The sequence below is a fragment of the Variovorax sp. IB41 genome (genome assembly GCF_016405905.1).
Classification (GTDB): Bacteria; Pseudomonadota; Gammaproteobacteria; order Burkholderiales; family Burkholderiaceae_C; genus Variovorax.
In genome coordinates, this window is record NZ_JAEFCB010000017.1 from 55,527 (window position 1) to 112,770 (window position 57,244).

46 protein-coding genes and 1 tRNA gene (2 of these 47 only partly in view) are annotated in these 57,244 nt (G+C 68.5%); 26 read left to right on the forward strand and 21 right to left on the reverse strand.

The window, feature by feature from the left end:
- The 3 genes in view from JC881_RS24825 to JC881_RS24835 are tightly spaced (at most 15 nt apart) and all read right to left on the reverse strand, a layout consistent with a single transcriptional unit that may run on beyond the window.
- Window positions 1–176: the 5' end (the start) of an efflux transporter outer membrane subunit gene (locus JC881_RS24825; RefSeq protein WP_198788379.1), read on the reverse strand. It extends 1,246 nt beyond the left edge of the window; only the first 176 of its 1,422 coding nucleotides appear in the window; its start codon is at window positions 174–176; the stop codon falls past the left edge of the window.
- Window positions 169–3,333, reverse strand: a complete 3,165-nt coding sequence (locus JC881_RS24830) for an efflux RND transporter permease subunit (protein WP_198788380.1) — start codon at window positions 3,331–3,333, stop codon at window positions 169–171. The genes JC881_RS24825 and JC881_RS24830 overlap by 8 nt, the downstream gene beginning before the upstream one ends.
- A gap of 15 nt (window positions 3,334–3,348) precedes the next feature.
- Window positions 3,349–4,686, reverse strand: a complete 1,338-nt coding sequence (locus JC881_RS24835) for an efflux RND transporter periplasmic adaptor subunit (RefSeq protein WP_198788381.1) — start codon at window positions 4,684–4,686, stop codon at window positions 3,349–3,351.
- Between the two features lie 182 nt (window positions 4,687–4,868).
- Here JC881_RS24835 and JC881_RS24840 point away from each other — a divergent pair, with 182 nt between their 5' ends.
- The 5 genes from JC881_RS24840 to JC881_RS24860 all read left to right on the forward strand — a co-directional run bounded on the left by JC881_RS24840 (window position 4,869) and on the right by JC881_RS24860 (window position 8,268).
- Complete coding sequence (locus JC881_RS24840) at window positions 4,869–5,537, forward strand: TetR family transcriptional regulator (protein ID WP_443083374.1); 669 nt, start codon at window positions 4,869–4,871, stop codon at window positions 5,535–5,537.
- 43 nt (window positions 5,538–5,580) lie between these two features.
- Window positions 5,581–5,655: transfer RNA gene (locus JC881_RS24845), tRNA-Arg, on the forward strand.
- Between the two features lie 156 nt (window positions 5,656–5,811).
- Entirely contained in the window at window positions 5,812–7,032 is a 1,221-nt protein-coding gene (locus JC881_RS24850) for an MFS transporter (protein WP_198788383.1), read from the forward strand.
- Between the two features lie 214 nt (window positions 7,033–7,246).
- Complete coding sequence (locus JC881_RS24855; protein ID WP_198788443.1) at window positions 7,247–7,468, forward strand: hypothetical protein; 222 nt, start codon at window positions 7,247–7,249, stop codon at window positions 7,466–7,468.
- Window positions 7,469–7,539: 71 nt separating this feature from the next.
- Entirely contained in the window at window positions 7,540–8,268 is a 729-nt protein-coding gene (locus JC881_RS24860) for a glutathione S-transferase (protein ID WP_198788384.1), read from the forward strand.
- Window positions 8,269–8,284: 16 nt separating this feature from the next.
- Here JC881_RS24860 and rsmI read toward each other — a convergent pair whose 3' ends face one another.
- The gene (rsmI, locus tag JC881_RS24865; RefSeq protein ID WP_198788385.1) at window positions 8,285–9,229 is read right to left on the reverse strand and encodes a 16S rRNA (cytidine(1402)-2'-O)-methyltransferase; all 945 of its coding nucleotides are present in this window, start codon (window positions 9,227–9,229) and stop codon (window positions 8,285–8,287) included.
- Window positions 9,230–9,280: 51 nt separating this feature from the next.
- Here rsmI and JC881_RS24870 point away from each other — a divergent pair, with 51 nt between their 5' ends.
- The 3 genes from JC881_RS24870 (at window position 9,281) to JC881_RS24880 (ending at window position 11,195) form a co-directional block, all read left to right on the forward strand.
- Window positions 9,281–9,664, forward strand: a complete 384-nt coding sequence (locus JC881_RS24870; protein WP_198788386.1) for a YraN family protein — start codon at window positions 9,281–9,283, stop codon at window positions 9,662–9,664.
- An 86-nt stretch (window positions 9,665–9,750) separates the two neighbouring features.
- Window positions 9,751–10,395, forward strand: coding sequence for an SIS domain-containing protein (locus JC881_RS24875; RefSeq protein WP_198788387.1), 645 nt, complete (start codon window positions 9,751–9,753; stop codon window positions 10,393–10,395).
- Window positions 10,392–11,195 carry a BON domain-containing protein gene (locus JC881_RS24880; RefSeq protein ID WP_198788388.1) on the forward strand — a complete coding sequence of 268 codons (804 nt, stop codon included), beginning with the start codon at window positions 10,392–10,394 and terminating at the stop codon, window positions 11,193–11,195. The genes JC881_RS24875 and JC881_RS24880 overlap by 4 nt, the downstream gene beginning before the upstream one ends.
- 31 nt (window positions 11,196–11,226) lie before the next feature.
- On the opposite strand, the gene JC881_RS24885 is transcribed toward JC881_RS24880, so the two are convergent.
- The 3 genes from JC881_RS24885 to JC881_RS24895 all read right to left on the reverse strand — a co-directional run bounded on the left by JC881_RS24885 (window position 11,227) and on the right by JC881_RS24895 (window position 14,521).
- On the reverse strand, window positions 11,227–12,135 hold the full coding sequence (locus JC881_RS24885; RefSeq protein ID WP_198788389.1) for an NAD(P)-dependent oxidoreductase: 909 nt from the start codon (window positions 12,133–12,135) through the stop codon (window positions 11,227–11,229).
- A gap of 67 nt (window positions 12,136–12,202) precedes the next feature.
- Window positions 12,203–13,339: a PilT/PilU family type 4a pilus ATPase gene (locus JC881_RS24890; RefSeq protein WP_198788390.1), complete on the reverse strand. Its 1,137-nt coding sequence runs from the start codon at window positions 13,337–13,339 to the stop codon at window positions 12,203–12,205.
- 138 nt (window positions 13,340–13,477) lie between these two features.
- Window positions 13,478–14,521, reverse strand: a complete 1,044-nt coding sequence (locus tag JC881_RS24895; RefSeq protein ID WP_198788391.1) for a type IV pilus twitching motility protein PilT — start codon at window positions 14,519–14,521, stop codon at window positions 13,478–13,480.
- Window positions 14,522–14,572: 51 nt separating this feature from the next.
- Between JC881_RS24895 and JC881_RS24900 the strand changes: the two genes are divergently transcribed.
- Window positions 14,573–15,274, forward strand: coding sequence for a YggS family pyridoxal phosphate-dependent enzyme (locus tag JC881_RS24900; RefSeq protein ID WP_198788392.1), 702 nt, complete (start codon window positions 14,573–14,575; stop codon window positions 15,272–15,274).
- Window positions 15,275–15,286: 12 nt separating this feature from the next.
- Here the strand turns inward: JC881_RS24900 and JC881_RS24905 are convergent, their stop codons facing one another.
- Window positions 15,287–15,754, reverse strand: a complete 468-nt coding sequence (locus JC881_RS24905; RefSeq protein ID WP_198788393.1) for an Lrp/AsnC ligand binding domain-containing protein — start codon at window positions 15,752–15,754, stop codon at window positions 15,287–15,289.
- 139 nt (window positions 15,755–15,893) lie between these two features.
- Window positions 15,894–16,358, reverse strand: coding sequence for a hypothetical protein (locus JC881_RS24910; RefSeq protein WP_198788394.1), 465 nt, complete (start codon window positions 16,356–16,358; stop codon window positions 15,894–15,896).
- Between the two features lie 238 nt (window positions 16,359–16,596).
- Between JC881_RS24910 and JC881_RS24915 the strand changes: the two genes are divergently transcribed.
- The 3 genes from JC881_RS24915 to JC881_RS24925 all read left to right on the forward strand — a co-directional run bounded on the left by JC881_RS24915 (window position 16,597) and on the right by JC881_RS24925 (window position 19,320).
- The gene (locus tag JC881_RS24915) at window positions 16,597–17,868 is read left to right on the forward strand and encodes a Glu/Leu/Phe/Val family dehydrogenase (protein ID WP_198788395.1); all 1,272 of its coding nucleotides are present in this window, start codon (window positions 16,597–16,599) and stop codon (window positions 17,866–17,868) included.
- Window positions 17,869–17,901: 33 nt separating this feature from the next.
- Complete coding sequence (locus tag JC881_RS24920; protein WP_198788396.1) at window positions 17,902–18,555, forward strand: nucleoside/nucleotide kinase family protein; 654 nt, start codon at window positions 17,902–17,904, stop codon at window positions 18,553–18,555.
- Between the two features lie 84 nt (window positions 18,556–18,639).
- A complete protein-coding gene (locus JC881_RS24925) occupies window positions 18,640–19,320 on the forward strand; it encodes a DUF2242 domain-containing protein (protein ID WP_198788397.1) in 681 nt (226 codons plus the stop codon).
- Between the two features lie 9 nt (window positions 19,321–19,329).
- On the opposite strand, the gene rocF is transcribed toward JC881_RS24925, so the two are convergent.
- Both rocF and JC881_RS24935 read right to left on the reverse strand, forming a co-directional pair.
- Window positions 19,330–20,241: an arginase gene (gene rocF / locus JC881_RS24930; protein WP_198788398.1), complete on the reverse strand. Its 912-nt coding sequence runs from the start codon at window positions 20,239–20,241 to the stop codon at window positions 19,330–19,332.
- Between the two features lie 34 nt (window positions 20,242–20,275).
- Window positions 20,276–22,330, reverse strand: a complete 2,055-nt coding sequence (locus tag JC881_RS24935) for a prolyl oligopeptidase family serine peptidase (protein WP_198788399.1) — start codon at window positions 22,328–22,330, stop codon at window positions 20,276–20,278.
- 178 nt (window positions 22,331–22,508) lie between these two features.
- Between JC881_RS24935 and JC881_RS24940 the strand changes: the two genes are divergently transcribed.
- The 5 genes from JC881_RS24940 (at window position 22,509) to JC881_RS24960 (ending at window position 27,158) form a co-directional block, all read left to right on the forward strand.
- A complete protein-coding gene (locus tag JC881_RS24940) occupies window positions 22,509–24,218 on the forward strand; it encodes a WS/DGAT/MGAT family O-acyltransferase (RefSeq protein WP_198788400.1) in 1,710 nt (569 codons plus the stop codon).
- 137 nt (window positions 24,219–24,355) lie between these two features.
- On the forward strand, window positions 24,356–24,916 hold the full coding sequence (locus tag JC881_RS24945) for a hypothetical protein (RefSeq protein WP_198788401.1): 561 nt from the start codon (window positions 24,356–24,358) through the stop codon (window positions 24,914–24,916).
- Window positions 24,917–25,131: 215 nt separating this feature from the next.
- Entirely contained in the window at window positions 25,132–25,629 is a 498-nt protein-coding gene (locus tag JC881_RS24950) for a phasin family protein (RefSeq protein ID WP_198788402.1), read from the forward strand.
- Window positions 25,630–25,653: 24 nt separating this feature from the next.
- Window positions 25,654–26,289 (forward strand): TetR/AcrR family transcriptional regulator, encoded by a 636-nt coding sequence (locus JC881_RS24955; RefSeq protein ID WP_198788403.1) that lies wholly within the window; start codon window positions 25,654–25,656, stop codon window positions 26,287–26,289.
- Between the two features lie 95 nt (window positions 26,290–26,384).
- Complete coding sequence (locus JC881_RS24960; protein ID WP_198788404.1) at window positions 26,385–27,158, forward strand: esterase/lipase family protein; 774 nt, start codon at window positions 26,385–26,387, stop codon at window positions 27,156–27,158.
- A 58-nt stretch (window positions 27,159–27,216) separates the two neighbouring features.
- On the opposite strand, the gene JC881_RS24965 is transcribed toward JC881_RS24960, so the two are convergent.
- On the reverse strand, window positions 27,217–28,710 hold the full coding sequence (locus JC881_RS24965; RefSeq protein WP_198788405.1) for a WS/DGAT/MGAT family O-acyltransferase: 1,494 nt from the start codon (window positions 28,708–28,710) through the stop codon (window positions 27,217–27,219).
- A 242-nt stretch (window positions 28,711–28,952) separates the two neighbouring features.
- Between JC881_RS24965 and JC881_RS24970 the strand changes: the two genes are divergently transcribed.
- Window positions 28,953–30,701, forward strand: a complete 1,749-nt coding sequence (locus JC881_RS24970) for a long-chain-fatty-acid--CoA ligase (RefSeq protein WP_198788406.1) — start codon at window positions 28,953–28,955, stop codon at window positions 30,699–30,701.
- On the opposite strand, the gene JC881_RS32745 is transcribed toward JC881_RS24970, so the two are convergent.
- From JC881_RS32745 to JC881_RS24990, 4 genes are all read right to left on the reverse strand, one after another.
- On the reverse strand, window positions 30,638–31,348 hold the full coding sequence (locus JC881_RS32745) for a winged helix-turn-helix domain-containing protein (RefSeq protein ID WP_198788407.1): 711 nt from the start codon (window positions 31,346–31,348) through the stop codon (window positions 30,638–30,640). The genes JC881_RS24970 and JC881_RS32745 overlap by 64 nt on opposite strands.
- Before the next feature lie 204 nt (window positions 31,349–31,552).
- Window positions 31,553–34,771, reverse strand: coding sequence for a bifunctional cytochrome P450/NADPH--P450 reductase (locus JC881_RS24980; RefSeq protein ID WP_198788408.1), 3,219 nt, complete (start codon window positions 34,769–34,771; stop codon window positions 31,553–31,555).
- Window positions 34,772–34,900: 129 nt separating this feature from the next.
- On the reverse strand, window positions 34,901–36,157 hold the full coding sequence (locus tag JC881_RS24985; RefSeq protein WP_198788409.1) for a branched-chain amino acid ABC transporter substrate-binding protein: 1,257 nt from the start codon (window positions 36,155–36,157) through the stop codon (window positions 34,901–34,903).
- Window positions 36,158–36,180: 23 nt separating this feature from the next.
- The gene (locus JC881_RS24990; protein ID WP_198788410.1) at window positions 36,181–36,879 is read right to left on the reverse strand and encodes a TetR family transcriptional regulator; all 699 of its coding nucleotides are present in this window, start codon (window positions 36,877–36,879) and stop codon (window positions 36,181–36,183) included.
- 86 nt (window positions 36,880–36,965) lie between these two features.
- Here JC881_RS24990 and JC881_RS24995 point away from each other — a divergent pair, with 86 nt between their 5' ends.
- The 4 genes from JC881_RS24995 (at window position 36,966) to JC881_RS25010 (ending at window position 43,820) form a co-directional block, all read left to right on the forward strand.
- On the forward strand, window positions 36,966–38,591 hold the full coding sequence (locus tag JC881_RS24995) for an AMP-binding protein (protein WP_198788411.1): 1,626 nt from the start codon (window positions 36,966–36,968) through the stop codon (window positions 38,589–38,591).
- Between the two features lie 10 nt (window positions 38,592–38,601).
- The gene (locus JC881_RS25000; protein WP_198788412.1) at window positions 38,602–41,898 is read left to right on the forward strand and encodes an acetyl-CoA carboxylase family protein; all 3,297 of its coding nucleotides are present in this window, start codon (window positions 38,602–38,604) and stop codon (window positions 41,896–41,898) included.
- Window positions 41,899–41,963: 65 nt separating this feature from the next.
- Window positions 41,964–43,283, forward strand: a complete 1,320-nt coding sequence (locus JC881_RS25005; RefSeq protein WP_198788413.1) for a GDSL-type esterase/lipase family protein — start codon at window positions 41,964–41,966, stop codon at window positions 43,281–43,283.
- Window positions 43,284–43,445: 162 nt separating this feature from the next.
- On the forward strand, window positions 43,446–43,820 hold the full coding sequence (locus JC881_RS25010) for a YXWGXW repeat-containing protein (RefSeq protein WP_093443582.1): 375 nt from the start codon (window positions 43,446–43,448) through the stop codon (window positions 43,818–43,820).
- Between the two features lie 43 nt (window positions 43,821–43,863).
- Here the strand turns inward: JC881_RS25010 and JC881_RS25015 are convergent, their stop codons facing one another.
- Genes JC881_RS25015 through purU form a run of 3 tightly spaced genes read right to left on the reverse strand, consistent with a single transcriptional unit; the run spans window position 43,864 to window position 46,714 of the window.
- Entirely contained in the window at window positions 43,864–45,114 is a 1,251-nt protein-coding gene (locus tag JC881_RS25015; RefSeq protein ID WP_198788414.1) for a S1 family peptidase, read from the reverse strand.
- Window positions 45,111–45,797: a DUF2846 domain-containing protein gene (locus tag JC881_RS25020; RefSeq protein WP_198788415.1), complete on the reverse strand. Its 687-nt coding sequence runs from the start codon at window positions 45,795–45,797 to the stop codon at window positions 45,111–45,113. Before JC881_RS25020 ends, JC881_RS25015 begins: the two co-directional genes overlap by 4 nt.
- Window positions 45,798–45,856: 59 nt before the next feature.
- Window positions 45,857–46,714, reverse strand: a complete 858-nt coding sequence (purU, locus tag JC881_RS25025; RefSeq protein ID WP_198788416.1) for a formyltetrahydrofolate deformylase — start codon at window positions 46,712–46,714, stop codon at window positions 45,857–45,859.
- Window positions 46,715–46,938: 224 nt separating this feature from the next.
- On the opposite strand from purU, the gene JC881_RS25030 reads away from it, so the two are divergent.
- The gene (locus JC881_RS25030; RefSeq protein WP_198788417.1) at window positions 46,939–48,273 is read left to right on the forward strand and encodes an aminotransferase class III-fold pyridoxal phosphate-dependent enzyme; all 1,335 of its coding nucleotides are present in this window, start codon (window positions 46,939–46,941) and stop codon (window positions 48,271–48,273) included.
- A gap of 30 nt (window positions 48,274–48,303) precedes the next feature.
- Here the strand turns inward: JC881_RS25030 and JC881_RS25035 are convergent, their stop codons facing one another.
- Window positions 48,304–49,059, reverse strand: a complete 756-nt coding sequence (locus JC881_RS25035; RefSeq protein WP_198788418.1) for an alpha/beta hydrolase — start codon at window positions 49,057–49,059, stop codon at window positions 48,304–48,306.
- Window positions 49,060–49,384: 325 nt separating this feature from the next.
- On the opposite strand from JC881_RS25035, the gene JC881_RS25040 reads away from it, so the two are divergent.
- The 3 genes from JC881_RS25040 to JC881_RS25050 all read left to right on the forward strand — a co-directional run bounded on the left by JC881_RS25040 (window position 49,385) and on the right by JC881_RS25050 (window position 56,789).
- A complete protein-coding gene (locus JC881_RS25040; protein WP_233102020.1) occupies window positions 49,385–49,966 on the forward strand; it encodes a hypothetical protein in 582 nt (193 codons plus the stop codon).
- A 14-nt stretch (window positions 49,967–49,980) separates the two neighbouring features.
- Complete coding sequence (locus JC881_RS25045; protein WP_198788419.1) at window positions 49,981–51,366, forward strand: CsgG/HfaB family protein; 1,386 nt, start codon at window positions 49,981–49,983, stop codon at window positions 51,364–51,366.
- Window positions 51,367–51,443: 77 nt separating this feature from the next.
- Complete coding sequence (locus tag JC881_RS25050; RefSeq protein WP_198788420.1) at window positions 51,444–56,789, forward strand: beta strand repeat-containing protein; 5,346 nt, start codon at window positions 51,444–51,446, stop codon at window positions 56,787–56,789.
- A gap of 72 nt (window positions 56,790–56,861) precedes the next feature.
- Here the strand turns inward: JC881_RS25050 and JC881_RS25055 are convergent, their stop codons facing one another.
- Window positions 56,862–57,244: the 3' portion of a ChaN family lipoprotein gene (locus tag JC881_RS25055; protein ID WP_198788421.1), read on the reverse strand. The gene runs 484 nt beyond the window's last position; 383 of the gene's 867 nt are visible here — the last part of the coding sequence; its start codon lies beyond the right edge, outside the window; it ends in the stop codon at window positions 56,862–56,864.

The following is a 57,244-nucleotide window of genomic DNA, read 5'->3' on the forward strand; positions in this document are numbered from 1 at the left end:
TCGGTGAAGAAGTCCTGCCACGGCAGGGCCGCGGCCGCCGGGCCGGCCGGCTGCGACGGGTCACCCGGGAAGGTGGTCGGCACCGGCGCGGCGGGCCGCTCGTAGGTCGGGATCAGCGAGCAGCCGGCCAGCAGCATCGCTGCGGCCAGGGCCGTGGGAATCAGTTTCTTAGTCATGCTTGGGTTCCTCCACGATGCCGGCGGCTTCGGCATGCCGCTTGTCGGCCTCACGCTGGCGCGCGCTGCCCTTGAACAGGGTGCGCACGACGACGAAGAACACCGGCACGAAAATCACGGCAAGGGCCGTACCGGTCACCATGCCGCCGAGCACGCCGGTGCCGATGGCGCGCTGGCTGGCCGAGCCGGCGCCCGAGGCGATCACGAGCGGCACGACGCCCAGACCAAAGGCCAGCGAGGTCATCACGATCGGGCGGAACCGCAGGTGGGCCGCGGCCAGCGCCGACTCGACGATGCCCTTGCCCTGCGCCTGCAGGTCCTTGGCGAACTCGATGATCAGAATCGCGTTCTTCGCCGAGAGGCCGATGATGGTGATCAGCCCCACCTGGAAGTACACGTCGTTCGAATAGGCGCGCAGCATCGTTGCCAGCAGCACGCCCAGCACGCCGAGCGGCACCACCAGGATCACCGCCAGCGGGATCGACCAGCTCTCGTACAGCGCGGCCAGGCACAGGAACACCGCCAGGATCGCGAAGCCGTACAGGATGATGGCCTGCGAGCCCGCGAGCTTTTCCTCGCGCGACTGGCCGGTCCATTCGAAGCCGAAGCCTTGCGGCAGCTGCGCGGCGAGCTTTTCCATCTCGGCCATCGCGGCACCCGTGCTGAAGCCCGCGGCGGCGTCGCCGCTGATGCGGATCGCGGGGTAGCCGTTGTAGCGCACCGTCTGCGTGGCGCCCGTGACCCACTTGGTGGTCGCGAAGGCCGACAGCGGCACCGGCTGGCCCTGCGTGTTGCTGGCGTTCAGGCGCAGCAGGTCGTCCGGCTGCATGCGGGCTGGCGCATCGGCCTGCACCACCACGCGCTGCAGGCGCCCGCGGTTCGGGAAGTCGTTGATGTAGCTGGAGCCCAGGCCCGTGGAGAGCGTCGCATTGATCGCATCGAAGCTCACGCCCAGGGCGTTGGCCTTGTCGCGGTCGATGTCGATCTGCAGCTGCGGCGCATCTTCCAGGCCGTCGGGGCGAACCTGCGAGAGGATCTTGCTCTGCCCGGCCATGCCCAGGAGCTGGTTGCGTGCGTTGATGAGCGCCTCGTGGCCCGCGCCAGCGCGGTCCTGCAGCCGGAAGCTGAAGCCGCTGGCGTTGCCCAGTTCGGGAATGGGCGGCGGGCTCAGCGGGTAGATGAAGGCGTCGCGGATGCCCGAGAGCGCACCGAAGGCACGGCCGGCCAGCGCGCTGGCCGAGTGGGCCGGGTCCTTGCGTTCTTCCCAGTCCTTCAGCGTCACGAAGGCAAGGCCCGCGTTCTGGCCCTGGCCCGAGAAGCTGAAGCCCATCACGCCGACCATGCTCTGCACTTCGGGCTGCTTCAGGATGAAGCCCTCGACCTGCTGCATGACCGCCAGCGCGCGTTCCTGCGTCGCGCCCGGGGGCAGCTGCACGTTCACGATGATGTTGCCCTGGTCTTCGGCCGGCAGGAACGAGCTGGGCAGGTGCGTGTAGGTGTAGGCCACCGCGCCGATGATCGCCACGTAGATGATCAGGTAGCGCGCGGCGCGGCGCAGGATGCGCGCGACGATGCTTTCATAGCCCTTGGCCGTGCGCGAGAAACCGCGGTTGAACCAGCCGAAGAAGCCGCGCTTCTCGTGGTGGTGGCCCGCTTCCACGGGCTTGAGCAGCGTGGCGCACAGCGCCGGCGTGAGCGACAGCGCCATGAAGGCCGAGAAGGCGATCGAGGTCACCATCACCGCCGAGAACTGGCGGTAGATGTTGCCGGTGGAGCCCGCGAAGAACGCGAGCGGCACGAACACCGAGATCAGCACCACCGTCACGCCGATGATGGCGCCGGAGATCTGCTTCATGGCCTTGCGCGTGGCTTCAAGGGGCGAGAGCCCTTCCTCGCTCATGATGCGCTCGACGTTCTCGACCACCACGATCGCATCGTCCACCACGATGCCGATCACCAGCACCATGCCGAACATGGTCAGCACGTTGATCGAGAAACCGAGCGCGAGCAGCGACGCGAACGTGCCCAGGAGCGCGATCGGCACCACGATGGTCGGGATGATCGTGTAGCGCCAGTTCTGCAGGAACAGGAACATCACCACGAACACCAGCGCCACGGCTTCCAGCAGCGTCTTGACCACTTCGGTGATCGAGATTTGCACGAAGCGCGAGCTGTCGTACGGAATATTCCACTTCACGCCCGGCGGGAAGAAGCGCTCCAGCTCGGTCATCTTGGCGCGGATCGCCTTGGCCGACTGCAGCGCGTTGCCGTTGGGCGTGGGCTGCACGCCGATACCGACCGCGGGCACGCCGTTCAGGCGCGCCGAGGTGGAGTACGACTGGCCGCCCAGTTCGACCCGCGCGACGTCTTTCAGCCGCACGGCCGAGCCGTCGGTGTTGGCGCGCAGCACGATGTTCTTGAACTGCTCCACGTTGGCCAGCTGGCCGTTCACCACCACGGTGGCCGCGATGGCCTGGCCGGGAATGTTGGGCAGGTCGCCGATGGAGCCGGAGGACACCTGGGCGTTCTGTGCGCGGATCGCGTTGTTCACGTCGGTGGCCGACAGGTTGAAGCCCTGCAGCTTGGCCGGATCGACCCAGATGCGCATGGCGTTCTCGGTGCCGAAGAGCTGCGCCTGGCCCACGCCGACGACGCGCTGCAGCTCGGGCACGATGTTGCGCGAGGCGTAGTCGCCCAGCGCGACCGGGTCGAAGTCCGGGTTGTCCGAGGACAGCATCGCGAACAGCAGGAAGTTGTTGCGCGACTTGTCCACGCGCACGCCCTGCTGCGTCACCGCGGCCGGCAGGCGCGGCGTGGCGCGGGAGAGCCGGTTCTGCACGTCCACCTGCGCGAGGTCGTCGTTGGTGCCGGCCTCGAAGCTGATGGTGATGGAGCCGGTGCCGTCGGCCTGGGCCACCGATTCCATGTAGATCAGGCCCGGCGAACCGTTCATTTCGCGCTCGATGACGGACAGCACGCTGTCCTCGAGCGTCTGGGCCGAGGCGCCGGGGTAGGCGACGTTGATCACGATGGCCGGAGGGGCCACCGGCGGGTACTGCGAGATCGGCAACTGCGTGATTGCCACGCCGCCCATCACCAGGATGAACAGCGCGATCACCCAGGCAAAGATCGGTCGGTCGATAAAGAATTTGGCCATGCGGCGCGCTCCTGATTACTTCTTCTCGGCCGGCGCGGAAGCCTGGCCGTTGGCGGCGGGGGCTGCCGCGGGTGCGGCGGCCGGTGCCGCTGCAGCCGGTGCGGCTGCGGGGGCGGCGCCCGGTGCAGGTGCTGCGGGAGCAGGGGCCGCGTTCGGGTCCGGCTTCTTCCACGGCACGGCCTTCACGGGCGTTCCGGGCGGCATCATCTGCAGCTTCTGGAAGCCGTCGACCATCACCTGTTCGCCGGCCTTCAGGCCGTCCAGCACCACCCACTGGTTGTCCTTGGCGGCGCTGATCTTCACGGTGCGCTTGCTGATCTTGCCGTCCTTGTCGACCACCGAGACGGTGTCGCCCTGCTGGGTGCGCGTGACGGCCTGCTGCGGCAGCGTGATCGCGTTGGTGGCCTGGGCCTGCTCGAGCTTCACGCGCACGTACAGGCCGGGGAGCAGCTCGCCCTTGGGGTTGGGCACTTCGGCGCGCAGCGTGACCTGGCCGGTGGTCGAATCCACCGTGAGGTCGGAGAACAGCAGCTTGCCGGGCAGCGGATAGTCGCTGCCGTCTTCCAGCACGACGCTCACGCTGGCGGCTTCCTCGCCGCCGGCGCGCTTGTACTGGCCGGCGGCCAGCGCGCGGCGCAGCTTCAGCACATCGGAGGCCGACTGCGTGAAGTTCACGTACACCGGGTTGATCTGCTGCACCACGGCCAGCTCGGTGGCGTCGCCCTGGCCCACCAGCGCGCCTTCGGTCACGAGGGCGCGGCCGATGCGGCCCGCGATGGGGGAGGTCACGTCGGCATAGCCGAGGTTGATCTTGGCGGTCGTCACTGCGGCGCGGCCCGAGGCCACGTCGGCTTCAGCGGTCTTTTGCGAGGCGACGGCGGTGGCGTATTCCTGCTTGCTTACCGCGTTGGCTTCGACCAGCGGCTTGTAGCGGTCGGCCAGGGCCTTGGCCTGCACGGCGTTGGCTTCGGCGCGGGCCAGCGTGGCCTGGGCGTTCTGCGAAGCGGCCACCAGCGGTGCCGGATCGATGCGGAACAGGAGCTGGCCGGCCTTCACGTCGCTGCCTTCGCGGAACTCGCGCTTGAGCAGGATGCCCGAGGCCCGGGCGCGGACCTGCGCGATGCGCGAGGCCTCCAGGCGGCCCGGCAGTTCGGTCACGAGGCCGACATCGGTCGGCGTGGCGACCACGACGCCCACTTCGGGCGCGGGCCGGGCTCCGCCGCCTCCTGCGCCGCCCGGGCCGGCGGGTGCATCGCCCTTGCCGCAGCCCGCGAGGACCAACAGGACAACGGCGGCCACGGTCGCGAGACGCGGCGAAAAGGACGATGGGCGCGAGACATGCAGGAGAGGCATGCGATTCCTTTGAAGCGAAGACGGGAGATGGCGGTGTGTTCGCACTGCGAACAGGATGACAGCATAAACAGCCGGGCCATCGGGGAAGCCCGGTAGTTTACATACATTCATGGATGTATAGTGACTCTGTTAATGGCCCCACGATAAGCAAGGGGCGTTCGCTTTACAAATCAGGAGACTTGGTGGCACGTCGTACGAAGGAAGAGGCATTGGCCACGCGGAATCGGTTGCTCGATGCCGCGGAGCTGCTGTTTCAGGCGCAAGGCGTCTCGCAGACCTCGCTGCAGCAGATCGCGCAGCAGGCCGGCGCGACGCGCGGCGCCATCTACTGGCACTTCAAGGACAAGGCCGACCTCTTCAACGCGATGATGGAGCGCGTCATCCTGCCGCTGGAGGCCGCGCCCAAGAGCGATGCTGCCGCCGCGAGCGACGATCCGCTGGTCGAGATCGAGGAGGGCATGGTCCACGCGCTGACCCTCATGACCACCGACCCGCAGGTGCGCCGCGTGTTCGACGTGGCCACCCACAAGGTCGAATACACCCACGACATGGCCTCGGTGCAGCAGCGCCACCTGGATGCGCGCAACGCCTGCGTGGTCGATTTCGAAAAAGCATTGCGCCTGGCCGCGCGCCGCGCCCACGTCAAGCTGCCGGTGCCCGGCCACGTGGCGGCGCAGGGCATGCATGCGCTGATCAGCGGCCTCATTCAGAACTGGCTGCTCGACCCCGAGGCCTTCGACCTGGTGCCCACGGGCCGTCGCACCTTCCGCGTCTATCTGGCGGGGCTCGGCTTCGAGCGGCCGGCCGCCGACGCGGTGGCTGCGAACGAAGCCGAAAGCGCCGTCGCCTGATAGGCGATAATCTCTGGCTCCGGAGGTTTTCCGGAGCCTATCTCTCGCTGTATTTCAACGGATAGAATTCGGCCCTCCGAAGGCTGAGATCCAGGTTCGATTCCTGGCGGCGGGACCAGATCCAAAGCCGGAAGCTTGCAAAAGCTTCCGGCTTTTTTCATGACGGTCTGACGAATCCGGGCATCGGCGAGACAATCGCCGCGCTTGTCGTCCGCTCTTTGTCCGCGCTGCGTTCGCGCTGCGGGCCGGGGCCGCAACCCGGACCTTTCCGCGCATGTCATCGCCGCTCCCTGCTCCAACCCCCACGCCTGCTTTTTCCCTGTGGCGCATCGCCGTGCCGGCGTTTGCGCCTTCGTTGCTCTTCGGGCTGGGCGAGGGCGCCATCCTGCCCATCGTGCCGTTGACGGCGCGCGACCTGGGCGCGTCCGTGCCCATGGCCGCGCTGGTGATCGCGATGATCGGCATCGGCTCGCTGTTCAACAACATCCCCGCTTCGATGATCACGATGCGCTGGGGCGAGCGCTGGGCCATCGTCGCGGCGGGGGTGTGGAGCGGCCTGGGCATGCTGCTGTGCGTGCTGACCTCGCACCTGGGGTTGTTCGCCGCGGGCTGCTTCATGGTGGGCATGTCGCAGGCCGTCTACAACCTCGCGCGCCAGAGCTACATGACCGAGGCGGTGCCCATCGAATACCGCGCGCGGGCGCTCTCGACGCTGGGCGGCGTCATGCGCATCGGCATGTTCGCCGGGCCGTTTATCGCGGCCGGAGCGGTGCATCTGTTCGGCCTCTCCGCGGCTTACGTGGTCGGCATCGTGGCGGTGATGGGGGCCGCGGCCATCGGCGCGCGCATTCCCGACCTGGAGGCGCCGCCGGTCCCGGCCGGGCAGGCGGTGCCGGCCTCGACCTCCGTCCTCTCGACCCTGCGGGACCATCGGCGCGTGTTCCTCACGCTGGGCCTGGGCGTGGTGCTGGTCAGCGCGGTGCGGGCCTCGCGCCAGGCCGTGATCCCGCTGTGGGCCGACCACCTGATGCTGGCGCCCTCGGTGGCCTCGCTGATCTACGGCCTGGCGGGCGGCATCGACATGCTGGTGTTCTATCCGGCCGGCAAGGTGATGGACAGGAAGGGCCGGCGCTGGGTCGCGGTGCCTTCGATGCTGATCATGGGGCTGGCGATGCTGCTGATGCCGCTCACGACCGGCGTCGTCACGCTGCTGCTCGCGTCGCTGGCGATCGGCTTCGGCAACGGCATCGGCTCAGGAATGATCATGACCATCGGCGCCGACCACTCGCCGCGCCACGGCCGCGCGCACTTCCTGGGCATATGGCGCCTGATGTCCGACATCGGCTCCTCCTGCGGCCCGGCGCTGCTGTCGCTCCTGGCGGGCGGGCTGTCGCTGGCCGCGGGCATCGCCGTGACCGGGCTGATCGCCTTCGCCGCGGCGGGAACGCTGGCGTACTGGCTTCCGCGGAAGGTGATTGCAGCGGTCCGGAAGTGATCGCCGACACTGCCCGGCAGCGGCATCGCCGGGGCCCGATGCGGTACCATGGCTTTCCCCCCGTTGGGTGAGACTCCTGGCGGTGAGACCCCTGCAAGACCGGAAGCCTCCCAAGGCGTCCGGTCTTTTTCTTTCCCCCTCGACGTTCTCCCCCACGACCATTCACCGCGCGCCGGCGTCGCTTCGCCACCGCGCACATGCAAGATTTCCATCGATGACGGAGTTGACTGATCTGGACGAGGCCAGCCTGGCGGAACATGCCGCGGAGTGGCGCCGACGCGCGCTGCGCGGCGAGAAACAGGCGCGCGGCATCGCGCATGCCCTCGAGACCGAGATGCGCCGCCGCTCCGGCGACACGCTCACCCAGAACATCGACCTCGACACCCGCCCGCAGGCGCTGCGCCTGGCGCCGCGGCCGTGGTGGAAATTCTGGTGAGCCTGTCGGACCGCGCCGCCTGAGCGTCCCGGCCGGTTGCGGGGTCCGGCGGACCCTGACACCATGGCCGCATGCCTTACCAACTCCATTACTGGCCCACGATCCAGGGCCGCGGTGAATTCGTGCGGCTCGCGCTCGAAGCAGCGGGTGCCGACTATGTCGATGTGGCGCGGCTGCCCGAATCCAAAGGCGGCGGCGAGTCCGCACTCGGCGAGCGGCTCGGCGACCCCAACAACGCCCGCGCCGCGTTCGCGCCGCCTTTCCTCGTGGACGGCGACATCGTGGTGGGCCAGACCGCCGCGATCCTGCTGTACCTCGGGCCGCGCCTGGGGCTCTCGGGCGTCGGCGAGTCCGACGGCCTGTGGACCCACCAGCTGCAGCTCACCATCGCCGATGTGGTGGCCGAGGCGCACGACACGCACCATCCGATCTCGACCGGCGCCTATTACGAAGACCAGCGCGATGCGGCCGTGCAGCGCGCGCAGTCCTTCCGGGAAGAGCGGATTCCCAAGTTTCTGAACTGGTTCGAGCAGGTGCTCCAGCGCAACCCCGCGGGGGACCTGCACCTGGTCGGCGACATGCTGACCTATGCCGATCTCTCGCTGTTCCAGCTGGTGGACGGGCTGCACTACGCGTTCCCGAAAGCCGCCGCGCGGGCGCTCGCCCGCACGCCGGCTATCGAGAAACTGCACGCCAACGTCAAGCGCCGCCAGCGCGTGCACGACTACCTGCAGAGCCCGCGCCGCATCGCGTTCAACGAGGACGGGATCTTCAGGCGGTATGCGGAGCTGGACGGCTAGTTAGTCAGTCGCTCGGCTAGTCGCCGCCGTCATTGCGGATGCGCAGCGCGGTTTCGTAGAGCGCATTGCGCGGCGCACCGCTGATCTCGGCGGCCAGCCGCACCGCGGTTTTCACCGGCAGTTCGGCCAGCAGCAGTCGCAGCACGCGCTCGCCTTCCGCGCCGCCGTCGCCGCTCACCGCGACCGGGTGCAGCACCAGCGCGAATTCGCCCCGGATGCGGTCACGGTCCGCGCCGAACCAGTCGGGCAGGGCGCTCGCCGCCACCGTCGCGATGTCCTCGAACTGCTTGGTGAGCTCGCGGCCCACGGTGACGCGGCGCTCGCCCAGCACGGCGAGCGCACGCGCGAGGCTTTCGATGCGGTGCGGCGCCTCCAGCAGCACCACGGCGCGCGGCTCCTGCGAAAGCGCCTGCACGGCGGTGTCGCGCTCGCCGGACTTGGTCGGCAAGAAGCCCGCGAAGACGAAGGCGCTGCTGGCGTTGCCGTCGGCGCCGTCCGCCACGAGCCCGGCGGCGCCGATCAGCGTCGTGACGCTGCTCGCGCCCGGCAGCGGCAGCACGCGCTGGCCCGCCGTGCGCACCGCGGCGACCAGCCGCGCTCCGGGGTCGCTCACGCCGGGCGTGCCGGCGTCGCTCACGTACGCGATGCGCTCGCCCTGCGCGAGGCGCGCGACCACCGCCTGCGCGGCCTCGGCCTCGTTGTGCTGGTGCACTGCGAGCAGCCGGGCGCCGGGGCGGTCGATGCCGTAGGCGCGCAGGAGGCTCTGGGTGTGGCGCGTGTCCTCGCAAGCGATCACGTCCACCAGCTGCAGCACGTGCAGCGCGCGCAGCGTGATGTCGGCCAGGTTGCCGATCGGCGTGGCAACGACGTAGAGCGTGGCCTGCGGATAATGCTGCGCACCCGCGGCGTCGTGCGCGGCCGCAAGGGCGGCGCCGAAGGAAGCAGGGGCGAGTGAAGCCAAGAGGTTTCTCCGTGAGAGCGATCGACAAAAAAGAGAAGACGGCAGGGAGCCATGAAGACCACCACCACCAGCACCACGAAGCGCCGCGGCGATGCGGCGGAAGACGCCGCGCTCGAACACCTGCAGGACGCCGGCCTCGCGCTCATCGCGCGCAATTATCGAACGCCCGGGCGCGGCGGCGGCGAGATCGACCTGATCATGCGCGATCCGCGTGATCCGCGCGGCGCAACCCTGGTGTTCGTCGAGGTCCGCCAGCGCAGCGCCGGCACGCATGGCGGCGCGGGCGGCAGCATCACCGGGCCCAAGCAGCGGCGCATCGTGTTCGCCGCGCAGCATTACCTGAGCCGGCTGCGCACGGTGCCGCCGTGCCGTTTCGACGTGGTGCTGGTGGAGGAGAAAATCACCTGGTTGCGGGCCGCGTTCGACGCGGGCTGACGCGCCTTCCAAGGGAACTGAAGCCTTCGGGCAGGCTCCACAACTCACACGTCTTGTTTCACCACCCCCAGTTATCATCCCGCCTCATGCTCGAGCAACGGATTCAGCAGCACTTCATCGACAGTGCCGACCTCAAATACCAGACCGGACCGGTCCTGAGCAAACCCATCTCTCAAGCGATGCAGGCCATCCTGGCGTGCGTGACCAGCGGCGGCAAGGTGCTGGCCTGCGGTGCGGGTGTCTCGGGCCTCCTGGCCGCGCAGTTCGCCGCGCAGTTCGTCGGCCGCTTCGAGCGCGAGCGCCCCGAGCTGGGCGCCATCGCATTGCCCGGCGACACCACCGACCCCAACGCCGACAGCGCCAATGCCATGGATGCCGACCGGTTCGCGCGCCAGGTGCGTGCGCTGGGCCAGGCCGGCGACGTGCTGCTCGCCTTGAGCGCGAGCGGCCAGTCGGCCGCCGTGCTGGCTGCCGTGCTGGCCGCGCACGAGCGCGACATGACCGTGGTCGCCCTGCTCGGCAATGCCGTCTCGGGCCCGCCCGCGGCGCCGGGTGCGGGCAGCAGCGGCACCGGCGGCGTCATCGGCCGCGCGTTGCGCGAAACCGATGTCCAGATCAGCGTGCCGCACGAGCGTGCGGCGCGCATCCATGAAGTCCACCTGCTCGCGCTGCACTGCCTGTGCGACGGCGTGGATGCCCAGTTACTCGGAGAACAGGAAGCTTCCTCATGACCATGACGACCATGACAAAGACGTCGACCCGGCGTTTCGCCCTCGCACTCACCCTGGGTGCCGCACTGGTCGCCGGTCTCTCCGCCTGCGTGCCGCTCGTGGTGGGCGGCGCCGCGGTGGTGGGCGTGGGCATGGTGGCGACCGATCGCCGCAGCTCCGGCGCGCAGCTGGACGACCAGGGCATCGAGCTGCGCGCCGCGGCCCGCGTGCGCGACATCGCCAACGACCAGATGTACGTGAGCGTCACCAGCTACAACCGCCAGGTGCTCTTGACCGGCGCGGTGGGCAACGAGGCCGACCGCCGCCGCGTCGAGGACGAGGTGAGCCGCATCGTCAACGTGCGCTCCGTGGTGAACGAGCTCACGCAGGGCGCGCCCAGCACCTTCCAGGACCGCTCCAACGACCTCTACATCACCGGCAAGGTGAAGGCCTCGCTGCTCGATGCAAAGGACATCTTCGCCAACTCGTTCAAGGTGACGACCGAGCGCGGCGTGGTGTACCTCATGGGCATCGCCACGCGGCGCGAGACCGATCGCGCGACCGAGATCACGCGCGGCGTGGGCGGCGTGATGAAGGTGGTGCGCGTGGTCGAGGTGGTGAGCGAAGCCGACCTTGCCGCCAGCCAGGCGGCGAACCAGTCCGCGGCGCAGCGCGGCGGCACGGGCCCGGCGCCGGTGAGCAACGCGACGCCTTCGTCGTCTTCTTCGTCCTCGCGCGTGCCGCTGCCACCGATGGAACCGCTGCCCGCGCCGGGCTCGGCGCCCGGGCAACCGGCCGTGACGACCTCGCCGGTCCGCTGAACCCAAAAAAGCCCGCTTCCGCGGGCTTTTTTCATTTGAGCCGGATGATCAGGCTCGAGGTGTCCCAGCGCCGGCCGCCGGCCTGCTGCACGTCGGCGTAGAACTGGTCCACCAGCGCCGTCACCGGCACGCGCGCACCGTTGCGCTTGGCTTCGTCGAGCACCAGGCCCAGGTCCTTGCGCATCCAGTCGACGGCAAAGCCGTAGTCGAACTTGCCCTGGATCATGGTCTTGCCGCGGTTGTCCATCTGCCAGCTCTGGGCCGCGCCCTTGCCGATGACGCCGAGCACGGCTTCCATGTCCAGGCCGGCGCGCTGGCCGAAGGCGATGGCTTCCGACAGCCCCTGCACCAGGCCCGCGATGGCGATCTGGTTCACCATCTTTGCGAGCTGGCCGGCGCCGCTTTCTCCCAGCAGCGTGACCGCGCGCGAAAACGCCGCAGCCACCGGCTTGATGCGCTCGAAGGCGGCCGCGTCGCCGCCGCACATCACGGTGAGCGCGCCGTTCTGCGCGCCGGCCTGGCCGCCGGACACCGGCGCGTCGATGAAGTGCAGGCCCAGCGCCTGGGCGGCCTTCGACAGTTCGCGCGCCACGTCGGCCGAGGCGGTCGTGTGGTCGACGAGCACCGCGCCCTTCTTCATGCCGGCGAAGGCGCCGTCGTCGCCCAGCACCACGGAGCGCAGGTCCTCGTCGTTGCCGACGCAGCAGAACACGATGTCGGCGCCTGCCGCCGCTTCGCGCGGGGTAGCGGCATGGCGGCCCGGCGGGCCGAATTCTGCGGCCCAGGCCTCGGCCTTGGCAGCCGTGCGGTTGTAGACCGTGACGCTGTGGCCGGCCTTGGCCAGGTGGGCGGCCATCGGACCGCCCATGACGCCCAGGCCGAGAAAAGCGACCGTCTGCGCGGGGATGGATTCGTAGGTTCGGGTGTTGATGCTGCTCATGGGCCAAGAGCTTAAAGCCATTCGCCCCGGGCGCCGCAGCGTGCCGCGGCGCCACCCCACGCGCCGGTCAGATGATCGCGAAGTGCTCCGTGCCGGCCGCCAGGTCCGTGCTGCGCGCGCGCTGGCTGTTGAGCTTGATCTGCAGCCGCAGGTCGTTGGCCGAGTCGGCGTTGCGGATGGCGTCGTCGAAGGTGATCGAGTGGCTCTCGAACAGGTCGAAGAGCGCCTGGTCGAAGGTCTGCATGCCCAGGTTGCGGCTCTTCTTCATGATCTCCTTGATCTCGCCCACTTCGCCCTTGAAGATCAGGTCGGAAATCAGCGGCGTGTTCAGCAGCACCTCGACGGCGGCCACGCGGCCCTGGCCGTCTTCGGTGGGCACCAGGCGCTGCGAGACCAGCGAGCGCAGGTTCAGCGACAGGTCCATCAGCAACTGCGCGCGGCGCTCTTCGGGGAAGAAGTTGATGATCCGGTCCAGCGCCTGGTTGGCGCTGTTGGCGTGCAGCGTGGCCATGCACAGGTGACCGGTTTCGGCGAAGGCCACCGCGTGCTCCATGGTTTCGCGGTCGCGGATTTCGCCCATCAGGATCACGTCGGGCGCCTGGCGCAGCGTGTTCTTCAGCGCCGCTTCCCAGCTGTCGGTGTCGATGCCCACTTCGCGCTGCGTCACCACGCAGTTCTTGTGCGGGTGCACGAATTCGACCGGGTCTTCGACCGTGACGATGTGGCCGTAGGAGTTTTCGTTGCGCCAGTCGATCATCGCGGCCAGCGTGGTCGACTTGCCCGAGCCCGTGGCGCCCACCAGGATGGTGAGGCCGCGCTTGGTCATCGACACGTCCTTGAGCACCTGCGGCATGCCCAGCCCGTCGATGGTCGGCAGCTTGGCCGGAATGGTCCGCAGCACCATGCCGACCTTGCCCTGCTGCACGAACGCGTTGACTCGAAAGCGCCCGATGCCGGTCGGCGAGATCGCGAAGTTGCACTCCTTGGTGCGCTCGAAATCGGCCACCTGCCGGTCGTTCATGACCGAGCGCGTGAGCGCCAGCGTGTGCTGCGCACCCAGCGCCTGCTGCGACACCTTGGTGACCTTGCCGTCCACCTTGATCGCGGGCGGGAAGTCGGCGGTGATGAACAGGTCGCTGCCGTTGCGGCTCACCATGAGCTTGAGCAGGTCGTTGATGAACTGGCTGGCTTGATCGCGTTCCATGAGAGCGCTCCTTGATCTCTGTTTAGTTTGAACCTGCCGGCGGCCGACCGCCGGGCCGCCCCAAGGCGGCCGCGCCTCCCCCATGGGGGGTGGAGTTACACGAAGCGCAGCGAAGTGAAAAGCCGGGGGGCGTCATGACTAGCCGGGGAAGTTCTCTGGGATCTTCGCTTTTCCGCGCGCCTCGGCAGCGGAAATCGTGTTGCGGCGAACCAGCTCCGTCAGGTTCTGGTCCAGCGTCTGCATGCCGGCGCCCTGGCCGGTCTGGATCGTGGAATACATCTGCGCCACCTTGGCTTCGCGGATCAGGTTCCGGATGGCGGGCGTGCCCAGCATGATCTCGTGCGCCGCCACGCGGCCCTGGCCGTCCTTGGTCTTGCACAGTGTCTGCGAAATCACCGCCTGCAGCGACTCCGAGAGCATCGCGCGGATCATTTCCTTTTCCTCGCCCGGGAACACGTCGATGATCCGGTCGATGGTCTTGGCGGCCGACGAGGTGTGCAGCGTGCCGAACACCAGGTGGCCCGTTTCGGCCGCGGTCATCGCCAGGCGAATGGTTTCCAGGTCGCGCAGCTCGCCCACGAGAATCGCGTCCGGGTCTTCGCGCAGCGCCGAGCGCAGCGCGTTGGCGAACGACAGCGTCATCGGGCCCACTTCGCGCTGGTTGATCAGGCACTTCTTGGATTCGTGCACGAATTCGATCGGGTCTTCCACCGTGAGGATGTGGCCGTACTCGTTTTCGTTGAGGTAGTTCACCATCGCCGCGAGCGTGGTCGACTTGCCCGAGCCCGTGGGGCCCGTCACCAGCACCAGCCCGCGGGGCTTGAGGGCCAGTTCGCCGAAAATCTTTGGCGCGTTCAGCTGCTCGAGCGTGAGGATCTTGGAGGGAATGGTCCGGAACACCGCGGCCGCGCCGCGTGCCTGGTTGAAGGCGTTCACGCGGAAGCGCGCGAGGCCGTCGATCTCGAACGAGAAGTCGACCTCCAGGAATTCTTCGTAGTGCTTGCGGTGCGTGTCGCTCATGATGTCGTACACCATCGCGTGCACGCCCTTGTGGTCGAGCGCATCGACGTTGATGCGGCGCACGTCGCCGTTCACGCGGATCATGGGCGGAAGCCCGGCCGACAGGTGCAGGTCGGAGGCTTTGTTCTTGACGCTGAATGCCAGCAATTGGGTGATGTCCACGGGGCTCCTCGGCTCGAGTTCGGTGACGTTTTGATACGATTTTGGACGATTATGACGATGATTGGCGACGACCTCCAGCAAGTAAAGACGCGGATCGTGGAGGCATGTGTAACGGCCGGCCGCGACCCGGCTGGGGTCCGGCTGCTGGCGGTGTCCAAGACCTTCGGGGCCGAGGCGGTTCGAGAGGCGCATGCGGCAGGCCAATCGGCCTTCGGCGAGAACTACGTGCAGGAGGGCCTGGACAAGATCGAGGCGCTCGCCGATCTGCGCGCCTCCCTCGAATGGCACTGCATCGGCCCTCTGCAGAGCAACAAGACGCGGCCCGTGGCCGAGCAGTTCGACTGGGTCCACAGCATCGACCGGCTCAAGATCGCCGAGCGCCTGTCGGCCCAGCGGCCGGCCCATCTGCCGCCGCTCAATGTATGCCTTCAGGTTAACGTGGACGGCGGCGCGAACAAGTCCGGCGTGCCGCCGCAAGAGGCCATTGCCCTCGCCCGCGCTGTGGCGGCGTTGCCACATCTGAGGCTGCGCGGGCTCATGGCGATCCCCGAACCGGCGCCCGATTTCGCGGCGCAACGCGACCTGTGCCTGCGCGCGCATGCGGTTTTCGAATCGATCCGAGGGGCGGGCATCGCGCTGGACACGCTGTCGCTCGGCATGAGCGCAGACCTCGAGGCGGCGATCAGCGCCGGCAGCACGATGGTGCGCATCGGCACCGCCGTCTTCGGCGGCCGGGCGAAGAAGCCGGCCTGAGCTTTCAGCGCCTCAGAGCCCCAGCGGCAGCCGTGCGCTGCTCTTGACTTCTTCCATCACCGCATAGGTTCGCGTCTCGCGCACGCCGGGCAGTTGCCACAGCACCGTGCCCGCGAACTCGCGGTACGCGGCCATGTCGGCCATGCGGGTCTTGAGCAGGTAGTCGAAGCCGCCGGCGACCATGTGGCATTCCATGATCTCGTCGCGCACCTGCACCGCGGCCTTGAACTGGTCGAACACGTTGGGCGTGGTGCGGTCCAGCAGCACCTCCACGAACACCGTGAAGCCGCGGCCCAGCTTCTCGGGATCCAGGCGCGCCTCGTAGCCCAGGATGAAGCCGTCGCGCGTCAGGCGCTGCACGCGCGCCAGCACCGCGGTGGGCGAGAGCGCCACCGCCTCGGCCAACTTGAGGTTGGTGATGCGCCCGTCCTCCTGAAGAATCTTCAAGAGGCGAAGGTCGATGCGGTCCAGGTCGAGCATTGGAGAATTATCCGGTTCCTGCATCGATTCTTTGCGAAAGATGCGGCCTATGGCTGTTGGCCATAGGAGATAGAACCAAGGAAATGCCCTGTGCCTACCCTGCGCCTACCCTCCGCGCGGTACCCCGTTCCATTTCGGCTCAGCGAACGGTGGTGCGCGACTGCGCGGCCGCCTGCCGGCTGGTGGACTGCTCGACCAGCGCGCCGTAGGCGGGGCTCGCGCGCAGCTTGGTGTATTCGGCCATGGCCTGGCGATAGGCGGGGCGCGTCGTGTCGGCGCCGGCTTCGCCGTTCTGCTGCGCGGCGAGGCCGGACTGGATCCACAGCCGCGTATCCGCCGCCACGTCGGCGCGGCTGTTCGCGGAGACGACCGCCGCCTGCTGCGCGAGCCCGTCGGTGTAGCCCTGCGTGGGTGCGCTCCTGAGCCACTGCTGCGCATCGGCCGTCACCGCGGCGCGCGTCGTGGACGAGGCGAGCGGCACGGGCCGCGGATCGCCTTCGGCGTAGTTGCCGGCAAGGCTCGGCGCGGAGGCGAGGGCCAGCCATGCGGCGACGGCCGTGGTGCCCAGGATGCGGGTGGTGCGGGTGGTGGAAGAGAACTTCATTCGCTGACTCCTTGAGGTGATTGGCTGGTGAAACCAACTCTATGAAGCGCATCTGCGCGATCGATAACCCGTCGATGACAGTTTGGTTATCTGCCGATCGCTCGCTCGATCCGCAACTGAAACAACGCCGCCTAACGTCTCTTGCATAACCGCCAGCGCGGCGCGCATAAGCCATGGCGCGACGGGCGCGAGAGGTCTATCGTTGCGGCCACCTCAGTTCCAATCCAAGGGATCTCCCATGAGTGAAAAACTCTCCTTCGTCTCCCCCACCGCCAACAGCCCGTGGGGAACGTATCTCTCCCAGGTCGACCGTGTCGTGCCGTACCTCGGCCCGCTGGCCCGCTGGGTCGAAACCTTGAAGCGCCCCAAGCGCGCGCTGATCGTGGACGTGCCGATCGAGATGGACGACGGCACCATCGCCCACTTCGAGGGCTACCGCGTGCAGCACAACATGAGCCGCGGCCCGGGCAAGGGCGGCGTGCGCTTCCACCCCGACGTCACGCTGGAAGAAGTGATGGCGCTGTCGGCCTGGATGACCATCAAGACCGCCGCGGTGAACCTGCCCTACGGCGGCGCCAAGGGCGGCATCCGCGTCGACCCGAAGAAGCTCTCGCTGCAGGAGCTGGAAAAGATCACCCGCCGCTACACCAGCGAGATCGGCATCATCATCGGCCCGCACACCGACATTCCCGCGCCCGACGTCAACACCAACGGCCAGATCATGGCGTGGATGATGGACACGTATTCGATGAACGTCGGCGGCACCGCCACCGGCGTGGTCACCGGCAAGCCGCTGCACCTGGGCGGGTCGCTGGGCCGCGTGAAGGCCACCGGCCGCGGCGTGTTCGTCACCGGCCGTGAAGCGGCCCGTCGTCTGGGCATGGACCTGCGCGGCGCGCGCATCGCGGTGCAGGGTTTCGGCAACGTGGGCTCGGTCGCGGCCGAACTCTTCGCCGAAGCGGGCGCCAAGATCGTGGCGGTGCAGGACCACACCGGCACCATCGTCAACACCAACGGCCTGGACCTCGCGACGCTCATTCCCATCGCCAACAAGGACGGCGTGATCGCCTTCAAGGGCGGCGACGTGGTGCCCAACGAAGCCTTCTGGGACACGGCCTGCGACATCCTGATCCCGGCAGCCCTCGAAGGCCAGATCACCGCCGAGCGCGCACAGAAAACCACTGCCAAGCTGGTGCTCGAAGGCGCCAACGGCCCCACGGTGCCCACGGCCGACGACATCCTGGCCGAGCGCGGCGTGCTGGTGGTGCCCGACGTGATCTGCAACGCCGGCGGCGTGACGGTCTCGTACTTCGAATGGGTGCAGGACTTCTCGTCGTTCTTCTGGGACGAGGACGAGATCAACGTGCGCCTGGACCGCATCATGATGAACGCGCTCAACCAGATCTGGGACACGGCCGACAAGCACAAGATCTCGCTGCGCACGGCGACTTATGCGGTGGCTTGCGAACGAATCCTCATGGCACGCCAGGAACGCGGCCTGTACCCCTGATTTTTTGACGGAAAGGGGCGCTACGCTCGGGGCATGACCACCATGCCCGTGCAGAAACTCCCTTCCATTCCCGCGGACGGCCTGGCCCGTCTGCAGGCCCTCATGGCCAGCGGGCAGCGCAAGCTGCTGGGGCTGGTCGGCGCGCCCGGCGCGGGCAAGTCCACGCTCGCGATGGCGCTGCGCGAAGCCGTCGGCGCCGACCGCGCGCAGGTCGTGCCGATGGACGGTTTCCACCTCGCCAACGTCGAACTCCAGCGCCTCGGCCGCGCCGCCCGCAAGGGCGCGCCCGACACCTTCGACAGCGCCGGCTACGTCGCACTGCTGCAGCGGCTGCGCGACCAGCGCCCCGGCGGCGACATCGTCTACGCCCCCGAATTCCGCCGCGAAATCGAGGAGCCGATCGCCGGCGCCATCGCGGTGCTGCCTTCGACGCAGATCGTCATCACCGAAGGCAACTACCTGTTGCACGACGCCGGCCCGTGGGCGGGCGCGGCGGCGATGCTCGATGAGTGCTGGTACGTGGACATCGACGACGCGGTGCGCGAAGAGCGGCTGGTCGCACGCCACCGGCAGTTTGGCCGCAGCACCGAGGCCGCGCGCGACTGGGTGGCCAGCACCGATGCGCCCAATGCGCGGCTGATCGCCGCCACGAAGGCGCGGGCGCATCACGTGCTGATGTGGTCTTGAAATTTGTTTGCGGCGAGGGAACGCCGGCGCGCCGCCGCGCTCGAAGCCTTGCCGGCGGAGGCGCCGGTTAGCATTCGCCGCGCCATGCCGTCCCACTTCAATTCCTTTTCTTCTTCATCCCTTCGCACGCCGGTCCTCGTCCTGGGCCTTCTGTCCGCCCTCGTGCTCGCCGGCTGCGGCAGCACTTCGCGGCGCGTGTCGTACGAGCCGGAGGAGTTCGACTCCACCACCACCCACACGCGCAACTACGCCGCCACCGAGGGCCAGACCTGCGAAGCCGCACGCCGCGCGCTGCTGAGCCAGGGCTACATGGTCACGGCGGCCAACGCCGACCTGGTGACCGGGCGCAAGAGCTTCCAGCCGGCGGCCGAGGTGCACGTCGAGGTCGAGTTCCGCGTGGTCTGCGCGCGAGAAGGCGGCAAAGGCGGCAAGCAGAGCACCGTGGCTTTCGCAACCGCGCTGCAAGACCGCTACGGCATCAAGAAGGTGAACAACTCGGCCAGCGTGGGCGTGGGTGCCTTCGGCTCGCTGTCGCTGCCCTTCGCTGGCAGCGACGACGCGATGGTCAAGGTGGCGAGCGAGACCCTGACCGACGAGCGCTTCTACGACCGTTTCTTCACGCTGATGGACCGCTTCCTCGAAGGCGGCGGCGCCGATGCGCCGCCCGACATGCCGGCCGAAGCGCCCACGGCGCCTTCTTTGCCTTCTTCGTCACCCGCCCCCGCCATCAGCTTCCCGGTCGCCCCTTCGCCCAACCGGGGCTGATCGCCGGGGTCAACGCACCAGCGTCGACTTGCCGAACAGGCTCTCGATCAGTTCCACCGCCACTTCCGCGGTCTGGTTGCGCACATCGAGCGCGGGGTTGAGCTCCACCACGTCGAGCGAAGAGAGCCGCCCCGTGTCGGCGATCATTTCCATGCACAGTTGCATCTCGCGGTAGGTCGGCCCGCCGCGCACGCCGGTGCCCACGCCGGGCGCGATGTTCGGGTCCAGGCAATCCAGGTCGAAGCTCACGTGCAGGTGGGTGTCCTCGTCCACGTCCTGCAGCGCCTCGGTCATGGTGGTGCGCATGCCGTGCTCGTCGATGTGGCGCATGTCGAACACGTTCAGGCCGAGCGTGCGGATGGCCTCCTTCTCGTCTGCATCGACGCTGCGGATACCGATGAAGCGGATCGCCTCGTGCGCCAGCGCCGCGCGCTCGCCGCTCCAGCCCGTCAGTTCCGCGGGCCCGTGGCCCAGCAGGCACGAGACCGGCATGCCGTGCAGGTTGCCGCTCGGGCTCGTGGTCTCGGTGTTGACGTCGGAGTGCGCATCGAGCCACAGCACGCGCAGCTTCTTGCCTCGCTTGCGCGCATGCCAGGCCACCGCGCTGATCGAGCCGATCGCCAGGCAGTGATCGCCGCCCAGCATCAGCGGCACATGATTGGCGCCGAGCGCCGCGTCCACGGCGTTGTAGACCGAGCGGTTCCACGCGATCACCTCCGCGAGATGGCGAAGGCCATTGGCCGGCGGCGCCCAGGGCGTGGCCGGGCCGGCGAGGTTGCCGCGGTCGATGACCATGAAGCCTTGCTTGGCAAGCGCCTCGGCCACGCCGGCCACGCGCAACGCATCGGGGCCCATGCCCGCGCCGCGCACGCTGGCGCCGATGTCGGTGGGCGCGCCGATCAGTTCGAGGGTGGTGTTCATTCAGCTGACCTCCGTGCGGGAGCGGCCCGGCGGCTCATGCCGGCTTGCCTATGTGTTGCCAGAGATACGCGTAGCCCAGCGCATCCATGAAGGCGGACTCCTTGTTGTCCGTGGCCGCGCTGTGGCCGCCTTCCATGTTCTCGTAGAAGCTGCTGTCGTGGCCCAGCGCGACCATCTTCGCGTGCATCTTTCGCGCATGCACCGGGCCCACGCGGTCGTCGCGGGTCGAGGTGGTGAAGAGCGCGGGCGGATAGCGCCCGTCGGCCTTCGCGTTCTCGTAGGGCGAGAAGGTACGGATGAAGGCCCATTCCTCGGGCTGGTCGGGGTCGCCGTACTCCGCGATCCACGAGGCGCCGGCCGACAGGTGCGTGTAGCGCTGCATGTCGAGCAGCGCCACCTCGCTCACGATCGCGCCGTAGAGCTGCGGGTACAGCGTGAGCATGTTGCCCATCAGCAGGCCCCCGTTGCTGCCGCCCATCGCGCCCAGGTGCGCGGGCGAGGTGATCTTGCGCGCGATGAGGTCCTCGGACACGGCCGCGAAATCCTCGCAGGTGCGAAGCCGGTTTTCCTGCAGCGCGGCCTGGTGCCAGCGCGGGCCGTATTCGCCGCCGCCGCGGATGTTGGCGATGACATACACGCCGCCCTGCTCGAGCCATGCGCGGCCGATGCTGCCGCTGTAGCTCGGCTGCAGCGAGATCTCGAAGCCGCCGTAGGCGTACTGCAGCGTCGGGTTCGTGCCGTCGGCCTTCAGGTCCTTCGGGGCGATCTCGAAGTAGGGCACGCGCGTGCCGTCCTTGGACACCGCGAAATGCTGGCTCACGGCGAAGCGCGATGCGTCGAAGAAGCCCGGACTGTCCTTCAGCACCTCGGGCTCGCCCTGGCCGATGGTGCCGATGTAGAGCGTGGTCGGCTGCAGGAAGCCGCTCACGGTGAGGAAGTAGTCGTCGTTCTCGTCCTCGTCGATGCCGCCGGCCGCGATGGTCGAGAGCGCGGGTGCGCCGCCCAGGCCCTCGCGCTTCCACGGGCCGCTGGCCTGCGGCGTGAGCACTTCCAGCTGGTTCACCACGTCGTGCATCACGTTGAGGATGAGGTGGTGCCGCGTCCACGAATGGCTGTCCAGCGCCGTGGTGTCGTCGGGCTCGAACAGCACGGTGAGCGCGCGCTGGCCCGCCATGTAGTCGTCGAACTTCGCGGCCAGCAGCGAGCCCGACCTGTAGGTCGCGCCGCCCACGGTCCAGTCCTCGCGCGGCTCGATCAGCATCCACTCGCGGCAGATGTCGGTGTTGGAGTCGTCGGGCACGTCGATCTTGGTGAGCGTGCCATCGGCGCCGCGCAGCCAGGTCTCGCTCTCGTAGAAGTCGATCTGGCGCGAAACGAAATCGCGCTCGAAGCCGGGCGTGTTGTCGCGGTAGGCGCTCACGGACATGTCCTCGTGCGCGCCTTCGTACACCGTGGTGGCGGCCGCGAGCGGCGTGCCGCGCTTCCACTCCTTCACGATGCGCGGGTAGCTCGAGCTGGTCATCGAGCCGGGGCCGAAATCGGTGGCCACGTAGAGGTGGTCGATGTCTTTCCAGCCCACGTGGTTCTTTGCCTCGGGGAGCGTGAAGCCGCCTTCGACGAAGGTCTTGCTGTGCAGGTCGAACTCGCGCACCACGTCGGCATCGGCGCCGCCGCGCGAGAGCGAAACGAGGCAGCGCTTGTAGTCGGGCTCCAGGCAGTCGGCGCCGTGCCACACCCAGTTCTCCTTGTCGGCGGCGGCCAGTGCGTCGATGTCGATCACGGTTTCCCACGCGGGCTGGGGCTTGCGGTACTCGGTGAGCGTGGTGCGGCGCCAGAGGCCCTTGGGGTGGTCCTTGTCGCGCCAGAAGTTGTAGAAGAAGGGGCCGATCTTGCGGACCATCGGAATCCGGTCGTCCGAGTCGAGCACCTCGAGGATGCCCGCCTCGAGCGCCTTGAAGGCGGGCGATTGCGCGTAGGCCTGCACGGTCTTCGCGTTCTCCTGGCGCGCCCAGTCGAGCTGGGCGTCACCGTCGATCTCTTCGAGCCAGAGGTGATCGTCTTTCGGAGTCGGGGAGGGGTTGGATGTCATGAATGGCAGTGTACGGAGCCCTCGTGAAAAAGGCGCTGTGAGCAGTTGTTGCGGGCGCGGTCACTTTTTCATTACTCGGGAAAACCTCGGTGGAAACACTGAAGCGGGCAGGGCCCACGAGCGCCACCTGCGGGGTATCCTGCCGAACGGCGCATGCCCCACCAAGGAGACACAACACATGAAACACCTGAGCGGACTTGATGCCACCTTCCTGCACCTGGAGACGCCCGAGATGCCGATGCACGTGGGCTCGCTCAACGTGCTGGACTTGCCCAAGGGCTACAAGGGCGATTTCTACGAAGACGCCAAGCAGTTCATGGCCAGCCGCATCCACTTGGCCGATGTGTTCACGCGCAAGCTCGCGCTCATGCCCTTCGACATGTCCAACCCGGTGTGGGTGGACGACGAGGACATCGACCTGGACTACCACGTGCGCCACATCACGCTGCCCAAGCCCGGCACCAACCGCCAGCTGCAGCAATACGTGGCGCGGCTGCATTCCACGCTCATCGACCGCAGCCGCCCGATGTGGGAGTTCTTCATCATCGACGGCCTGCAGAGCGGCCAGGTGGCGCTCTACACCAAGGTGCACCACGCGGGCATCGACGGGCAGGCCGGCGTGGAAGTGGGCAAGGCCATCTTCGACCTGGAGGCCACGGGCCGCGTGGTGAAGCCGCCGCGCTCGCGTCCGCGCGGCAACGGCTACCAGCTTGGCATGGCCGAGCTCGCAACGGCGGCGCTGCGCAACACGGCGCAGCAGTACGTCAAGCTCTTCAAGATGGCGCCCGCCATCGCGCGTGCAATCGGCGGCCTGGCCAAGCCCGACGAGAAGGCGGCCGAGAAGGCCGCGGCCACCGCGCCGAAGAAGTTCAACCTCTTCGCGCCGCGCACCTCGCTCAACGTGTCGATCACCAACCAGCGCACCTTCGCGGGCCGCACCATCTCGCTGGCCGAAACCAAGTACATCGCCAAGCACTTCGGCGTGTCGCTCAACGACGTGGTCATGGCCACCGTGGCCGGCGCGCTGCGCCACTACCTGGCCGACAACAACGAGCTGCCCGCCAAGCCGCTGGTGGCCGGCGTGCCGGTGAGCCTGCGCGAAGCGGGCGACGACACGGCCAACAACCAGGCCAGCATGATCCTGGTGAGCCTGGCCACGGACATCACCGACCCGATCCAGCGGCTGAAGGCGATCAACGCGTCCTCGAACAGTTCGAAGTCGACGATGAACCGCTTCAAGGCCGTGATCCTGGATGACTTTCCGACCTTCGCCGCGCCCTGGCTGGTGTCGGGCATCGCCTCGATGGTGGGCCGCTCGGGGCTCGTGAACCTGCTGCCGCCCGCGGCCAACGTGGCCATCTCCAACGTGGCGGGCGCGCCGTTCCCGATGTACTTCGCGGGTGCGCTCGTCACCTGCTACTACCCGGTGTCGATCGCCAGCCACGGCACGGCGCTCAACGTCACGGTGCAGAGCTACAACGGCCGCATGGACTACGGCCTCATCGCCTGCCGCCGCGCGGTGCCCGACATCACCGAGATCGGCGACTACATGCTGGCCGAGCACAAGCTGCTGATGGAACTGACGCAGAAGCACCCGTCCGCCGCCGGCGTCACGGCGCCCAGGCCCGCGCCTGTGGCGTCACATGCGCCGGAGGTCGAGGAGGCCGCGCCCGCCGCCAGGAAGCAGGCCGCGCGCAAGAAGGCACCGGTCAAGGCTGTGAAGGCCGCCACGGCGATGGCCAAGGCGCCGGCGAAGAAGGCGCCCGCAAAGAAAGTCGCCGCGAAGAAAGCCACCGTGAAGGCCATCAAGACGACGGCCGCCAGGCCCGTAGCCCGAAAGGCCGCACCGGCCAAGCGGGCCGGCGCCTCCAGGGCCGCCGCAGCGTGATCAAGAGGCCTGGGCCTCGAAAATTGGGGCAGTTGGACTAGTTTTCCGACGGTTCTAGTTTTGCAGGCCTAGGCCCTTGCGAAGAAGATGGGGCCATCGCATCCAGCGACCCATTCAACTTCAAGGAAATCTTCATCATGTCCACGCAAACCACCCTCGCTTCTGCCGCCATCCACGTCGTCGGCCAATACAACGACGCAGGCAAGACCCTGGTCGGCGCCTACCGCACCGGCGTGCATCGCTTGCTGGGGGGCGCCGCTTCGCGCTACAGCAACTTCCTGGGCAACCGCCAGATCCCGCTGGTGAGCGAACAGATCAAGGCCAACCTGATCGGCGCGCAAGAGAAGGTCAACGGCTTCCTGGCCAACCGCCTGGACATCGACACCAGCCGCATCGTCTCGGTGATGGACCGCGTTGCCGCCGGCACCACCAGCGGCATCGAAACAGTCGCAGGCCGCGTCGCCCGCGTCGAATCGCCGGTCGCCAACTCGGTGCTCAACACGCTGAACGCCATCAACCAGCCGATCGCTACCGTCTCGGTGCAGATCGCCGACCGCATCGCCGCTGGCGCCAAGCAACTCGAAACCCGCGTGGCCGGCACGGACGGCGATATTGCCAAGCCCGTGCGCACCGTGAAGGCCAAGGCCGCCGTGGCCAAGAAGCCGGTTCGCCGCGCTGCTGCCCGCAAGGCGGCCTGAGAAGGTGTGAACGAATCCGCCATGCCCGCTCATCCCGCCCAGACACACCCGCTCGGCGTTGCAAATGCTCGCCATAGCCCGAGCTATGGCTGCGCTTTGCGCCTTGATCGAGTGCGCCTGGGCGGGCTGCTCGGGCACGCCGAATTCATTCGCACCTTCTGACCCCCGAGGCGCTCTGCGCCTCTTTTTCTTTCTGCTATCTGGAGCACCACTGAATGGCGACCCGCACCGACGAAACTGCAAAGTTGAAGAAGAAGGCGACGCCTGCGAAGAAAGCTCCGGCCAAAGCCCCGGCTGCCAAGAAAGCCGCGGCGCCCCGCAAGGCGGCCCCTGCTGCGAAGAAAGCGGCGGCCACCGCACCCGGCAAGGCCGAAGGCCTGCTGCGTGCCGGCCTCAAGGCGCTGGACAACGTGCGCAGCGACGTCGCCAAGCGCCAGGCCAACGTGATCGAAGGCCTGCTCGGCATCGGGCAGGGCAAGGTCGATACGGCCAGTGCGAAGGCCGCGCTCACCCGCGGCTTTCCGAGCCTGGACAGCTTCGGCATCCGCAAGTTCGAGGACGTGTTCGACCAGCGCGTGGCCACCGCCCTGCAGCGCCTGGGCATGCCCAGCACGGAAGAGGTGCAGGCGCTGCGCGACGAGGTGGCGCACCTGCGCGAACGCCTCGCACAGATCGAGAAGAGCCAGAAGAGCAACGCCGGCGGCAAGCGCTGAGCGACGGCACAAGCCCAACCGGTTGTGGCCAGCTCCAACACCACGCGCGATCGCATCCTGCAGACCAGCCTCGCGCTGTTCAACGCGGAAGGCCTTGCGGCCGTGTCGACGCACAAGATAGCCGCCGAGCTCGGCATGAGCCCGGGCAACCTGCACTACCACTTCAAGGCCAAGCAGTTGATCGTGGAGTGGCTGTTCCGGCGCTTCGAGCAACGGCTCGAAACGCTCAACAGTTCCTCGCCATCGATCTCGGCCATCGACGATCTCTGGCTCGCGCTGCACCTGCGCTTCGAGGCCATCGACGAATACCGCTTCATCTACCGCGACATGGCCTTCCTGGCCAGCGAGTACCCGGCCCTCGGCCAGCGCGCGCAGGCGCTCACCGCGCAGAACCTGCTGGCCGCGCAAACGCTGTGCGAAGGGCTCGTCGCCTCGGGCGTGATCGAGACCAGCGCCGAGCAGGCGCGCATCCTGGCGCTGCAGATGGTGTTCACCACCACCTGCTGGCTGTCGTTCGAACGGCTGGTGCCGGGGCGCGATTCGCTGGCGCAGGCTGATCCCGGTTTGGCGGCTTTCTACACGCTCACGCTGGTTTCTCCGTATGTTTCCAGCGAATCGAGGGCTTACCTTGATTACCTGAGGGGCAAATACCTCGGATAACTGTCGGAGTCGTCCGACGGGAGAGTGCAACCATGGCCCCTCAAGCTCGTCCTCTCAAAGATAAAACGCCAAAGATCCGAAAGGAAGCCGCCTCCATGACCACCGCCACCCACGATCACATCGCGCCGCCCTCGCGCCTGCTGCTGCTGGCCGAAGCACGCGCCCTCTGGGAGACCGGCGCCGGCATCGCCATGTGGCCGCTCCTGCAACTCACGCCGCGCGGCGACGGGCACCCGGTGCTCGTGCTGCCGGGCCTGGTGGCGAGCGACGTTTCCACCCTGCTGCTGCGCCGCTACCTCGCGAGCCGCGGCTACGACGCGCACGGTTGGGGCCTGGGCCGCAACCTCGGTCCGCGCGAAGGCGTGGAAGACGGCATGGTCGAGCTGCTCAAGACCCTGAACGACAAGAGCGGCCAGAAGGTCAGCGTGATCGGCTGGAGCCTGGGCGGCGTCTACGCGCGGCTGCTGGCCTCGGCCCATTCGGGCCTCATCCGCAACGTCATCACGCTGGGCAGCCCGTTCTCCGGCAGCCCGCGCGCCACCAACGCATGGCGCGTGTACGAAGGCGTGAGCGGCCAGAGCTCGCACGACCCGCGCCGCATGAAGTTCGTCGAGCCCACGCCGCCCGTGCCGACCACCTCGATCTTCAGCCGCACCGACGGCGTCGTCGCCTGGCGCTGCAGCCTCGAGAAGACCGGCCCGCAATCGGAAAACATCGAGGTGATGGCGAGCCACCTGGGGCTCGGCGCGCACCCCGCCGTGCTCTATGCGGTGGCCGACCGGCTCGCGCAACCCGAGGGCGAATGGAAGCCCTTCAACCGCGGCCTGCTGGGGCCGCTGGTGTATCCCGATCCCGACCGCGACATGTGATCGGTCGATCGCGCGCTCGATGAAAAAAGCCGGCGGATGCCGGCTTTTTTCATGGGCGTCAGGCTGTTGCCCGCGCCCTGGTTTTTTTCGCTGCGGGCTTCTTTGCGGGCACCGGGATCGCCGCGCCCGCAGCCGGCGTCTCCTGCATCCGTGCCATCAACAGCTTGTGCTCGGCCAGCATGTAGTCGCCGATCTCGATGACGTCCGGCACCGCGCGGCGGCAGGCGATGAGGCCGTAGTCCATGCGTCCGTTATAGCTCTGCACCGTCACGTTGAGCGCGGTGCCGTGCGCGGCGATCGACACGGGGTAGTTGCACGTCACCAGCGCACCCGCGAAGTACATCGGGAAGGGCGCGCCCTGCACGTTGGAGATGGCCACGTTGATCATCGGCGGCAGCACGTTCACCAGCCCCGAGCGGCCGATCAGCGAGGCCATGCCCGACATGAACCACGGCGCGGCGAAGCTCGGGAAGTCGTCGAGGATCAGCGGCTTGAAGCGGTTCACCACCGACTTGGATGCGTTCGACGACAGCGCGATCTGCTCGAGGCGCTCCACCGGATCGGCGACATCGCTGGCCAGGCTCACGGTCATGCCCGTCACCTGGTTGTTGGCCGTGCTGTCGCCCGCTTCGCGCAGGCTCACGGGCACGCCGGCCACGAGCGACTTCGCGGGCAGCTCGTTGCTGTCGGCGAGGTAACGGCGCAGCGCGCCCGAGATGGTGCCCATCACCACGTCGTTGAGCGACACGCCGAAGTGCCGCGCGAGCTGCTTGGTCTCGGCCAGCGAGATGGTGCGGCCCGCGAAGCTGCGCTGGTTGGTGATCGGCACGTTGAACGGCGTGCGCGGCGCGAGCAGGTTGAAGCGCCTGGCGAACGAGCGCGGGTCCTTGGCTGCGGCGGCATCGCCGCGCTGCGCGAGCCCGCGCGCCGCACTCCCGAGCGCGGGCATCAGCTTCACCACCTTGATGTATTGCGCCGCCGTGTTGCGCAGCGCCGCGCCGGCCAACTCGGCCACTCCGAGCTGGTAACTGCTGCGGCGCGCGCGCGGGCGCGGCGGCTTCACCACGCGGCCCGTGGGCGCCATGTCGAAGATGGCCTTGCCCACCTCGATGCCCGCCTGCCCGTCGATGCCCGCGTGGTGCATCTTGGTGTAGAGCGCGACCTGCCCGCTCTTGAGGCCATCGATGATGAAGAACTCCCACAGCGGCCGGCTGCGATCGAGCAGCGTCGAGTGCAGCCGCGCCACGTACTGCTGCAACTGGCGGTTGGTGCCCGGCTGCGGCAGCGTGATGTGGCGCACGTGGTAGTCGATGTCGATGTCTTCGTCCTCCACCCACACCGGGTTCGACATGTCGAAGGGCATCAGCGCGAGCTTGCGCGTGAACACGGTCGCCAGGTGCAGGCGCGCCGCGAGGCAGGCCTTCGCGTCTTCGTAGAAATCGCCCTGGTAGCCCTCGGGCAGGTCGAGCACGTTGAGCGAGCCCACGTGCATCGGCATCTCGGTGGTCTCGAAATGCAGGAAGGTGGCGTCGACGCCGCTCAGGTGTTTCATGATGGCAAGCCTCGGGGGTGGACCTGCGATTGTTCCCATCGGCGCGCGCTTTGACGCGGCACGACCGCCGGTGTTTACCCGGCAGCTTTGTATGCCCGTGCATGTGCCGCGTCGGCGCCGCGCGGGCCCATACATTCCCAAGGGGAAACCCCGCATTCGAATGCGCGCGAAGGGCCTCGCCGAACCGCCGGCAAGGGCGTAACGTGTTCCTGCTGTTGCCACACATCAGGGAGCCCGCACCCATGACGACCAGACCGCTACTGGCTGACGCCCACCCCTGGGTCTCCTCCTACCCCGCCGGCGTGCGGTGGGATGCGCCGCTCGCGCGCACGCCCGTTCCGCAGCTGCTCGAGGAAGCCGTCGCGCAATGGCCCGAGCGGCCCTTCCTCGACTTCATGGGCCGCCGCATCAGCTACCGCGAATTCGGCGCGCTGGTGGACCGCGCGGCCGCAGGCTTCCAGAAGCTGGGCGTCGGCCCCGGCGTGCATGTGGGCCTGTACCTGCCCAACTCGCCGCACTATCCGATCGCGTTCTTCGGCGTGCTGCGCGCGGGCGGCACGGTGGTCAACTATTCGCCGCTCGATGCGGAGCGCGTGCTCGAGCACAAGGTCGAAGACAGCGAGAGCGACTTCCTCGTCACGCTCGACCTGGCCGCGCTCTATCCGCAGATGGCGCGGCTCATGGGGCACTCGCGCCTGAAGAGGCTGATCGTCGGCGCGCTCGACGAATACGCCGGCGCACCCGGACCCACGCGCGCCCAGATGCAGGGCGCGGGCCTGCTCGCGCCGATGGCCGACGACGCGCACCACATGACGTTCGCGCAGCTGCTGGACAACGATGGCCGCCACGAGTACCGCCCCGTCGCCGATCCGGCCGATGCCATCGCCGCGCTGCAGTACACCGGCGGCACCACGGGCCTGCCCAAGGGCGCGATGCTCACGCACGGCAACCTCACGGCGGCCTGCGCGCAGTACGTCGAAAGCCTCTCGGGCAATGAAGCCATCGTGGCCTTCGGCGAGGAGCGCATCCTCGCGGTGCTGCCGCTCTTTCACATCTATTCGCTGGTGACGAACCTGCTGATGGGCATTCGCCTGGGCGCCGAGATCATCCTGCACACGCGCTTCGAACTCGACACGGTGATGAAGACCTTCGACGCGCGGAAGATCACCGTGTTCTCGGGCGTGCCGACGATGTACATGGCGATGATCGGCCATCCGAAGGCGGGCGAACTCGACCTGCGATCGCTGCGCTCCTGCGGCTCGGGCGGCGCGCCGCTGCCGGTCGAGGTGGCGCAGAAGTTCTTCGCGCTCACGGGCTGCCAGATCAACGAGGGCTGGGGCATGACCGAGACCTCGCCCACCGGCAGCTTCACGCCCGCGCGCGGCCGCCGCAAGGCCGGCTCCTGCGGCATGCCGCTGCCGGGCATCACGCTGTCGATGCGCGACCTCGTCGACCCCGACCAGGAGATGCCGCTCGGCCAGCGCGGCGAGCTCTGCATCTCGGGCCCGAACGTGATGAAGGGCTACTGGAAGAACGAGGCCGCCACGCGGGCCAGCATGACCGGCGACGGGTTCTTTCGCAGTGGCGACGTGGCCTACATGGACGAGGACGGCTTCGTCTTCATCGTCGACCGCACCAAGGACATGCTGCTGTGCGGCGGCTTCAACGTGTACCCGCGCACCATCGAGGATGCGATCTACGAGCACCCTTCGGTCGAGGAGGTGTCGGTGATCGGCATCCACGACGACTACCGCGGCCAGTCGCCCAAGGCCTTCATCAAGTTGAGGAGCGGGGCCGAGGCCTTCACGCTCGACGAACTGAAGCGTTTCCTGAAGGACCGGCTCGGCAAGCACGAGATGCTGCAGGCCATGGAGATCCGCGCCGAGCTGCCCAAGACGGCCGTCGGCAAGCTCTCCAAGAAAGAGCTCTACGACGAAGAGAACGCCAGGCGCGACGCAGGCACCTCGGGCGCCACGGTGAGCAGCTCGTAGCCGCGCTTGTAGGCGGCGCGCAGCAGCACGCCGTTTTCCTCGCGCAGGTCCAGCTTCTTGCGGATGCCGGCCGCGGCGATGTCGAGCGCACGCGCGCCCTTGCGCGGCAAGTGCTTCCACAGCGCGATCCACAGGAAGTCGCGCGTGAGCAAATGGTCGGGGTTGCGAAACAACATGAACGCGAGCTCGAATTCGCGCGGGTCGAGCTTGAGTTCGCGGCCCCGGTGCAGCACGGCCCGGCGCTGCGTCAGCAGCCGGTAGTCGCCGCAGATCAGGTCGTCCGTGCGCGTGGTCTGCGGCACGGGTCCGCGTGCGCGCGAGAGCAGGGTGCGCATGCGCCATTCCAGTTCGTGGTCGGCGATGGGCTGCAGCGCGAAGTCCACGATGGCGTGGTTCCAGCTGAGCGTGTCGAAATCGGGCGGCGCATGCCAGAGCGCGTCGTCCGTCAAGAGCAGCGTGGGCAGGCCCAGCTGGCGGCAGGCGGTGGCCAGTTCGTGCCAGGCCACGGTGCCCGACGGGTTCAGCAGCAGCAGGCCGAAGCGCCAGCCGTTGCGCAGCGCCGCCAGAAGGTCCGTGGCATTGCGGAACAGGGTGGGGGCATGGCCCTTGGCAGCGAGCCTGCGTTGCAGCGCAGACCGTTGATTCACATCCCCGTCCACGACAGCCACGCGCAGCGGTTCATCGGCCCTGACCATGCTCCAAGTCTCCCCGGTTCCAGAAGTTGAACGAATCGCGAAATCTCGGGATACCGAGATCGCGATGCCGTCGATCTTCTTCGGGGAGGCCTAGGCGTGAAAAACTAGAACCGTGGGAAAGCTAGTCCAGATGTTCCAATTTTCTTCGGACGCCGATCAGGTGCCCGCCCACACGTCGAGCACGTAGCGCTGGTCGGCAATCATCTGGTCCATCCAGGCGTTGCTGTCGTGCCCGTGCTCCCGCGCGATGTCGGTCAGCGTGCGGCGCACGTCGGGCTCCATGCGCGAGCCGTCGCCGCACACGTAGATCACGCCGCCCGCTTCGAGCAGCTTCCACACGGCCGCGGCCTGCTCGCGGATCAGGTCCTGCACATACACCTTGCGATCGCCCGAGCGCGAGAAGGCGGTGTGCAGCTTCATGAGGCCGCGGTGCGACCAGGCCTGCAGCTCCTGGGCGTAGATGAAATCCTGCGCCGGATGGCGGCAGCCGAAGAACAGCATCGCCTCGCCCAGCTTCTCGCCGCGCTCGGTGCGCGCCGCGCGCTCCTGCAGGAAGCCGCGGAACGGCGCAAGGCCGGTGCCGGGGCCGATCATGATGAGCGGGCGGTTGGCATCCTCCGGCAGGCGGAAGCCCTCGGCCGTGGTCTCGCGGATCACGCCGTGCACCGTGTCGCCCGCCTCGGCGCGCGCCAGGTAGTTGGAGCACACGCCCTCGAAGGTGCCGTTGCCAGAGAGCGCGGGCTCGCTCACCACGCCCACGGTGACGCTGCAGCGGCCCGGCGTCATCGCCGGCGACGAGGAGATCGAGTAGTAGCGCGGCGACAGCGGCGACAGCATTTCCAGGAACACCGCGAACGGCACCTGGCAGGCGCGGTGCTCCTCGAGCAGCTCGAGCAGCGACTTGCGCTTGTGCAGCACCTCGGCCTTGTACGCGGCCTGCGAGGCCTCGTCGCTGCCCGAGAGCGCCAGGAGCTTCGGCTTGGTGAACGGGCACTCGGTGTGCGCGGCGAGCGTGGCGATCTGCTTGCGCGTGGCCACGTCCTGCAGCTCGACGTAGTCGCCCAGCAGGCGATCGACCGCGATCACCTGGTCCACCGGCAGCGCGGTCTTGCGGCCCGGCGCGGCCGAGAGGCGCACGTGCGCCGAGCGGTCGAAGCCGAAGCGCGCCATCGCGCGCTCGACCTGCGCGGGGCTGTTGCGCGGCACCACGCTCAGGTGGTCGCCGGGCACGTAGTTCACGCCCTCGGGCAGCATCAGTTCGACGTGGCGCGTGGAGCGGCTGCTGCCGGCATCGCCGCCGGGGCTTTGCAGTTCGCGGTTCTCGACCACGCGCAGTGCCACGGCGCCCAATGCATCGACCAGCGCGTTCTTCTGCGGCGGCGGCAATTCCTCGAGCGTGTAGAGCGGCTCGGCCTCGGCCGGCGTGTCGGCGCCGGCCTTGATGCCGAAGGCCTTCACCAGCGTCGGCCAGAGCGCATCGCTCCAGTCCTGGAAGGCGCCGTCCATGTCCTCGCGCGCGTCGCCTTCGCCGCGCGGGTGCACGCGGGTGGCGCCGAGCGTTTCGAGCCGTTCATCGATGCGGCGCGGCACGGCCTGGTAGGTGGCGGCCCAGTCGGTGTTGCCGCAGCCGAACACGCTGAAGCGCACGCCGTTGAGCGCATCGTCGGCCTTGTCGAGCCAGCGGTGGAACTCGGCCGCGTTGTCGGGCGCCACGCCGTTGTACGAGGCGCAGACGATCGCCACGGCGCCGTTGGCCGGCAGGCGCTCGGCGTAGTCGTCCAGCGACGCCACCTGCGTGGAGAAGCCGCGCAGCTCGCCGGCCTCGGCCAGTTGCCGCGCGAGGTCCTCGGCCGTGCCGAGGTTGGAGCCCTGCAGCACCAGCAGCGAGGTGCCGTGGCGCGCCGCCTGCGGCTTGCGCGCGATGGGCTTGGCCGGCGCATCGGGCGCCGCGGCCGCCTCGCCGTTGCCGCGCGGGCGCGAGGCCGGGTCGCGCAGGAGCGCCTTGATCTTGAAGTTCTCCGGCTTGATCGTGAGCGCTTCCTTGATCTTGAGCTTGTAGCCCGTGTGATCGACCAGGTTGAAGCGCTGCAGGATCATGCCCAGCGTGAGCACCGCTTCCTGCAGGGCGAACTGCCGCCCGATGCAGGCGCGCTGCCCGTTGCCGAAGGGCTTGAAGGCATTCACCGGCCGCTCGCGCTCGGCTTCGCGGCTGAAGTGGTCGGGGTTGAACTCGTCGGCGTCCTCGCCCCACACGCCCTTGTCACGGTGCAGCGCCAGCGCATGCATGATGACCATGTTCTTCTTCTTGATCGTGTACTGGCCGCCGATGGTCGTGTCTTCCTTGGCGCGCATCGCGATGGCCGGCGCCGTCGGGTACAGCCGCAGCGCTTCCTTGAGCACCTGCATCACGTACTGCAGGCGATTGACCTGCGCATAGGTCGGTTTCTGCGTGGTGTCGGGCCCGAACACGCTGTCGACTTCGGCCTGCGCCTTGGCCAGCGCCTCGGGGTTCTTCAGCAGGAAGTAGGTCGCGAACGACAGCAGGCCGCTGGTGGTTTCGTGTCCCGCGATGAGAAATTCGATGCACTCGTCGCGGATCATCTTGTCGTCGAGCTTCTCGCCGCTCTTCTTGTCCACGCCCGCGATCATGTAGCTCAGCAGGTCCGGCTTGGTGGCGATGTCGGCACCGCTCGCGCGCCGCTCTTCGATGATGTCCTCCACCATCTTGTGCATGAAGCGGATGTCCTTGCGCTGCTGCGCCAGTTCCTTCTTCAGCATCAGCTCCTCGAGCGGCAGCCCGCGGCGGTTCTGCACCGTCTCCAGCGTGCGCACCATCGCATCGACGAAGGGATGAAAGCCCTCGCGGTAGAACGAATTGAAGCGGTAGCCGAAGCCGCACAGGCCGATGGTGTCCAGCGTGAGCGCGGTCATGTCGCGCACCACGTCCACCTCTTCGTCGAAATTCAGCCGCTCCCACTTGGTGACCAGCTGGCTCGCGATGTCCAGCATCATCGGGTGATAGGCCTGCATCGCGCGCTGGCTGAAGTTGGCCAGCAGGATGTTGTGCGGCTTGGACCACGTCTCCTCGTGCGTGTCGGAGGTGAAGAGGCCGTGCGATGCGGCGCGCAGCCGGCGCAATGCGCCGCGCGTGCTCTTGTCGAAACGTGCTTCCTCGCAGAGTTCGTCGACCAGCGCGGGCGAGGACACCACGATCACCGGCATGCCCGGCATGTCGAGCCAGTAGATGCCGCCCAGGTCCTGCGCGATCTTCCACATGTCGAGCACGGGGGAGTCGGAGCCGATCGACAGCAGGTTGCCGACGAAGGGTTTCTTCGCCGGATGGGGGATCGGATGGAGCGAGTTCTTGCCTGCCATTTGGTGTTGTGCCTTTGGAATGGACCCGCTTCGGAAATCCGGGAGGTATCACCCGGAGTATCCCGACGGCACAGGGGGCAGGCAGGACGGGGTTTCCCCTAGAAATTGTCTGCGCCCGTCATGCGTTGCTCAGGGCCGCACCATCTTGCACTCCGTGCCCTGCGCGAGCTCGTTGCCCGTATAGACCGCATCGGTGCGGAAACCATAGTTCGTACCTTCCCAGCCCGTCTTCACCGCCTTGCCGTCCACCGGCGCGATGGTGTTGACCACCTGCGGCAGCAGCAGCTGGTGGTCTTCGGCGCGCATGCGCACCGGGCCGACCACCGAATCGAAGCTCAAGTCTTCGAGCGCGCGGGCCACCTTCACGGTGTCGGCGCTGCCGGCCTTGTTGATGGCGGCGGCCAGCAGGCGCGGCGTCATGTCGATGCGCGGCGCGAGAAAGTCCTTGCCGGTCTTGGCCTTGTAGGCCTTGGCGAGCGCATCGGCCTTGGGCGTATCGGCCTGGCCCGGATGCCATTCGGCCACCCAGGTGAGTTGCCCGGTCTTGGCCTGCGACACCGCGGTGACCGTGCCCGGCACGGAGCCCGCGCTGTGGTTGAAGTAGCGCAGGTTGTAGCCCGCGTCGCCCGCGGCTTTGAGCAGCAGCGTCATGTCCTGCCCCCAGTTGCCGGTGATGACCGAATCGGCGCCGCTCTGGCGGATGTTGGCGATGTAGGGCGCGAAGTCCTTCACGCGGCCGATGGGATGCAGCGCCTCGCCCACGAACTGCACGTCGGGCCGCGCGAGGCCCACCATCTGCCGGCCGTAGCTGGCCCACTGCTTGCCGTGCGCGTAGTCCTGGTTCAGCAGGTAGACCTTCTTCACATCTGGCGTCTTCTTGATGTAGTTGGCCAGCGCCTTCATCTTCATCGCGGTGTTGGCCTCGGTCTGGAAGTGCCAGAAGCTGCAGCCCTTGCCGGTCATCTCGGGGTCGATGGAGGAGTGGTTCAGCACGATGAGCTCCTTGCCCGGGTTGCGCTGGTTCCAGCGCGCCACCGACTGCACCAGCGCCGTGACCACCGACGAGCCCGAGCCGCCCGTGACGATCGCCTTGGCGCCCTGGTCGATGGCCGCCTGCAGCGCGCTCTGGCTCTCCTGCGCCGAGAGCTTGCTGTCGAACTGCAGCAACTGCAGCTTCGTGCCGCCGAGCACGCCGCCCTTGGCGTTGATGTCCTCGATGGCGTACTGCGTGTGCATCAGCATCAGCTCGCCGACATTGGCGAATGGGCCCGAGAGCGGATCGATGTAGGCGATCTTGTAGGTCGGCTGCTGCGCGTGCGCCGCACCGGCGATGCAAAGCAGGCAGGCAAGGGCGATCCGCGCCGGGGGCGCTTTCTTGAACTTCATGGTGTGTCTCCGGAGGTGGGTGGTCAGTCTTTGGCGCAGAGGCCGATCACGCGGCTCGCGAGCATCGTGAGCTCGGCCACCACCTCGTCGGGCGAGAGGCGGCCGCCGGGGCGGTACCAGCTGTACAGGAAGCCCGGCAGGCTGCAGGCCGCGAGTGCGGTGATCTTGGTCTCGCCGAAGTCAAGGTCGCCGTCGCGCCGCGCCTCTTCGAGCAGCGGGCACAAGAGGTCGTAGAAGTGGTGCGCGAGCTTCTTCTGCGCCGCGATGTATTCGGGGCGGTACACCTGCGGCTCGCGGTACGCGAAGAACGCAACCGGGTGGTGCGCGATGGTCGCGCGAATGAGCCGCTCGATGCCCTCGAGCACCTTCTCGCTCGCGCGGCGCGGATCGCCCGCCGCGAAATCCAGCGCGGTGAAGCAGTCGACCGCGGGGCGCCACGAGAGCGTCTCGAAGATCTCCTGCTTGTCGCGGAAGTAGTAGTACACGAAGGGCTTGGTCACGCCGAGCGCGCGGACGATCTGCGCCATCGTCGTGTTGGCGTAGCCCTGCGCGGCGAAGAGCTGCGCGGCCGCCTGCAGGATGCGCTCGCGCTGCGCGTCGGTGCCCTGCGTCGCGGCGCGCTGGCGGCCGGTGCCCTGCGGCAGGTGCGGCTGTGCCGTGGTGGCCGTCGGTTGCTCGGTGGCCCCAGAGGGTTTGTGCCGTGTCGCGGAAGTTATACCCATGGGTAGGATTGTTCGTGCACCATGCACCCATTGGCAAGCGCCTGCCCCCTGCAGGCGGCTATCGATAACCCTGAGAAAGAGACGCCATGGAGACACTGCCCGACCGCCCGCAACAGCCGCTGCACGAGTACCTGCGCACCCACGCACGCGAACGCGGCGAGCGCGCCGCCTGCATCTGGTACGGCCATGCGATGAGCTGGGCCGAGCTGGACCGCGCGAGCGATGCATTCGCCGCGCGCCTGCAGGCCCTGGGCGTCGCGAAGGGCGAGCCGGTGGTGCTCTTTCTCAACAACTGCCCGCAGTACCTGGTCGCGCACTTCGGCATCCAGAAGATCGGCGCCATCGTCTGCCCGAGCGGCCCGCTCAACAAGGAGCATGAGCTCGCCTACCAGGTCAACGACCTGAAGGCGCGCGTGATCGTCGCGGCCGCGCCGCTGCTGCCGGTGGTGCGCAAGGTGCAGCCCGAGAGCGCGCTCGCGCATGTGTTCGTGGTGCACTACGCCGACCTGCTGCCCGCGCCGTCGGCGCTCGACCTGCCGGCCGAACTTGCCGCCGAAATTGCGGCCGAGCAGAAGGCCGCGCGCAGCGTGCCCGCCGATTGCGAAGACTTCCTCGCGGTGATGAAGTCCGGCGCGAAGCCGGAGCCCGTTGCCATCGACATGGACGACGTCGCGCTCATGACCTACACCTCGGGCACCACGGGCCTGCCCAAGGGCGCGATGCTGAGCTACGGCAATGCGCTCTTCAAGACGCGCGCGGTGGTCGACTGCAACGGCGTGCGGCCGGACGACGTGCTGCTCTCCATCGCGCCGCTGTATCACATCGCCGGCATGCTGATGGGCGTGAACGTGCCGGTGCTCAGCGGCGCCACCTCGGTGCTGCTGCACCGCTTCGATCCGCGCGCGGTGCTGCAGGCCATCGCCACCTACAAGGTCAGCTGGTGGTACAGCATCGCGCCGATGAACGTGGCGTGCATGCAGGTGCCCGACATCGCGGGCTTCGATTTGTCGAGCCTGAAGATGAACCCGGTGACCAGCTTCGGCATCACCTTCACCGAGCCGCTCGCCGCGCAGTGGCGCTCGCATGCGGCGAACTGCAGCTCGTTCGAAGCCGCCTACGGCCTGAGCGAAACCCACACCTGCGACACCTACACGCCGCACCATGCGCCGCGCTGGGGCACGCAGGGCATCGCGGTGCCAGGCGTGACGATCCGAATCGTGGACGCCGACACCGGCGCCGACATGCCCACCGGCGAGGTCGGCGAGATCGTGCTCACCAGCGCCGGCTCCTTCAAGGGCTACTGGAACAAGCCCGAGGCCACCGCGGCCACGCTGCGCAATGGCTGGGTGCACACCGGCGACATGGGCAAGCTCGATGCCGACGGCTACCTCACCTTCATCGGCCGCTTCAAGGAAATGATCAAGGTCTCGGGCTACAGCGTGTTCCCCGAAGAGGTCGAGACCATCCTCATCAAGCATCCCGCCGTGGCGCAGGCCGCGGTGATCGCGCAGCCCGATGCCGAGAAGGGCGAGGTGGTGAAGGCGTTCATTGTGCGCAAGCCTGGTGCCGCGCTCGATGCCGATTCGCTCATCGCCTGGTCGCGCGACAACATGGCCAGCTACAAGGCGCCGCGCGCCGTGAGCTTCATCGACGCCTTGCCAACGACAGGTGCCGGCAAGGTGCTGCGCCGCTTGCTCAAAGACCAGAACTGAAAGACATCGCGTGTTCTCCAAAGTCTTGATTGCCAACCGCGGCGAGATCGCCGTGCGGCTTGTGCGCGCGCTGCGCGACCTGGGCATCGCTAGCGTGGCGGTGCATGCGCGCGACGATGCGTCGGCGCTTCATGTGCAACTGGCCGATGCGGCGGTGGCGCTCGATGCGACGGGGCCCTCCGCGTACCTGGACGTGGCCACGCTCGTCGCGGTCGCGAAGGCGCAAAGCTGCGATGCGGTGCATCCCGGCTATGGCTTTCTCAGCGAGCGTGCGGATTTCGCCGAGGCCTGCGCGGCTGCGGGGCTGGTCTTCATCGGGCCGACGCCCGAACAGCTGGGCCTCTTCGGCGACAAGGCGCGCGCACGCGAATTGGCCACGCAATGCGATGTGCCCGTGATGCCCGGCAGCGCGGGCGCCGTGACGCTCGCACAGGCGCGGGTCTTCTTCGCCGAACAGCATGCGCAGGGCGCGGGCGTGATGGTCAAGGCCATCGGCGGCGGCGGCGGGCGCGGCATGCGCGCGGTGCTGAATGCCGAGGATCTGCCCGAGGCGCATGCGCGCTGCATGTCCGAGGCCAAGGCGGCATTCGGCATCGAGGGCGTGTATGTCGAGCGGCTGATGCGCAATGCACGGCACATCGAAGTGCAGGTGCTCGGTGACGGGCAGGCCGTGGCCAGCCTCGGCGAGCGCGAGTGCACCTTGCAGCGGCGCTTCCAGAAGCTGGTGGAGATCGCGCCCAGCCCGTCGCTGCCGGAGGCGCTGCGCGCGCAGGTCACGCAGGCGGCGCTGCGCATGGCGAAGGCGGTCGGGTATCGCGGGCTCGGCACTTTCGAGTTTCTTGTCGATGCGGCATCGGCGACGCTGCCGTTCGTCTTCATCGAAGCGAATCCGCGCTTGCAGGTCGAGCACACGGTGACTGAAGCGGTCACCGGGCTGGATCTGGTGCAACTGCAGATGGCCGTGGCGGCTGGCGAATCGCTCGGCGCGCTGGGCATCGAGGCCGACCGCACCGCGCCGCAGCGCGGCTTCGCGGTGCAGTGGCGCATCAACGCCGAGACGCTCGATGCGCAAGGCAACGCGCGGCCCTCGGGCGGCACGCTCGCGCGCTTCGACCTGCCGAGCGGGCCCGGCGTGCGCGTCGATACGCATGGCTATGCGGGCCTCGCGCCTTCGCCACACTACGACACGCTGCTTGCCAAGCTGATCGTGCATTCGCCGTCGCCGCGTTTCGCCGATGCGCTGCGCCGCTCGCTGCGCGCGCTGGACGAGTGCCGCATCGACGGCATCGCGACCAATCTCTCGCTGTTGCGCGCCATCGCCGCGCGGCCCGAGTTTGCGACGCAGGCAGTGCATACGCGCTTCGTCGAGGCGCACCTCGGTGACTTGCTTGCCGCTGCCGCATCGCTCGATAGACATGCCAAGGGCATCGCGCCCGCCGCCGCACAGACGGCAACGTCTGCGGTCGATGAGTCGGACGATGGCCTGACGGTCAAGGCGCCGATGCCCGCGAAGCTGGTGCAGTTCGAAGTGGCCGTGGGCGACGTGCTCCCCGCCGGTGCGCAGCTCGGCGTGCTCGAGGCGATGAAGATGGAGCACTTGCTGCACGCGCCGTTCGCAGGCCGCGTGGTCGCGCTGCTCGCCGAGTCCGGCGACTATCTCGTGGAAGGCCAGTCGCTGGTGCGCCTGGAAGCCGTCGATGCGCAGGCCGTCGAAGCCGAGGCGCGCACCGAGCACGACCTCGATGCGATCCGCCCGGATCTGCAGAAGGTGATCGACCGCCACGCACCGACGCTCGACATCAACCGAAAGCCGGCCGTCGACAAGCGCCACGCGCAAGGCGGCCGCACCGCGCGCGAGAACATCGCCGATCTTTGCGACACCGCCTCGGACCCCGGCAACTTCATCGAATACGGCGCGCTCGCCATCGCCGCGCAGACGCGCCGCCGCACGCTCGAAGACCTGATCGCCAACACGCCGGCCGATGGCATGGTGACGGGACTGGGCAGCATCAACGCGAAACAGTTCGGCCCCGAGACATCGCGCTGCGCCGTGCTGGCCTACGACTACACGGTGCTCGCCGGCACGCAGGGCATGCGCAACCACCACAAGACCGACCGGCTGCTGGGGGTGGCACATCAATTGAAGTTGCCGGTGGTGCTGTTCGCCGAGGGCGGCGGCGGCCGGCCCGGCGACACCGACATGCCAATCGTCGCGGGCCTGAACAACCACACCTTCAGCCAGTTCGCCGCGCTCTCGGGCAAGGTGCCGGTGGTGGGCATCGTGCATGGCCGGTGCTTTGCGGGCAATGCGGCGCTGTTGGGCTGCGCGGACGTGATCATCGCCACGCGCGGCAGCAACATCGGCATGAGCGGGCCCGCGATGATCGAAGGCGGCGGCCTGGGCACCTTCGCGCCCGAGCAGATCGGGCCGAGCAGCGTGCAGTCGCGCAACGGCGTGATCGATATCCTCGTGGAGGACGAAGCCGCCGCCGTCGCCGCGGCCAGGCAATACCTCTCGTACTTCCAGGGCCCGACCGCCGATTGGCAATGCGCCGACCCGCGCACGCTGCGCCACGTGGTGCCCGAGAACCGCCTGCGCGTGTACGACGTGCGCGCGGCGATGCGCGGCGTGGCCGACACGGGCTCGCTGCTCGAGCTGCGCGCGGGCTTCGGCGCGGGCATCGTCACCGCGCTCGCGCGCATCGAGGGCAAGCCGTTGGGCCTCATGGCCAACAACCCGCATCACCTGGGCGGCGCGATGGACGTGGAGGCTGCCGACAAGTCCGCGCGCTTCATGCAGCTGTGCAATGCGCACGGGCTGCCCATCGTCTCGCTGTGCGACACGCCCGGCTTCATGGTCGGCCCCGAGATCGAGGCGCAGGCGCAGGTTCGCCACGTGTGCCGCATGTTCATGGTGGCCTCGCACCTGCGCGTGCCCTTCTTCGCGGTCGTGCTGCGCAAGGGCTACGGCCTCGGGGCGCAGGCGATGACGGCCGGCGGCTTCGACGCGCCGGTGTTCACCGTGGCCTGGCCCACGGGCGAGTTCGGCGCGATGGGGCTCGAAGGCGCGGTGCGCCTGGGCTTTCGCAAGGAGCTCGCGGCAGTGCCCGAAGGCGCAGAGCGCGATGCGCTTTTCAAGAAGCTCGTCGCGCAGCAATACGCGAACGGTGAAGCGATTCACATGGCGCAGACGCTGGAGATCGATGCGGTCATCGACCCGGCCGAAACCCGCACCTGGCTGGTGCGCGGATTGGCTTCCGCCACGCGTGCAGCAGCACCTGTTTCTCCCTATGTAGACACTTGGTAACCACGCGCTAGACCCCGTCGCGCCAGAGGGCAAGGCGGCTCCGTAAACTGGGCCGCTTTGCACGCATGAACCTCGTCTCCCGCTGGCTCGGCAACCTTCGCGAAGTGGCACTGGCGCACTGGGTCGCGGCCTTCTGCCTCGCCGTGCTGGCCGTCGGCGTGCAGGCCGTGCAGCCTGATCACAAGCCGCGGCAACCCGTCGAAGCGCATTGGGTCGGCAGCTGGGCCGTGGCGCCGCTGGACTTTCGGGAACTCGCCGCGAACCCGAACGTGGTGCACAAGCCAGCACCCGGCGGCGATCAATTCCGTGGCCAGACACTGCGCCAGCAACTGGCGCCCACGCTCGGCGGCGAGCGCATCCGCATTCGTTTTTCCAACCGCTTCGGCAAGGCGCCGTTGCGCGTCGCGGCGGCGAGCGTGGCGCGCAGCACGGGGGGCGATGCGATTTCTCCGGCGACGCTGCGGGTGCTGCGTTTCGGCGGCCGCGCGAGCCTCACCATCGCGCCCGGCGCCGATGCCTGGAGCGATGGCGTGGATCTCAAGATCGAAGCCGGGCAGACCGTGGCGGTCAGCGCGTTCTTCGACCGCGCGACGCCCTACGGCACGGTGCACCTGCTCTCCGTCGACACGAGCTGGGTCGCACCGGGCAATGCGGTCGCGGCATCGAAACTGCAGGGCGCGACGACGCTGCCGCTGAACCATATCGTGACGGGCCTGGACGTGCTGACCACGAAGTCGGTGCGCACCGTGGTCGCGTTCGGCGACTCGATCACCGCGGGCGGCGGCGAGGGCGGCGACGGCGCGTACCCCGACATGCTGGCCACGCGGCTGCGCGACAGCCCGCAGCCGGCGCACGAGGTGTCGGTGCTCAATGCCGGCATCGGCGGCAACCGCCTGCTGGTCGATGGCATCGGCCCGCACGGGCTCTCGCGTTTCGCGCGCGATGCGCTGGGGCAGAGCGGCGTGACGCACACGATCGTGCTGCTGGGCACCAACGACATCGGCCGCAGCGTGTTCCTCGGGGCGCCCGGCAATCCCGACACCGTGCGCGATCTTCCGACCGCCGAGCGCATCACCGAGGGGCTGCAGCAACTGGTGAAACAGGCGCGCGCCAAGGGCATCAAGGTGCTGATCGGCACGGTGCCGCCGTTCAGGAACACGCCCTATTGGACGGAGGCCAACGAGGCCATGCGCAACGCGGTCAACCGCTGGATACGCAGCCGCCAGGATGTCGATGGCGTGATCGATTTCGACGCGGCGTTGCGCAACCCCGCGGACCCGCAGACCTTGAATCCGCAGTTCGACAACGGCGACCACCTGCACCCCAACAACGCCGGACATGCCGCGATGGCCGCGGCCATCGACCTGAAGGAATTGCAGGAGTGAGCGCTCGCAAAAGCGCCTGAGCGCGCCCGGCGGCGGTTGATGGCACGCCTTGGGGCCGGAGAAGGGGAAACAGGTCTACACAAGATTTCGCGTGCCGCTTACAGGCGGTTCACACGGCCCCGGCAGCATGAAGGCTCACCAACAACTCATGAGGGGTTCCCCATGAAAAAACTCGCAATCTCCTTCGCCGTCGGCGCTGCCTCGTTGCTCTCGATGGGCGCTGCAATGACCATCCCCACGACCGCGCAAGCGCAGCCTGTGGTCATCCAGGTCGCACCCCCGCCGCCGCGCGCCGAACGCGTGCCGCCGCCGCGCCGCGGTTATGTGTGGGCACCGGGTCACTACGAGTGGCGAGGCGGCCGCCACGTGTGGGTGCGCGGCGTCTATGTGCGGGCCCGCCCGGGCTACGCGTACCGCGCGCCGGAATGGCGCGAGAACAATGGCCGTTGGGAATACAACCGCGGCCGCTGGGACCGTGACGGCGACGGCGTGCCCGATCGCCGCGACAGCCGTCCGAACAACCCCAACCGCAACTGACGATGCGGCGCCCCGGCGGTGACGCCGGGGCCGCGGGACCTTTCTAGCGGATGCTGACCAGCTCGAGGGTCTCGCGCACCTGGAATGCGATGCCGCCGGCTCCCCCCCGTGTCTGGGCTTCGAAGCGGACGACGCGTCCGAGTTCGGGCGAGTACCAGACCTCGGCCCAGTACTTGCCGTACTGGTTGCCACCCACCGCACCTGCATTCGCGAAGCGCTGCGTGTAGCCGCGGTACTCGATGCGCACCGCCTTGATGTCCTGGCCGCCGACCTTCACGGTGGTGTCTTCCATCACCGTGGCGTCGAGCTCCATGTTGATGCGCGATCCACCGAAGACGGTGCTGTAGCGCGTGCGCCAAGCGGCTTCCTCCTTGAGATTCGGCTTGCCCCAGCCGCCCGGCGGCATGGCCGCGTCGAAGTCGCCCGCGATGGCCGTGGTGACGCTGACGACCTCGCCGCCGGGGTTCTCGATCCAGCCGCCGTTGTTGAAGCTGATGCGATCGTCGGTGGCTGGGTCCGCGCGGTAGAACACCTTGCGGTAGGTGTTGGTCAGCCGGTCGTGCAATTGGTACTCGATGACGCTCGGCCGGCCCGCCGCAATGGTCGCGCTCGCCGGGGTCGTGCCGCCGGCCGTCGCTGCAGGAGGCAGCGAGGTCAGGCGTTCGATGGCCACGCGGCCGCGCGCCGGCAGCTCGGCAATCCATGCCGAAGGCATCGCGAGATTCGCCGCGGGCGTCGTGCCGAGCAGTCCCACCAGCCGTCCCTGGGCGTCGAACAGACCGGCACCGCCGAGCCCCGCCTCGGGGGCCGACGCGAGTTGCAGCGCTTCGAGTTCGCCCGCACCGCTGCGCCGCATGCCGGCGAGCATGCCGATGCCGAGCGTGAGCTCCTTGCCTCTGGGCGCGCCGACGATGTAGAGGGGCATGCCGACCTGCAAGGCCGTCGCCGGCGCGATGGCCGGGGTGGACGGCGCGAAGTTGGCGATCCGCAACTGGCACAGGTCGCGCTCGACGTCCGGAAATTCCAGCGTCGCGCCGTAGCTCACGTTGTCGCGCTTCAGCGCCACCGAACTGGCCTTCGCGAGCAACTGGCAGCTCGTGACGGCCGTGCCTGGGCCGGTGGCCACGGCGCTGCCGGTGGCGAGGGTCTTGCCTTGCGCGTCGCTGGCCTGCACCACCCAGACGGCCGGGGACACGCGTGCGAAGAGCGCATCGGGCGCGAGCGGGGCTTGGGCCGACGCGGGAAGCGAGACTGCCAGGGTCAGCGCGAAGGAGGCGAGCAGGTGGTGTCTCATCGGGTGGGCTGCAGCAGCAGTCGGAGATCGTTGACGGGCGTCCTGGCGAAAGGCGTGACCTCGGATGCCGCAGGGACGGGTTTCGGTGTGGGCGCGGTCGGCGGCTGAATGGCTACGGCCGCAGGCGCTGGTGCATTCGGCGCGACCGCAGCCTGCCGAACGGGCGCCGCAGTCGCAGTCTCGGCCGCTGGAGCTGCAGGCAGCGGCGGCGCTGTCGGCGTCGCGCTCGCCGCCTTGGCCGAGACCGGCACCGTGCCGCCATAGGCCAGCGGCGGCAAGGCGCTGCGGCCTTCCGCTTCGCCGACGCGCTCGAACGCCGGCTGGCCGACGAGGAAGCCCATGCTGATGCTCATCTGCACATACGCGGTCTGCCTGGGCCGCAGCACTATGTTGATGCTGCCTTCGGCTTCGGTGCGGGCGGTGGCGCGGTAGGTACCGGCCGGCCTGTCGATGAAGAAGAAGCTGTTGGGTTGCGACTTGCCCACGACCTGGCCGTTGACCGAGACCTCCGGCTGTACCGCCGCACCCAGGATCGAGTTCCGGTAGAAGTAGATGCGCCCCTCGTTCTCGCCAAGCGAAGGGAGGTTTTGCGAAACCTCCGAGAAACGCGGCCCGGTGGCCGAACATCCGAACAAGCAGGCTGCAAGAACAGCCAGCACGCACCCACCAAGCCAACGTCGCATTGCGCCTTCTCCTCTTTTGGCGCCGGATGCTACACCCGCCCGCAGCGGATGCGGGTGGGTCAGCGGAACACGACCGTCCGGTGCCCGTTCAGCAGCACGCGGTGCTCGCTGTGCCACTTCACCGCGCGGGCCAGCACCTGGCTCTCGGTGTCGCGGCCGCGGGCCGTGAGGTCTTCGACGGTGTCGGTGTGGTCGGCGCGGGCCACGTCCTGCTCGATGATCGGGCCTTCGTCCAGGTCGGCCGTCACGTAGTGGGCGGTCGCGCCGATCAGCTTCACGCCGCGGCCGTGCGCCTGGTAGTAGGGCTTGGCGCCCTTGAAACTCGGCAGGAACGAGTGGTGGATGTTGATCGCGCGGCCCGCCAAGTTGCGGCACAGGTCGTTGCTCAGGATCTGCATGTAGCGCGCGAGCACCACGAGCTCGGCGCCTTCGGCCTCGATGATTTCCAGTTGCTTCGCCTCGGCCTGCGCCTTGGTCGCACCGGTCACCGGGATGTGGTGGAACGGCACGTTGTAGCTGGCGGCCAGCTGGTAGAAATCGCGGTGGTTCGAGATGATCGCGCGCACGTCGATGGACAGCAGGCCGCTCTTCCAGCGGAACAGGAGGTCATTGAGGCAATGGCCTTCCTTGCTCACCAGGATGACCGTCTTCATCGGCTCGGCCGCGGCGTGCAGCTGCAGGTTCATGCCGAAGCCGGCCGCGAAGGTCTTGAGCGCATCGCGCAGCGCGGCTTCGCCGTGATCGCCGCAGGCGAAGCGCACGCGCATGAAGAACAGGCCCGTGCCGTGGTCGTTGTACTGGGCCGCCTCTTCGATGTTGGCGCCCCGCTCGAGCAGGAAGCCCGAGACGGCATGCACGATGCCCGTGCGGTCGGGGCACGAGAGGTTCAGGATGTAGGCCGGCGTGTTAGTCGTCATATCAGTTCAGTTGCTCGATCGCTTGGCAGGCGGTGTTGCCGCATGCCTTTTTCCAGGGATACCGCGGAACCGGCTTTGCCGGGCCGCTGGTATCGCCCCCGGCGAGGGGGTTGGCGGCCACACGCAGTGGGCAAGCCTGGGGGCGATCCATGTCCGGGGGCATGATTGTCGCAGGGGTGCCAGAATCGCGATTTTCCCTCGACAGATAACCGCAGGAGCGAGACATGGCCTACCAGGACTTCAACATGGGCAACCAGTGGCTGCCCTTCACCCCCAACCGCCATTTCCAGAAAGACCCGCGCGTCTTCGTGGCGGCCGACGGCATGGAATTCACCACGCACGACGGCAAGAAGGTGATCGACGGCGTCTCCTCGCTCTGGTGCGTGGGCGCGGGCCACAACCGAAAGCCCATCAACGAGGCCATCAAGACGCAGCTCGATACGCTCGACTACGCCACCGCCTTCCAGGTGAGCAACGACAAGGCCTTCCGCGCGGCCGAGATGATCGCCGCGCTCGCCCCGGGCGATCTCAACAAGGTGCTGTTCTGCAACTCGGGCAGCGAGGCCGCCGACACCTCGATGAAGGTGGCGCTGGCCTACCACCGCGCGCGCGGCGAGGGCCACCGCAACGTGTTCATCGGCCGCGAGAAGGGCTACCACGGCGTGGGCTTCGGCGGCATGTCGGTGGGCGGCATTCCGGGCAACCGCAAGGTGTTCGGCTCGGCGTTCCTGCCGCGCGTGGATCACATGCGCTTCATCCACGATCCGGTGAACCACGCCTACATCCACAACGAGGAGCCGGTGTGGGCCGAAGACCCGCTGGTCGAGCTCGAAACCCGCATCCTGCCGCTGCACGATCCGAGCAACGTGGCCGCGATCATCGTGGAGCCGGTGGCGGGCTCGGCCGGCTGGTACCTGCCGCCCAAGGGGTACCTGAAGCGCCTGCGCGAGATCTGCGACAAGCACGGCATCCTGCTCATCTTCGACGAGGTCATCACCGGCTTCGGCCGCATGGGCACCAACTTCGCGTCGGACTATTTCGGCGTGGTGCCCGACATGCTGAACTTCGCCAAGTGCGTGACCAACGGCGTGATTCCGCTGGGCGGCGTGATCTGCCGTGACAAGCTCTACGACGCGATGATGAAGACCGACGCGCCCGAGCACGTGGTCGAGTTCTTCCACGGCTACACCTACTCGGGCCACCCGGTGGCCTGCGCCGCGGCCATCGCCACGCTCGATCTCTTCAAGGAAGAAAACCTCTTCGCCCGCGCCGGCGAGATGGGCAAGGTGCTGGGCGATGCGTTCCACAGCGCGTTCAAGGGCCTGCCCAACGTGATCAGCATCCGCAGCCTGGGCCTGGCCGCAGCGGTGGAGCTCGCCCCCATCGCGGGCTCGCCGGGCAAGCGCGCGTTCGATATCTTCCTGGAGTGCTTTCACAAGGGCGCGCTGGTGCGGCCCGCGGGCGACGTGCTGGTGATGGCGCCGCCGTACATCGTGGAGAAGTCGCACATCGACACGCTGGTCAACACGCTGGCCGATTCGATCAAGAAGCACGCCTGAGACGTCAGCCCCGCGGCGTTGCGGCGCGGGCTACGGGCCGACGAAGTCGGCGATGGCTTGTACTGCAGGCTGATCCAGCCCGCCGAAGCCATGCGTCGCCTGGTGGCCGCAGAGGTCGCCGACCGGCTTGCCTCCGCCGAGCTTGATCACCGACTTGCGCTGCGTGCCCGAGAGCCGGTCGACCACGAGCGGCAGGTCGCGTGGCGCGGTGACCGAGCAGGCATCTTCTTCGTGCTGCAGCACCAGCACGGGCACGCGGATGTCTTCCAGCGGAAGGTGTGTCACCGCTTTGCCGGACGTGAAAGAGGAATCGCTCGAAATGGGAGATGCGAGCACCAGTCCGTCGGGCCCCGCGAGCGCGGCGCCCAGCTTCAAGGCCGCTGAAACCGCCGACTCCGTTCCGCGGCTGTGGCCGATGAGCCAGACCGGCACGCCGGTCTGCTCCCGCAGCCATTTGATGGTGGCGCCGATGTCGGCGGCGTGCTCGGCGCTGTCGCGAAAACCGCCGAGGCCCGAGCGCTTGTCCGAGGGCGCATCGATCACCACGACAGCGATGCCCCGTTGCGCGAAGAGGCCGCGCGTGCGAACGAGAAAGCCCTGTTCGCCCCAGCCCATGCTGCCGTTCGGAAAGAACTTCAGCGATCCGTGGCCGCCCGCGATCAGCACGGCGGCGGCACGCGGCGGGGTGTCCGGCTCGACATACAGCATGCGCTGCGTGATGCCCGGTCGCGTTTGAAGGTCGACGATGCTTTCCTTGGCAACGGCGTTCGCCGTCGACAACGCCATGAGACAGACGGCGGCCCCTCGGACCGCCGCGCTTCGGACGCGCGTGAAGGCCATGCAATTCCCCCTCGTTGTTTGAATCGGCGCAGTGCGCCAGCTCCTTGGCCGACGCCACTATATCGGCGCGTTCAGGCCGCGACCACGCGCGCGTGCGATACATAGGAAAGGCACGCTCCGCCTTCGGGTCGGTCGCGCGTCCATGGTTTGCGCGGGTCATTTCTACCGGTATCCGGTATACCGCCCGCGGCTTCCCGTCCCTAGCATCCCCTCCGGAAAACATAGCACTTTCGAATTCAGAAGTGCGCATTCCGAGAAGGGAACAAGAGCCATGCGACGCGTATCTCCCCCCGCCGGCACCGTGCGTGCCGGCCGCAACCGAAGCGGGCGCCTGACTGCGCTCGCGCTGTGCCTGGCCGCCGCTTGCACCGGGCTGCCGGCCCTGGCCAACAACGTCGGCGAGAACGCCGCGTGGCAGTTCCAGACGAGCACCGACAAGGTCAACCAGGCCGCCATCCAGGACATGATCCGCAAGCAGAAGAGCGGCTACTACGCGGCGCCGGTCTACAACACGACCAACAACGTCGGGCGCCAGTACAACTGCAACGTTGCGGCCAACTCGACCGGCAACGACGGCAACAACAGCACGGTCGCCAATTCGCCGAGCACCGCGGGCGCCACCTCGGGCGCTTCGGGCAACGACAGCCGCACGGCGGTCGGCACGACCGGCGGCGCGACGGTGGGCACCTCGCAGGCGAACAGCGGCCCGGTCGCTTCGGGCATCGTCGGCGGCACCAGCGCGCAGGTGCAGGGCGCGGCCAACCAGGCGCTCAACTCGAACCAGGGCAACACCGGCGCGCAGACCGCGAGCGTCGCCGGCAGCTCGGCGTGCGCGTTCGGCGTGCTCAATTGAACGGGGCGCGCGACATGCACATCACTCATACCCTGGCGCTCGTGACGGCCGCACTGGCGCTGGCCGGCTGCGTCTCCGCGCCGCAGCAGCGCTTTGCACCGCAGGAGGCCCCCGTGGTGCTCGGCCCGGCCGTGCGCGACAACGTGACCCCGATGGAGCCGGTGCTCGCCTGCTTTGCCGACCACATCGCCTCCACGCGCCGCCCGCCGGTGGTCATCGGCGTGGGCGACGTCAAGGACTACACGGGCAAGTACAGCATCAACGAAGGCAACGCGATCACGCAGGGCGGCGCGCTGATGGTCTATTCGGCGCTCGGCAAGCTGGGCGGCGCGGTGAGCATCGCCGAGCGCTTCGACCCAGTGATCGCCGAGCGCGAGCTCGCGTACGCCGACCGCCGCCAGTTGGGCGACGGCCGCACGCACCAGCTCGCGGGCCCTAACGGCGGACAGGCCGTGCCGTGGCTGCCGTACTTCGGCGGCACGATCAACAAGTCCGACTACTTCATCGTGGGCGGCATCACCGAGCTGAACTACAACATCAACTCGGGCGGCGTGGAGTTCGGCGTGAACCAGGTGGGCGTGAAGGCGCGCACCTTCAGCCAGTCGGTGGGCGTGGACCTGCGCATCGTGGACACCAAGACGCTGATGGTGGTGCGCACGGTGAGCCTGACCAAGCAGTTCAACGGCTACGAAGTGGGCCTGAACGTGTTCCGCTTCTTCGGCAGCAAGCTGTACGACGTGGACATCGGCGCCAAGGGCCAGGAGCCGGTGCAGATGGGCGTGCGCGCCGCGCTCGAAGAGGGCGTGGTGCGGCTCATGGCGGCCGTCACGCAGGTCGACCACCAGCCCTGCATGACGCTGCGCCCGGGCGGCGGCGAGCAGATTCCGCTGGTGCCCGCCGCCGAACTGCGCAAGGTCCAGAACCCCGTCGATGCCACCGTGGGCGGCGCGGCGATCGCATCGCCCGTGGCGCAGGGCGGCGTGGCCGTCAACGCCGTGGGCCAGGGCGGCTCGCGCCTCACGGGCACGGCGACGCAGGTGCCGTTCGACTTCGGCGCCACGACGCTCGGGGGCAGCTCGCTCGCACTCATCGACCAGATCGCCGGCGCCGCGAAGAAGGGCGCCGCCGACATCGTGCTGGTCGCGCGCGACACCGAGAACTGGGACGCCCGCAAGCGCGACGAACTCACCGACCGGCGCATTGCCGAGGTCACCTCGGCGCTGGCCAACCGCGGCGTCGCGCCGGGCGCGATCACCGTCACATGGCGCCCCGATGCGGCCGACACCTCGATCCACCGCGACGGCCCCGGCCTGCAGGAGATCGCGAAGCTGCGCGTGGGCAGCCCCGTGGTGAGCGGCGCGGTCGATGCGCCCATCGAAGGCGCCGTCAAGGGCGACTGAGCCCAGCCCCCGCACGCCGCGTTTCCCGTCACACCTTTCCGTTCCCGAGCGTTCTCCATCCTTTGAGGAATCACGTCATGAAAACAACCAAGACCCAGAGCCGCGCCGCGCGCGCGCCCATGTTCAGCCGCAGCAGCATCGGCTCGGCCGTTGCGATGGCGCTGATCGCCAGCAGCGCAGCGCACGCCGCAGAGACCGTCGTCGGTCCGGCGCCGGCCTTCGGCGGCTCGGCCACCGGGGGCCTGACCGCCGCGGTGCCGCAGAACAATTCGGGTGCGGTGAATGCGCAGGTGACGAACGCCACGGTGGGCACGACCTCCACCGGCTCTTCCGGCAACCCCGCGCCGGTGACCCAGGTCACCAACGGCAACCTGATCGGCGCGAGCGCCACCGGCAACATCGCCTCGAACAAGCTCGGCGCGACCGGTCCGGTGATCCCGCTGAACGACGATGCGGCACTCGGCGTCTCGGTCAACACGGGCACCATCACCAGCAAGGTCCAGAACAGCGCGACGCGGGTGCAGTCGAACACCTTCCAGACCGGCAGCGTGATGAACGCGGACAACACCATCTCGGCGGACACCACCGTCAACAGCGGCACCACGCTGGTCACGGGCAAGGCCGCGCCGGGCTCCGTGTTCTCGGGCACCGCCGCGCTGATCTTCCCGGTCGGCGGACCGGTGTTCGATGCCACGGGCAACGTGGTCGTGACCTCCATGCAGGTGGCCGCGGGCGCGAGCTCCTCGGCGACCGTGCAGGACAACACCTTCGCCCTGCAGCTGACTTCGAACAGCAACAGCGCGGTCACCAAGGCCGCATCGGCCTCGCTCGAGCGCAACGACGTCTCGGCCACGTTCAAGGCCAACACCGCCAACAGCACGGCCGAGTTCCAGTCGGGCGGCGCGCCCAGCTTCGCGGGCTCCGCGGTGGTGTCGAACCTGCAGGCGAACGGCAACGGCATCCTCCAGGCCGCACACACGGCGCTCAACCAGAACTCGGTCGTCGCGGCCGCCGTCCAGGGCGTCGGCGTGGGCGTGACCAACGCGCTGCAAGGCACGCTGACCGTCAAGGACAACAGCATCTCCAGCGCGGCCACGGGCAATGAAGCGACCGGCGCCGCGGCCGGCACGGCGGGCAACCGCATCCTCGTGGGCGATGTGTCGGTCGCCGGCACCGGCGCCGCGCCGGCCAACAACAGCACGCACGCAGGCGCGGGTGTGGTCACCAACGTGCGCAGCGACCTGGCCATCGTCAACAGCCAGGGCAACCTGGGCGCCGGCGGCGCCAGCGCGGTGAGCGCGCTGACCACGGGCGCGCAGGTGACCGCGGTCGTGCAGTCACTCGCGGGCGGCACCGTCAACCTGCAGGACAACAGCGTCACCGCCGCGGTGACCGGCAACACCGCCTCCAGCGGCATCGCCACCGGCACCACGGCCGCATCGTTCGCCGGCACCGCCGCCGAATCCAATCAGCAGGCCAACAACCAGATTCTGCTGCAGTCGAAGGTGAACCCCTCGGTGATCGGCGTGCTGGCCGGCGATGGCGCGGGCGGCGGGGCCGCCGGTGTCGTCACCGTGTCGGGCAACCTGAGCGCCGCGACCGCGCAGGGCAACCAGATCACCCAGACCCTGGCGATCCAGGCGGGCGCGGTAACCACTGGCAGCGCGCCCGTCGTGCTGACCGGCGGCGCGAGTGCCGACGGCCGCGTGTCGGCCGCCGGCGCCGTCACGATCACCAACCTGCAGGGCAACTACGACAGCACCGTGGCGGCCTACAACGGCGCGCCGCTGCTGGCGCCCGGCTCGCAGATCCTGCTCATCGCCAACACCGGCGCGGTGCCGGTCGCCAAGAGCGCGCTGTCGCTCACCGAGAACCGGCAGGAGTCGGTGGCGGTGGGCAGCAGCGCGGGCAATTCGCTGTCTCTTACCGGCAATTCGGTGGGCACCGGCGCGGGCATCGCGAGCGTGCAGATGGGCGACGCCAACTCCTTCGTGAGCGCGGCCCTGTCGAACGCGCAGGCGCAGATCCTGGTGAACGGCAACGTCGTCACCGACAGCACCGTGGCGCTCGCCGACAACATCCAGCGCTCGGTCGCCTACGGCAACGCGGTGTCCAACGCGGTGAACGTGAAGGCCAACGACGTGACCGCGACGCCCGGCGCGGCCGTCGCCTCCAAGGTGGCGATCGACCTGGCCAACCCGCGGCCGTTCAACAACGCGCTGGCGACGCAGCCGGTCGTCACGGCCGCCTACGGCGTGCTCAACGACCAGTCGCTGCTGGCCAACGTGAGCGCAACCACCACGGGCGCCGACAGCTTCGGCGTGGCCGTGAGCGGCAACGTCTCGGGCGGCACCGTCGGCAACGACCGCAACGCCTATGTGGGCGCGGCCTACGGCAACGATGCCGCCAACAGCGTGAAGCTGGAGGTGAACAACCTCAACAGCGGCGGCTTCGCCTCGGTGGCCAACGTGACCAACACGCAGGCCGTGGGCGGCACGAACACGCGCGTCGAGGCCATCGCGGCCGGCGGCACGGCGGTGCGCACCATCGTCGGCGGCACGCTGAACAACGCTGCCGTCACCTCCAACGACAACTCGGCCGAAACCCTGGCCTACGGCAGCCGCGCGACGGGCAACACCGTCGCCGTCAAGGGCACCAACATCAACACGGCCGGCGCCACCGTGGCCGGCGCCGATCTGTCGGCAGCGGGCGTGCTGAGCACCAATGCCTCGTTCAGCGTGCAGAACGCGCAGAGCGGCCAGGGCACCGTGCTGGCCGAACGCGGCGGGCCTGAAGTGCGCACGCAGATCGGCGGCCTCACGCTGCTCAATTCGTCGGTGCAGGCCAACGGCAACACAGGCAGCGCCGCGGCCACGAGCAACAGCGCGGTCAACGGCGTGGCCATCGACGCGGTGAACGTCGCAACCACGAGCGCGGTGCAGAACGCGCAGATCACCAGCGCCGACGTGACCTCGCGCGTCGGCGTGGGCGGCCTCGGCGGCGCGCAGGTGGCCGTGGCCGGGCTGCTCGTCGCGGGCTCGAAGATCTCGGTCGATGGCAACGCGATCCAGAGCACCGCGACCGGCAACGAAGCCGCCAGCAGCATCGCCGTGAAGGGCACGGGCATCGCCTCGGGCAGCAACCTGCCGTTCGCGCTCGCGACCACCGGCCCCACGGCGGCCAACGTGACGGCGGACCATGCGCTGTCGAGCGCCCAACTGGTGGCCGGCCCGAACGTCATTTCGGCGCGCGCGGAAAGCAGCTTCGGCATCGACACGCAGCCGATCGCGCTCATTGCCAACTCGCAGATGAGCGTGTCGGACAACAAGCAGGCCGCAACGGCCGCCGGCAACACGGCCGCCAACAGCCTGGCGCTGGCCGGCACCAGCACGACGGCCCGCGCGGCGCTGCAGTCCACGCAAGCGAGCTTCGCGCAGGTGCGTGCGCAATCGAACATGCAGGCGTTCGCGCCGGCGGCCGTCACGGGCGGATCGACCGCCATCTCCGGCAACAGCAACACCGCGCAGGCCCGGATCAACGACGTGTCGAACACGGTAAGCCTCGCGGGCGACAACGCCGCAGGCTTCGCCGGACCGGCGGTGCTGGTGCAGGGCGCATTGCCCGGCAACACGGCGGCACTGGGCGACCAGCTGCTGGTGAACCGCCAGACGGCGGCGAACCTGGTCTCCAGCAGCGCCACCACGACGATCCTGAACGACGACCGCACGCTGCCCACCCTGGGGTTGATCGGCAGCAGCTTCGATGCGTCGGGCAACACGACTTCATCGGAAGCGACCGCGAACCGCGCATCGAACGCCAGCACGCTCGCGAGCGGCGCGCAGCAGGCGAGCCGCACCGGCGTGCTGAACACGCAGGACAGCAGCGCCGCGGTGACGGCCACGGCCACCGGCACGGCCATCCTGGCGCTGAGCGGCCCGCTCGCGTTCACCGCCAGCCAGGCCACGCTCGAAGGCAACGTCACGAGCGGCGCGGCCACCGGCAACTCCGCGGTCAACAGCCTGGAGGTGAAGGGCAACACGGTCAGCGCCAACACGGCCGTTCCCCTCGCGGCGGCCGGAGCGGCGCTGCCCGCGTCCGCGGCCGTGTCGGCCGATCACGCGCTGCTGAACGTACAAGTGGGCACCGGCGCGGTCTCGTCGACCGTCAACGGCACCGTCGGCATCGACACCACGCCGAACGCGGTCATCGGCGCGGCGACGCTGAGCGTGTCCGGCAACCAGCAAAGCGCCAGAGCCGTGGGCAACACCGCGCTCAACAGCGTGAGCCTGGCGGGCACCAACGTGGCGGCGCGCGGGGCCTTGCAGTCGGTGCAGACCGGCGGCGCGGCGGTGACGGCGTCGTCGACCTCGACGCTGTTCGCGCCGGCCGGCTCGACGGGTTCGTCGGTGGAACTCTCCCGCAACAGCAACACGGCGCTGGGCGTGATCAACGACGTGACCAACACGCTCGGCGTGACCGCGACCAACGCCGGCGCCGCGGGCGCGAGCGGCAGCGCGACGCTGGCCGAGACCGGCGCGCCGGGCAACACGGCGGCGCTGGGCGACTATGTGCTCTCGAGCCGCCAGGACGCCTCGACGTCGGTGAGCGGCACGGCGACCACGACGCTGCGCAACGACGACAACACGCCCGGCGCGCGGGCGCTGCTGAACGGCTCGCTCGGCATCGCCGGCAACACGACCATCGCCGAGGCGTCGGCCAACCGCGCGGTCAACACCGCGTCGGTGGCGGGCAATGCGGTGCAGGGGGCCAGCACCGGCATCCTCAATTCGCAGAGCAGCAGCGCCGCCGCGACGGCGACGGCCAGCACGCTGGCGACCGTGACGCTGGGCGGCACCGCGACGCCGCTGAATGCCGGCAGCATCTCGCTGGACGGCAACACCACCGCTGCGCTGGCGCGCGGCAATGCGGCGACCAATACGCTGGACTCCGCCGCGGGCAGCGGCTACGGACCGGCCGCGGCGACGGGCGCCGTGAGCCAGGTGGCGACGCCGTTCGCGCTCAACGTGGGCGCGAGCGCGGCCATCCTGAACAGCCAGACCAACACCGGCGCCGTGACGGCATCGAGCGTGGGCACCAGCTACCAGGTGGCACTCAACTCGACGACGGCGGTGGGCGTCTCGGGCGGCTCGGTCGGCGTGACCGGCAACACGCTGGCGGCGCAGGCCGTCGGCAACAGCGCGACCAACCGCATCACGCAGACTGCGCTCAACGGCGCGCCGCCGAGCGCGGCCATCGGCAGCTACCAGGTCAACACCGGCGCGGTGACGGCCACGGTGACGAGCGTGAACTTCGGCGTCGGCGTGACGGGCTCGGCACCCAACAGCGCGCTGCGCGCGACGGGCAACCAGATCACGGCGTCGGCCACGGGCAACTCGTCGGTGTCGTCGATCGCGGCGCGCTGAACCGGCGCTTCGCCTGAAAGGAAAAAAAGCCGCGTGCCTTCGGGCCCGCGGCTTTTTTCATGGTGCGTTCGTTCAGGAGGCGGCCGGTGCCTTGGCCGGGCGCCGGAGTTCGGCGCAGTAGTCTTTCTCTGGCAGAGGCGGGGTCTGCCAGGTCTTGTCGAATTCGCCGGCCTCGACATCGTTCGTCGCCGAGGCCAGGAGGCGCACCGAGGTGACCTTCACGTCGTCCGGCAGGTGCTGCGGCACGCCCAGCGTGCGCACCGCGTGGCCGGCGCCGGCGATCAAGAGCACCGTCTTGCCCGGCTGCCGGGCCTTGACGATGGCTTGCGCCATCGCGCGGTCGCGGCCCACCTGGATGCGCGTCATCGGGATGATCTGCGACTCGGGCAGCAGCTTGCAGTGGCCCTCGCGCACGGCGTCCTGCTGGGCGGTGTAGGCCTCGCCGTTGAGCTGCA

What these genes read in the sequence shown, in the direction of transcription:
- JC881_RS24830 (WP_198788380.1), bottom strand. Translation starts at nt 3,333, where the DNA reads ATGGCCAAATTCTTTATCGACCGACCGATCTTTGCCTGGGTGATCGCG.
- JC881_RS24835 (WP_198788381.1), bottom strand. Translation starts at nt 4,686, where the DNA reads ATGCCTCTCCTGCATGTCTCGCGCCCATCGTCCTTTTCGCCGCGTCTC.
- JC881_RS24850 (WP_198788383.1), top strand. Translation starts at nt 5,812, where the DNA reads ATGTCATCGCCGCTCCCTGCTCCAACCCCCACGCCTGCTTTTTCCCTG.
- JC881_RS24855 (WP_198788443.1), top strand. Translation starts at nt 7,247, where the DNA reads ATGACGGAGTTGACTGATCTGGACGAGGCCAGCCTGGCGGAACATGCC.
- JC881_RS24860 (WP_198788384.1), top strand. Translation starts at nt 7,540, where the DNA reads ATGCCTTACCAACTCCATTACTGGCCCACGATCCAGGGCCGCGGTGAA.
- JC881_RS24870 (WP_198788386.1), top strand. Translation starts at nt 9,281, where the DNA reads ATGAAGACCACCACCACCAGCACCACGAAGCGCCGCGGCGATGCGGCG.
- JC881_RS24875 (WP_198788387.1), top strand. Translation starts at nt 9,751, where the DNA reads ATGCTCGAGCAACGGATTCAGCAGCACTTCATCGACAGTGCCGACCTC.
- JC881_RS24880 (WP_198788388.1), top strand. Translation starts at nt 10,392, where the DNA reads ATGACCATGACGACCATGACAAAGACGTCGACCCGGCGTTTCGCCCTC.
- JC881_RS24885 (WP_198788389.1), bottom strand. Translation starts at nt 12,135, where the DNA reads ATGAGCAGCATCAACACCCGAACCTACGAATCCATCCCCGCGCAGACG.
- JC881_RS24890 (WP_198788390.1), bottom strand. Translation starts at nt 13,339, where the DNA reads ATGGAACGCGATCAAGCCAGCCAGTTCATCAACGACCTGCTCAAGCTC.
- JC881_RS24900 (WP_198788392.1), top strand. Translation starts at nt 14,573, where the DNA reads ATGACGATGATTGGCGACGACCTCCAGCAAGTAAAGACGCGGATCGTG.
- JC881_RS24905 (WP_198788393.1), bottom strand. Translation starts at nt 15,754, where the DNA reads ATGCTCGACCTGGACCGCATCGACCTTCGCCTCTTGAAGATTCTTCAG.
- JC881_RS24910 (WP_198788394.1), bottom strand. Translation starts at nt 16,358, where the DNA reads ATGAAGTTCTCTTCCACCACCCGCACCACCCGCATCCTGGGCACCACG.
- JC881_RS24915 (WP_198788395.1), top strand. Translation starts at nt 16,597, where the DNA reads ATGAGTGAAAAACTCTCCTTCGTCTCCCCCACCGCCAACAGCCCGTGG.
- JC881_RS24920 (WP_198788396.1), top strand. Translation starts at nt 17,902, where the DNA reads ATGACCACCATGCCCGTGCAGAAACTCCCTTCCATTCCCGCGGACGGC.
- JC881_RS24925 (WP_198788397.1), top strand. Translation starts at nt 18,640, where the DNA reads ATGCCGTCCCACTTCAATTCCTTTTCTTCTTCATCCCTTCGCACGCCG.
- rocF (WP_198788398.1), bottom strand. Translation starts at nt 20,241, where the DNA reads ATGAACACCACCCTCGAACTGATCGGCGCGCCCACCGACATCGGCGCC.
- JC881_RS24935 (WP_198788399.1), bottom strand. Translation starts at nt 22,330, where the DNA reads ATGACATCCAACCCCTCCCCGACTCCGAAAGACGATCACCTCTGGCTC.
- JC881_RS24940 (WP_198788400.1), top strand. Translation starts at nt 22,509, where the DNA reads ATGAAACACCTGAGCGGACTTGATGCCACCTTCCTGCACCTGGAGACG.
- JC881_RS24945 (WP_198788401.1), top strand. Translation starts at nt 24,356, where the DNA reads ATGTCCACGCAAACCACCCTCGCTTCTGCCGCCATCCACGTCGTCGGC.
- JC881_RS24950 (WP_198788402.1), top strand. Translation starts at nt 25,132, where the DNA reads ATGGCGACCCGCACCGACGAAACTGCAAAGTTGAAGAAGAAGGCGACG.
- JC881_RS24960 (WP_198788404.1), top strand. Translation starts at nt 26,385, where the DNA reads ATGACCACCGCCACCCACGATCACATCGCGCCGCCCTCGCGCCTGCTG.
- JC881_RS24965 (WP_198788405.1), bottom strand. Translation starts at nt 28,710, where the DNA reads ATGAAACACCTGAGCGGCGTCGACGCCACCTTCCTGCATTTCGAGACC.
- JC881_RS24970 (WP_198788406.1), top strand. Translation starts at nt 28,953, where the DNA reads ATGACGACCAGACCGCTACTGGCTGACGCCCACCCCTGGGTCTCCTCC.
- JC881_RS24980 (WP_198788408.1), bottom strand. Translation starts at nt 34,771, where the DNA reads ATGGCAGGCAAGAACTCGCTCCATCCGATCCCCCATCCGGCGAAGAAA.
- JC881_RS24985 (WP_198788409.1), bottom strand. Translation starts at nt 36,157, where the DNA reads ATGAAGTTCAAGAAAGCGCCCCCGGCGCGGATCGCCCTTGCCTGCCTG.
- JC881_RS24990 (WP_198788410.1), bottom strand. Translation starts at nt 36,879, where the DNA reads ATGGGTATAACTTCCGCGACACGGCACAAACCCTCTGGGGCCACCGAG.
- JC881_RS24995 (WP_198788411.1), top strand. Translation starts at nt 36,966, where the DNA reads ATGGAGACACTGCCCGACCGCCCGCAACAGCCGCTGCACGAGTACCTG.
- JC881_RS25005 (WP_198788413.1), top strand. Translation starts at nt 41,964, where the DNA reads ATGAACCTCGTCTCCCGCTGGCTCGGCAACCTTCGCGAAGTGGCACTG.
- JC881_RS25010 (WP_093443582.1), top strand. Translation starts at nt 43,446, where the DNA reads ATGAAAAAACTCGCAATCTCCTTCGCCGTCGGCGCTGCCTCGTTGCTC.
- JC881_RS25015 (WP_198788414.1), bottom strand. Translation starts at nt 45,114, where the DNA reads ATGAGACACCACCTGCTCGCCTCCTTCGCGCTGACCCTGGCAGTCTCG.
- JC881_RS25020 (WP_198788415.1), bottom strand. Translation starts at nt 45,797, where the DNA reads ATGCGACGTTGGCTTGGTGGGTGCGTGCTGGCTGTTCTTGCAGCCTGC.
- purU (WP_198788416.1), bottom strand. Translation starts at nt 46,714, where the DNA reads ATGACGACTAACACGCCGGCCTACATCCTGAACCTCTCGTGCCCCGAC.
- JC881_RS25030 (WP_198788417.1), top strand. Translation starts at nt 46,939, where the DNA reads ATGGCCTACCAGGACTTCAACATGGGCAACCAGTGGCTGCCCTTCACC.
- JC881_RS25035 (WP_198788418.1), bottom strand. Translation starts at nt 49,059, where the DNA reads ATGGCGTTGTCGACGGCGAACGCCGTTGCCAAGGAAAGCATCGTCGAC.
- JC881_RS25040 (WP_233102020.1), top strand. Translation starts at nt 49,385, where the DNA reads ATGCGACGCGTATCTCCCCCCGCCGGCACCGTGCGTGCCGGCCGCAAC.
- JC881_RS25045 (WP_198788419.1), top strand. Translation starts at nt 49,981, where the DNA reads ATGCACATCACTCATACCCTGGCGCTCGTGACGGCCGCACTGGCGCTG.
- JC881_RS25050 (WP_198788420.1), top strand. Translation starts at nt 51,444, where the DNA reads ATGAAAACAACCAAGACCCAGAGCCGCGCCGCGCGCGCGCCCATGTTC.